Here is a 57,671-nt window from a genome sequence, read left to right on the forward strand (position 1 = left end):
TTTTCATGGTTTGGATTTATGTTTTTTTCCATTCCGGCGCTGGCGACGAATAAACCAACGTGATCAAATTGCGATCTTTGCAGAATCTCCTTTGCTTCTGTCAACAATTTGGAATCATCCCACCATAAACTTGGATCGATAGCTAAATAATCGGAAAATAATTGGGTGTGTTTTAGAAAGATATTGATGGTTGTTAACCCGCCAAAAGAATGGCCGATGAGCACGCGTCTTTTGCTCGTACGAAATTGGCTATCCACCAAGGGAAGCAGTTCTTTTTCAAGAAAGGAGACAAAGCGTTCTCCACCACCGCTATTTGTTAAAGTGGCATGTCCACGCTCGCTAACTGCCGGTGTGGGCGTCAAGTCCCGGGTACGATCGGTATTTTCAATCCCAACAATAATGGCATCGGGTTTACGGCTACGGCCTCCGCGATGTAAGGCGGCCTGTACTCCGGTTACGGTTAAAAAATTCAGTTCGGCATCCAACACGTAAATTACGGGATAATGATGATTGATTGCGCGTTTATCGTGGTAGTTTTCCGGCAAATGAATCCAAATAGATCGTTCTTCTTTCAATTGCCGGGAAACAATTTTATTCTTTTTCCCAACAATTAAAAGACTATCGTTCTCCTTTGCCTGCAAATCCATCATAAAGAAAAAAAACACAAATAATGTATGTATGGTATATTTCATTCTACAACAACTTTAAATATGTTCTGTTTGTTCCAGACAGCATATAATAGTCGTTTAGGCTCCCCTCCTTTCCATCACTCCGATCTATTCTTCTATTTCTATGCGCATATCACGAACACGCGTCTTAAATTCAACTGGTTGGTCAAGGTTCTTTTTCGCGCTTGTCTTTTTTGATTTCTTTTTAAGCTTATTGATCCAAATAATCGTACCGGTTACAGGCAAACTGGTAGCTATTAAGCAACCGATAAAATAAAGAATTTTGGAAAAAGTGCCGTAGATATCTCCAAGATGCAAAGGTTTAATGGAAGCAACGATGCGTTCGTTCAGTGGTTTATCACCAAATCGATCGACTTTAATTAATTCACCGCTATATTGATCAATCACTACTTTATCCGTCGCAGCAGGCGCAAAAAAACCGGTTTTGTTCTTATAAACTACAGCCGAAGCAGCCTCATCTGCCGGTAAGCTAATCCGAACGTCTCCTTTATAGGAGAGTTGCGCATTAGCCAAAGCTATATAATCCGCTATTTCCAAAGACCGCTGGTTTTGCCCCTTAAGCTCGGATCCCGGGAATTTTTCATTCCTTCCACCGAAAACCTTTGCACCCATTACATTGCTTACCCCATCACGATACCATTCAAAAGACCAGCAAAGGCCCGTCAATGCCATAATGGTTAACAGGATAAATGAATAGAAACCTAAGGTATTGTGCAAATCGTGATTAAATCGTTTCCAATTGGAAGTTTTAATGGTAAATCCCGGTTTCCACATTTTCCATTTTTTCATCTGCTTCCATTTAGCAGGAGCCCATAAGACCAATCCGGAAATTTCGAGTATCAGAAAAACCAACGTAGCAACTCCAACAATCATTTTACCAACTCCTCCCTCAATGAGTAACCAGCGATGCGCTTGCATCATTATCAAAAAGAATTGGGATGATGCATGTTGTGTTGTCCCCTGTATTTCGCCGGTGTAAGGGTTCACGAGATAGTTGGTACCTCTATTGCGGCCATGTCCACCGGCCTTGCCCTCGCCACTTTTACCTTCTTTTCTGTCCTGCCTAGGCTTTTTCGCTAATTCTTTTTTTATTTTGACCGGTTGAGTTGCAAAGGTCCAGGCTTCTTGCGGATTGTTCGGTATGGTCACGGCTGTAACACGCGACTTGGTTTCCCTCGAAATCTGTGCAATCAACTGATCTACCGGGATCAGTTGTTGCCCGGCCTTCGGTACGACGTGGTAAACCTCCCTATTCAAAAAGCGGGTTATTTCATCCTTGAAGGTATAAATCGTACCCGTAAGACATACTATAAACAGTATCAATCCACTAGCGATACCCAACCATAAATGAATATCACCAATAAATTTTCGCAGGGTGTATTTTTTCTGTACAGTCCTTTGTTTAGCAATCATAGCTCAATGGTTAAGGTAAAAGTGATCTCCGGTATTCGTTTTCAACGAATACCGGAGATGTCGACAAAGCTATTAAAGTGTTAATTTTGTTACCGAATTGACAGATTCTGCCTGTATTACTAGACCAGCCGTTGCGCTGGCTGTCGTTGGATCAATCACATAAATTGTAGGAGCCGTTGTATCGGTTGTCACCGGAAAATACAACTTGCCTCCATCGGCAAAAGGAAGACCTGTGGCTGTTATTTGATCTTTCGATGGGAAACCATTGGTTAACCAGGTGAAGGATCGATCTCCCATTTTTACGATCGCATATTGCGTTGCAGGCGTATTGGTATCGTATTGAACACTATTGTAGAATTCGAGTAAATAGTAATCCTCTGTAATATACCATACGTTTCTAAAGCGATAACCACCGGACTTTTCTTGGATATTGAAATAATAATCCTGATCAAATGTTTCGGCACCCCGATTAATGCGTAAAGCGCCAGCCGGTTTGGTTGTTGTACCATCATAAGAACCGGAGAACACATATACATTCCCCTCTCCATCTTTGGCTATTTGTGAATAGTATTGGGATTTAAATCTTCCGGAACTGTAACTTAAACGATCATCCCGATAAATTCGCTTTACATTCAAATCGGCATCCAACGCCGCCACCCAAACGCTGTCCGGGAAGTTTACCTTGCCAGTGCTACTTCCTCCACCTGAACCTTCTTCTTTCAGCCCCGAAGCTACTACCCCTGTTAAGAACTCACCGTTTCCTAAATCAACAATGCCCGAAAAAGTGGCTATATCTCCATTTCCTGTAAAATTGGTTGTATTGATGGATTTTTGGGTGAGTTGACTGCGATTGTTCATATCGATAAAGTTGAAAGTAGAACCAATACTACCATCATCTAAAGTCTGTCCACTTACGCCTGTTAACACATAATGGTCATATGTCCCATAAGTAGTAAACCGCGAATTAATCAAAAATTCATTCCCAACAGGTGCCAAGGAACCATCCGATGCTAAACCATAGGTAACGCCAACGCCCGGATTCCCCTGCGCATAATAAAGACCAACGGTGGCCTTTGTACCATAATTTACCCAAGTGGTATAAGTCGTGAGCAGCTCCACACCATTACCTGTAGTAGTAATGGTATCACTATGGTTGGTTAAATCATCCGCTGTTAACAAATAGGTCGCTGTACCGGTTGTAGCAGCAATAAAATACTTTTGGCCATTAAAATCACCGCCCCCGGTATCGGGACCATCACTTTTACTGCAAGCTGTAAGGCCAAACACCGCCAGACCAAGCAACCAACTATTTTTTTTAAAGGTGTTGAATTGAATCATGTTCATGAAAATTGAGTGTATATATTTCTATTAATGTCTTTTTACTAAGAAATAGCGCAACTTGAGCGCAAAACTTCTGCCCGGTTTCTGTAAGCTATAGTTATCATAAAGCATTTCATTGGTGAAATTGCGTGCTTCAAATGCGATATTGTAGCGTCCGTTCTTCATCATATAGCTCATATTAAAGTCGTGCGAAAGTTGTTGAGGTAGTTCGAGCTTCGTATTACGATCGCCCTGGCTTTCCCAATGCAGGTAAAACTGGCCAATGAAGTTTAGGCTGTAGCCTAAGGAAAGCACATTACCCTTGCCGCAAAAATCACGAATAAAATAAGCAGCGTCAGCATTTCCAAAGAAATAAGGCACATTCGGTACCCGATCGTCATAAACATTACTTAGCTGTGTGCTATTTTCGGAAACCAATTGTTCTTTATTGCGCATATTCTGATAGGTTACATTTCCGCCAAGCGAAAAAATGTCTCGATAATAATAACGAAGCTCGGTGTCTACACCAACGTTACGCACTTTGCCGTGGTTGCTGTAAGCCGCCCCTCCCAAGCGCTGATCAATTAACCGACGGATATAATCATTAATATCCCGATAATAACCTGCTACATCTACATACAGATTATGATCACTCGTGAGTTGCTTATTGAACGTCAAACCCAGATTATAGTTATACGAATTCTCTGCCCGTAACGAAGCATTTCCCGTCTCCAGCACCCCATCGCCAAACAACTCGTTCTCGGTAGGCAAGCGGTAGGCTTTTTCCCAGGACACTTTCAACTGCAAGTGTTTATGTAAAAAATAAGTACTGGCAATACCGTATCCGGTAGTATGATAAGCTTTATCAAAACGAGCGTAAGAAGAAGTACCTGAAGTCCTGGAGGTATCAACCGGCCCGGTAATGTTTTGGGTGTAATGCTTCATAAAAACTGAGGTTACCCATCTGCGTTTATAACTAAAGCGGTAAGAAGCACCAAAGATATTTTTTCGGTTCTCCCTTTTAATCGTATCGGCTGCCGATATCGGATCAAGAATAGCCACCTCATCTGTGTTTTGCCTTTTATAACCAGCTATTACATCGCTAACCGAAAAGGAGTGCATCTCATTGATGCGATAACTTAAATTGGCCGTAGCCGAGGCATTTTTGTTACGGAACTCGCCTAGTGTATGCACACCCGACTCTCCTTTTGAAGATTTTGCCCACGAGTTGCCCAACCAATTATATTGACGAGCAGCGGTATCTATATTTCGATTGTAATTACTGTTGTAATTTGCTGTCAAGCGTAGGTTCAACCCGTCAACAAACAGATCTTTTTTCTCATAGGTCAAAGATGGCAGTATGGTCGATGCCCTTCGCTCCTTTTGTCCATAGACAATTTTCATAATATTGGCATGCTGGATATCCGCGTGCTCCTGCCCTAATGTTAAACCCAACAATAAGCGATCGGCCCAGGGTTTCTTCACAAAGCCGATCTTCGCCATAATGGTTTCATTATGATAGGTATCATGAAAGCGGCGTACCCATTGGTCCTCTTGGTTACCGTTGGGATATTGCACCGTCGTAAAAACCCGATAATCGTTATCCGAGTAATTCTGAAAAGCATTCAGTTGGAATGTGAGGCCTTTAGGTGTGGTATGCCCTAAACTAATATTCGATTTATGTGTATTAAAAGAGCCGTAGGAATAGGACGCATCTAAATAGCTGTTTGCACTTTGATTGGTGACAATGTTAATGACACCGCCCATAGCATCTGCTCCAAATTCAATCGGCACTACCCCTTTATACACCTCAATACGATCGGCAATATTAACGGGAATATTATTCAATTGAAAAGCAGAGCCAAAACCCTCCATCGGCACACCGTCCATAAACAGCTTCACGTGTCGCCCGGTGAATCCATTGAGGAAAACCGACATATTGGAGCCGGTACCGCCGGTTTCTCGTATTTTAACCCCCGAAGCCCTATCTAACATATGACCTAAATCGAGGGTTGAATTATATAAAGACTTCGCATCTAGTGCCACCACGTTGTAAGGAGTTTCTCGCACTTCTTTGATGGCTGATTTTCCAATAACCTCCACTTCGTTGAGTGCCATCCGCGCATCAGGTTTTAAGGTAAAAGATAGATTTTGTTGTTTTCCTTTTCCAACGTGAATTTTGATCGATTGCGTTTCATAGCCTAAAGCCGAACAGGTGATCTCATAATCGCCCGGATATAGATGCAAAAAATATGAGCCATCTTCGCTTGTTATGGTATCGAATTTGGTATGCTTTACATAAATACCGGCCTGCGCTATGGGTCGACCGTTTTTATCTTTTACATGGCCCGACAAGAGAGCACTTGGCTCTTGTGCTCGTGCCGCTTGGAAAAAGAAGAAAAAAAACGAAAGGTAAAATAAAAATCTTTTCACGTATATCCTTAATCTTTGATTTGGTTGAGCATCTTTACCATTTCATATTCCTGTATCGGAATTGGTATTTAGACTTATTTTAAATAATTTCGCTCAAAAATAGAAAGGTCGTAAGAGATTGGATGACGGAAAACGGAATAAAAATAGCGCAAAAAGAATTATGTATATTTATTCTAAATTAATAGAGTCAGAAACCGTAGTTTGTGATATAAGGCTGGATAATGCTTACAATCAGGAAGAGTTAGTAACAGAAAGCCAAGTCAATGAAACAAGTGAACGCGCCGATATCCAAAGTAAATCTCGCTACAGCTCAGGCTTCCTGATGCTGGAAACCTATTTTTCGATTCGGAAAAAAGTTACTGATCAATTTATTGTTGAGGGTGAGCATATTCAACTTAGCTTCTTCTTGAACGGGAAATCGCGCATGATGGAGCCTTTACAAGACTCCTCGTGCGACCTTGATATAGGGATAATGCGAAGGAACTATTTTAAAGACTATCATCGCAACTTTGACATGCGGGGAGGGAATGAGGTTAATTATGTCGCCATTTACCTATCGAGCGACTTTTTTCGCAAACTCGTAGAAAAAGAACACTGGGCGGCTAAAGATTCCCTCGTCCAACGTGTGTTGAAAAGGGATGAAAGCGGTTCGAATGACGAAATTTGTGCCATTAGCCTCCCGGTTCTGAAAATATTGCAAGAGTTGTTTCGATCAACTTATGACGGTTTACATCAACGTTATTTTATAGAGCTAAAACTGAAAGAGCTTTTATTTCTATCCTACGTAGAACATACTCAACTGGATACTACTTATAAAGGATTAGAAAACACGTTATATACAACGCTTGAAAAAGTCAAGGCATACCTAACCACACATTTCGACAATCCGCCTACTATCAAACAACTTTCCCGGATGTTCTCGTTGAACGAGCTTAAATTGAAGCAGGGTTTCAAAAATCTATATGGGACAACCATTTACGCTTATGTCATCCATTTACGTATGCAACAAGCTGAAAAAATGCTACTCGAAGATTATTCTGTAAATGAGATGTCCTCCATATTGGGCTACCGCAGCGTATCCCATTTTATCAGTACCTATAAAAAGCATTTTGGATATACGCCAAAACAAGCACTGAAAAGAATTTCACAGTCGCTCCCCCTGTTTGTTGCCTTCTTAAACGGTTGTTTAGACCATAGTTTATAGGCTTGCAAAGAAGCAGAAAATGGGTTAATCCAGTGCACCAAACACCTTCTTCAACAAGGACGTACTTCTGAACGCCGCATTATCGCGCACACCTTTTTCCTTTTCGGCAACCATTTTAAATACACCATTAAGCGTTTCTTCCGTTACATACTGATTCAAATCAGGGGTAACATTTTGTTTAGTGATGCTGTTATATTTGGTAATGATTTGATTCCATACTTTATCGGCACCCACCTTTCCTAACGAATTTTCAACCTTTGGTTCAAACGCCTGGTACAATTGTGCAGATGTTTTTCCCTTTAAATAGCTGGTGGCCGCCGTATCCGTACCTAAAAGAATCTTCTTTGCATCATCAAAAGTCATGGATGTAATCGCATTAGCAAAAATAGGCACGCCTTCAGTCACGGCATCTTCGGCCGCTCTATTCAATAGTTTAATTCCCTGATCAGCCAAGCTTCCCATACCCATCATTCGTAAAGTGGATTCTACTTTTTGTAGTTTTTCAGGTAGTAAAATCTTTACCAGATTATTCTTATAAAAACCATCTTCCGCTCCTAATTTTTTTATACCTTCTTCGACACCTATATTAAGCGCTTGCTTTAATGCACCCGAAACATCAGTGCTACTTAGTTTCTCCACCGCGCTATTATTGCTGCTCGTTGATTTATTCGTGGTGCTACTATCCGCATTTTTCTGCTGCTCTACTGCCTTTTTAACTTTGTCAAAAATGCTTTGGGCCTGTAGATTAGATGAAACCGCTAAACTGATTATTAAGAGTAGTAAAACACGGCTGACTTTCTTCATTCCTTTTGTAATTATGTATTTCCTTAAATATGGCTTAAATATAAGAAAGTTCTTCACCGAATTTTAATATATTGCTTCGGTTTTCCGATAACGCTATGTTCGAGATTTTATTTGAACACATTAACAGAAAAATTTCGCTTCAGGAAGCGGAAATGGAACAATTAAAAACTTTTTTCATTCCAAAAAAATACCGCAGAAAACAGTATGTACTCCAACAAGGAGATCCATGCAAATACATCGTATTTGTAGAAAAGGGCATGTTGCGATCTTATCAGGTGGACGACAAAGGGAACGAGCATATCGTTCAATTTGCGCCGGAAGGCTGGTGGATTAGTGACAGCTACAGTTTTTTAACGGGTACTCCCGCTAGCTACGATATTGATGTATTAGAGGAAGCAGAAGTTTTGCTTATTACGCAACCGGCGATGGAAGAGATGTTACAAGCGATTCCGGCAATGGAACGCTATATGCGTATCCTGATGCAGAATAGTCTAATCAGCATGCAACGTCGAATTGCCTGTACACTGACAACACAGGCAGAAGAGCGATACCTGGGATTTATTGCCGAACATCCACATATCGGCCAACGAGTACCTCAGCATATGCTGGCTTCCTTTCTTGGCATGACTCCTGAAACCTTAAGTCGGGTTAGAAAACAATTACTGAAGAAAAGTTGATTGTCAAAGTAGGTAATACGTAGAAACGGGATATAAGTATCAGGACGTAAGACTCATGAGGGGAGGCTTCTACTTAAATCGTATAACTTATCACATAGAACGTACAACTACCTCCCCCCTCTTGATCTATATCAATCCTATTTCTTATTTCATATCAACAGAATAGGGCTCCATTTGTCTCTACCTTTGTAGTACAAAACGAAGGAAATATGAATACAAAACAAACGATTGCTATTGTTGGAGCCACCGGACAAATGGGCTCTGCCTTAGCGAAGAGCTTGGCAGGGAGTTCTTATCGTTTATTACTAATGGGAACAAACCAGGCCAAGCTTCAAGATTTATATCATCAATTGAAAAAGATAAATCAAGAAGTGGATAGCGACTGGATTTTATGTCCCGTCGATGCCAGTTGGGAAGCTGATATCATTGTTCTGGCGGTTCCTTATAGCGCAGAGAAGGATTTGGCGGCCAAAATCGCACCGGTGACTACGGGAAAGATCGTTATCAGCATCTCAAATCCGATAACACCTGATTTTCAGGGATCACTTTTGCCCGAGCATACCAGTGCAGCAGAAGAACTGCAAGCTCTTTTACCCTATTCGAAAGTCGTGAAGGCATTTAACACCACCTTTGCAGCCAATTTTGGCCAGCCTGTATTTTCAAATCACGTGGCTGATTGCTTTTTAGCGGGTGACGATGAGGCAGCTTTAAGCCAGACGGAAGCACTGGTGAAAGAAGTTGGTTTTAGGCCGGTGATTGCCGGAAATTTGAGCAAAAGTAGAACATTGGAAAATATGCAGATTCTGTTAATGCAACTGGGAATTAAAAACCATTATAATTGGCACGCCGGTTGGAAAATTTTGCATAATTAATTAAGCATCAAATTCTATATAAAACAAGCTGTTAAAGCTTATAACGTAAACTTAAAACGAATAAAATGAAAATTGCATTAATTGGCGCCACGGGATTTGTTGGCGAAACTATTTTAAACGAGTTATTAAATAGAGGGCAAGAGGTAACCGTCTTGCTGAGAGATCCTTCTAAATTAAATACACAGGATGAAAAGCTGCACATCGCCCAGGTTGATGTACTTGATACAGAAAATTTTGTAAAAGCCATCCAAGGTTTCGACCTTGTGATCAGTTCTTATAATGCCGGCTGGACAAATCCAAACTTGTACAATGATTTCTTAACCGGCTCAAAAGCTATTCAAGAAGGCGTAAAAAAAGCTGGCGTAAAGAGATTACTGGTAATTGGAGGTGCGGGCAGCCTATATGCTGCTGAAGGTTTACAGATCGTTGATACCCCCGAATTTCCGGCTGAGTGGAAACCCGGTGCTCAGGCCGCTCGTGATTACTTAAACATCCTAAAACAAGAACAGGATATCGACTGGACATTTATAAGCCCTGCACCTGAAATGCACCATGGCCTACCGAGAGAACGAAAAGGTACTTATCGAACCGGTACTGATTATCCGGTTGCTGATGAAGCTGGAAGAAGTTGGATAACGGTAGACGATCTGGCCGTAGCCATTGTTGACGAAGCTTTAAATCCGCAACATATTAAACAACGCTTCACGGTTGCTTACTAAACATGAGGTTTGTTCAAAAGGATAGTATAACTTAACAATTCGCTAAAACGAAAGGTCTCCAACCGGGGAGATTGAAGACCTTTACTAACCAATTATAAACCTAAATTATGATGACACAAAGATAATAAGGAGCAGGTACATCGCAAAACTTTTTTTGGAGTTTTAACATATTTTAACATTCTGCTAAAACATTTTAACAACCTATTTTTAGTCTTAAAAATCTACGTGGTAATCCTTTCTAAAAGGCTCTCCTTTCCATGCTTTTAACATGGTCCATTCTTGAAAAGGGGCCGACCAAAAAGGATGTTTTTCAGGCAAGCCTAGGGGCAAGAAAGATAATGATGTTAAATACATACTTCCTGTATTACTATAACTGTCTGCCAAACCACTTTGCCTATCCCCGATAATCCCTAAAGTTAGCCAACCATCCTTTGTAAAGCTCTCCGGAATAAACACCCGCCTCTTCACAGCTGTTATTGCACTCCTCACTTGTGCAGGTGTAATCCAATCAGGCAGGGCATCTTCTAAGGCCAGTTGCACCAAAGGCTGAAAAATGGCCGTACGATAGGTTGCCGATCTTCCGAAGATTGGATACGTTCCTTCCGGTGAAATCATGCGCTCCAAAAATTCGGCATATCGTTGCATGCGTTTATACGCCCGATCAAATTCGTCCCGTGTACGGCGCCCCTGTTTCACATTCACTCGTAAAATATCCACCAGCATGGGTTGAATAACATAACTATTATAATAATCGAAACTAAAAACCGCTCCATCACTATACCATCCATCTCCCTTGTACCAAGTCACGATCTTCTCAATAGCATAATCAATTCGTTTTTCCTCCACATTTTCACCTATTTCCAAAAGAAAGCTTTCTATCATAGCGGCAAAGAGCAACCAATTACTTTCGTAAGGCTTTATGCGTCGAAGCTGCTTAAATTCGTGGATTAATTGTTGCTTAGTACCGTCACTTAGGGGTTCCCACAATACCTTAGGGGCCTTCACGAAAGCCTGCGCCAGAAAAGCAGCATCCACTAAGGGTTGAGATCCTTTATCCCAACTTAGGTAATCCGCGCTTTTCGGATCAACTCCCTGTGCAATACTATCCTGCAATTGCTTCTTTAATCGTGATTGGATTACTTTTTCATCAGTATTCACCTCCTCTAAGGTAAGCCAGGGCCCCATACCAACAGCTAAACGACCTAAAGCTTCTAAATATCCGACTCCTATATCGCGGTTATCCCATATCGGACTGACCCGCATATCCATATTTTTTCGTAACAGGCCTTTACTCATATTGTCAAGTACCGGACTCGCTATCTTATCCATTAACGAGACCCAATAAGCCCGATCGCGTGAGCCATTGATCGACGCTGTATCGTTATTTATTTCAGTACGAGCAAGTAAGGTTGAAGGTTTATATATACCAACCAGTCCGGCCAGGGACAATCCTTTTAAAAGGCTTCTTCTTTTCATGTTAAGTCCGTATACGGTTATCCTCCAAAAATAGGTATTTAATGAACATATTCTAATTCAACAGCAATCTTATGGCTGTTTTTAAGCAACCTATGCTGCAAATTTTGCAAACTTAATATCTGTTATGTAAGTTTGATTGCAGAAGATACCATGCAGATGCCTTGGCTTTTTAAAAAGATCGACCATATCCAACTCATTCTTTTTAGGATATTTTTTGGGCTCTTGGCTTTGCTGGAATGTTGGGGGGCTATTGCAACGGGCTGGGTAAAGGAAACCTTCGTCGACCCTAATTTTACATTCCCCTTTTTTGGTTTCGAATGGACCCAATTTTTATTAGGAGATATCATGTACCTTTTATTTGCGGTACTCGGACTATCTGGGCTCTGTATCGCAATCGGTTACCGTTATCGTGTCAGCATTCTCCTGTTTAGTTTGGGTTGGTCGTTGGTTTATTTCATGCAAAAATCAAACTACAACAATCATTACTATTTAGTGATGCTCATTGCATGGTTTATGGTTTTTATGCCGGCGAATCGCGCACTTTCACTGGATGTTAAACGAGGACGTACAAAAGGCCAGCAAAGCATGTTTAATTGGCAACGCTATTTATTTGTTACTCAATTATTGATTGTATACACTTTTGCCGGTATTGCAAAGTTATATCCCGGTTGGTACAATGGACAATATTTGCATTTACGACTTTCCGATTCGGCAACTTGGTACCGCACACATTTTTCCTGGAGTCATTTCGCCGACCTACTTTCTTCTGAAAATTTTGCACGACTATTATCCTGGCTTGGCATTGGCTTTGATCTACTGGTAATACCCCTTCTATTATGGAAACCAACACGTACTATTGCATTTATCGCCGCACTGCTATTTCACATTTTCAATTCAATCACTTTACACATCGGTATCTTCCCTTATTTTGCTTTAGCATTAGCTATATTTTGTTTTCCACCTGAATTAATTCGAAAGCGATTTGGACAATATTTGACGAATAATCCATATCGTGTCGTTTCATCTCCTCCCCGCCCTTTGAGCAAATATTTATTGCTTCTATTGGCTTCTTATGTACTCTGGCAACTCTATTTACCGTTGCGCCATCACCTAATAGCAGGTGACGTACTCTGGACGGAAGAAGGCCATCGCCTGGCATGGCGTATGATGCTCAGACGAAAATCCGGGCAGATCACATTTTACGTTGTTAATAAAGAAACCGGTAAGAAAGAACAGATTCGGTTAAACGAATACGTAATGCCCCATCAACTACACCTTGTCAGTACAGCCCCGGATGCTATTTGGCAATTCGCCCAGCGCTTAGCAAAGGAATATAAGCAAAGAGGACAAGTAGTTTCGGTATTTGCGCAAAGTATGGTTTCCGTAAATGGTAGCCCCTATTACCCATTTATTGATCCCACCGTTGATTTAGCGGCAACTTCCTGGAGATACTTTTCGCACCAACACTGGATTCTGGACGCCCCCGAAGAAATTTACAAGAAAAACACACCCACACCGGAATATTTCCTGCCACAAATTCGAGCGTATTAACAATCCATCCGAACCTTAAATCAACAGATCGCAGTCCGCGAATCACCGTATTAGCTTTTATATTTGCACGGTGTTGTATAGACATCCTACTCATTTATGCTAAGGTTTTTATTTGCTTCGTTTTAGCCAGCAAATTTGGCGAGATTTGTTGAATCGTTTTTTCTGAAAAGTCTAATACATGAATCGTTGCTGTCGATTCGGACTCACTTAGTTTACACAACATGTTTGCGGATTTTCTTTGTGTGATTCCTGCTTTGAAGACATAAACGTTTATTTCTTTTTGAGGAACAGCCAATAAAGAGGAGTCAAGCGCTAAAAAATCAGGCGTACCAATGATAACATAATTAAAGTGTTGCTTAAGCGTTAAGAGTATTTCTTTTAACCCTGCCTTCGCAAAAAAATGCTGCAAGCTCCCGTAGTCATTCAAGCCGGATTCGCCTTTCACGTCGCCCGTTCGAAACGTTTTAACAATATTAACCAGTACCGGGCCTTCCGTTTTCTTCTCCATCGTTTGACAAAGCTGATTCTTTATACGCTCAGCGTTGCCAATAAACTCAATAAAATCGTATGTATATACGTTATCCATATATTGTCGATCAAATTGATTTGAGAGATTTATATGAAGCACTTCATTTCCAAGCTTCGCCAATAAAGCTCCAAGTTGTACACTTATTATATATTGTTCTTTTTCTGCCTCAACAGAGTTAAAGACAATAAGACTTGGCTTTTTTGCTAAACGTTCAACTTCTTGAATGAGTTCTCCGTAGTTAAAGGCAACAAGCTCTTGATTTACATTTTTATTTAGCTCCAGCTTACTGCTTTCTGTTCGAAGCGAGATGTCAAGGTCTTCGAGCCGCTTTACAATGGGGGATTTATACCTTCTAAAAAAGCCAATAAAAAAGGGTATGATCCCTACAAAAACAGCAAGCAACAAAACAACCCATAACCATTTCAATGCACTGTTGGGAAGTAATATGTACCGAGAGATCTCGGCGGGTTGCACCGTTTGAATCTGAGGTGCTACCAATGAATCCATTAAATCACTTACTTGTGTTTGACTTAATTTTTTTTGATATCGCTCAAGCTGATCTGAATAAATCTCCGTGATTGAATCCCGGCTATTGAAAAGGGCGATGAGTTTTTCAGAAGGTTGCCGCGTATAGAACCTTTTACGCTGTGGGACTCTATTTGGCTTAAGGAGCTCCCTTTTTTCAGTGTCCAGTTTGTTAATAAGATCATCTCGCGAACGTTCAATTGGGATAAAATAAGAGGTATCGTATTTCGATTTTTCTTTATACACCTGCTGTAGCTTAGCCAACTCTTCATTATACGATCTAATCTGTTGTTCTAAAGAAGCGTTATTGATGAAATACGCCGGTAATTGGTTAAATTGGTTAAGTGGAGTTTTCAAATATTTTTAAGATCGCTTCTATTTTTCTAATGATAAGCTGCTTGTTGGTCTTTGAAACTTTATTGGCCCCATTTTCATTAATAGGCCGTAATTCACTTCGTTCAGCACGTAGTTGCTCTTCAACCTGCGTATTTAATTGTAAAAGTTGTTTATTGGTCAGCGATAAACTATCTTCTAATTGCAATAAGGCACTTTTACTTGTTATCACTTGTTTCACTTCAGTTTTATTGCCAAGCGTTACACGCGCCATCAGGTACGTATAAATCACTCCTCCAATAAGAAGTAGACTGGCTAATGATAAAATTAACTGCTTTCTGTTACGATAAGCATCAACACTTTCCTTGGCTATAGTTATTATTCTCTTTCTTCTATTCTTCTTCTGCATTACGCCCCCTTTGGAGCTTAATACGAAATAAAAGGAATCCTAGTGTAGGTGTGTCGATATTGTATAGTAAACAGTATACCAAACAAGTAAAAAAATGAGGTATCCACATGAAGGAAATCGCTTTAAAAAAAGAACGTTTTCTTTAGTCACTTTTTTCCAGCAAAAAGTGACGCAAAACTCATCGCTTGTAACTTTGCTACAACGGCAGTGCATCAACGTGCAAACCGCAAATTTCCTAGGCGATATTTTGGCAGAACGAGGGCTTTTACTTTTAACCAATGTATTACATCTTCAGCGCTAAATATAGCCTTGTGCGTGGGAAAAGCGGCCTTGGAGGATACCGCAGCAACGAGCAGCAAAGCATTTGCACTCCTGCTCATTGTGCAGTATCCAAGCGGATTGAGGAAGTGAAACGGCTCCAATACGTGCCGTTGATGCTTTGCCATCAGTTGCAAGGTAGCCTACACAGCCTTGGGTTTTGTTCAACTTTTTGCCAAGAAAAAGTTGATTAAAAAAATCGTTCCTTTAATATAAACACTTTCATTTGTGTGTTAAATCGAAACTAAAGCGTTCAGCAGAAAAAGTAGTTGTTATCCTTTAGCGTTATAAGTAATTTTATAGATGGTTCCCTGCAGGTCATCGCTTACATACAAAGCTCCATCCGGACCCTGAGCCAATCCGCACGGTTTATGTTGACTGGGGCCCGTCGGATTTTTCAAGTCGATTCCTGCAAAATCGTCCGCAAAAATCTCCCAATTCCCTGTCGGCTTACCATTCTTGAAAGGCACGAAGGCGACACAGAAACCCTTATGCAGTTCCGGCGATTGATTATGAAAAGCAATAAAAGCGCCGTTCCTATATTTCTCAGGAAACATAGTCCCTGTATAGAAGAGCATCGCATTTGGCCCCAGGTGTGCTGGAAATGCCAGGGCGGGCTCCAAGTACTTACTATCACCTTCTTTTTTACCATCCCCTCCAAATTCGGGAGCCAGTAATTTTTTATGTCGAATATGATCGTAGTAAATATAGGGCCAGCCCGCATCAGCCCCTTTTTTTAGCTCATATAACGTTTCAGCGGGATAGGTAGCCGAATAGGTTGCATCAAAATATTGCGGAAACTTTTCATGAAATTGCCCCGGCCATGCTGTAAGGCATAAAGTGAATTGGATACATCGTTCCATGCAAATCCCATCACCCCCTTTAATCCCGTTGCATACTGTTCACCATCGCTGTACTCCTGATTTAACTTATCGGCGTCAAATCGCCAAATACCTGCTACGGAATCTAGTAAAGGACAAGATTTCCCGTCTTTTGTTTCGTCTGCACAGGCATCTGAATAGGAGGCAACTGCTACATATAAATTCCGTTCCTTATCAATCACCAGCGGTTTTGCACCATCAATGGCATGCGCAACCAACCCTTTAACTATAACCTCAGGGTGGTCCACATCAGTCACCTGCTGATTTTGATCGAGCTTATATCGATATACAGTTGTGTTAGATGATGCATACAGATATTTTTGATCGACTAAAATACCTGTGCCGGTATAATCACCAAAAGCGACTGTTTTGTCGATCGTCCCGTCACGATCCGTGTCTGACAAACAATAGATTCCCTTTCCATCTTTTAAATTATTCAATTTAACGTATACATCGCCTTGCTGACTGACCGCAATGTGACGCGCCGCGCCTAAAGAGTCTGCAATAACAGTAGCCGAAAAACCCGGTTCTAGTGTAAGTTTGGCTGTTTTCGGCTCTTTCTTTGCAGGTGATGAGCAGGCAAGACAAGCACTTACGAATGCAAGCACACTCGTTTTTTTTACAATTTTTTTTAAACATTGTTTTAGCTGTTGTTTTAGTATTAATCCGACACCTAATCATTGTAGGTTATTGAATGTAAAACTAAAAATATCGAGCAATTTCCGCCTAAGTGCTTTGTATCTTTTGTGTTGCACTCATTTGGATGGATTTATTTTAGTATGATATCCGCTTCAGCATGAACCGATTGTTTTTTTTCGACCTTAACTTATCCGTAAAAAAAATAAATATGGCAAGGAGGAGAATTAGACAAATGGGGGTAATGGCGTAAGAAAAATAAATTAGTATAGATGACCACCTCACACCCGGTAAGCCGAATTCTTTAAATAAAAGAAGCGCTACACTTCCGAGATATCCAGCAGAATCGCAGATGTATACAAAAAAACCAGCATTTGCTTTCAGCTTAAACAGTGCAATAATTCGTTCAAATAGGACTGTTTGTACCGGTGTATAAGCCAGGAACAGCCCAATTCCTAATAACATCATCCAAGAGTAAGCATTTAAGTAATGCATTTGAAAGAGCAGTGTACCGGTACCACTCAAAAGCACACCAAAAACCATTAATATGAGTGTGCAAAGAAAACCCTTGTGATTATTTCGTATAAAGGCAATCAAACCCACTGACAGAATCACAACTATACTACTGATAATCTCGGTGGTGGCAAAAACAGTCCCCACGTAGCCTGGTTGGATTTCATCCCAGATCTCTACCGAAAAATTATCACGGAAATCACGCATAACGGTTAAAAATGCATATACGACAACGATTGTCACTACTCCGACACCATAAAGTGCCATCGTATGCTTCCTTGTTTCTTTATCCATGGGTATTCTTTCCGTTCGCAATAGTCGGTCCTTTTCGTTAGGTACGGGAATAACGGCAAGCATCCATACAAATAGTAGAAAAAAGGGAAAGAACAGCGCACCAACAATAAAAGGCATCCAAAATTCACTAATATGAATTTGTTGTTGTATAAAAACGTATATCGTTTTGAGTACGCCGGATGCCACGATGATACTTATGTTTAAACCGAAACCTAATAATTCCGTAAATCGTCGCCCCTCTAGAAAGCTAAAAACAATCCCCCAAATCATCCCTAAAGGGAGCCCGTTTAGAAATAAGCAGATAAAATTGTATGGAAAGGGAACAAGGGCAAACAGCAATAGGCTGAGACCAGCCGCTAGAATAAGTGAAATAATCAGCCAAACACGTTGGGCGCTTTTTAGCTCGGCAATTACCTTGATACCGATAAACTTGGACAACATATAGCCAAACACTTGCGCAATGATAAGAACAGATTTATAGTCCATACCAAAAAGACGCAAGCCGTCGTAATGACCGGTATTGAAAGGTTTACGGAAAGCATACATGCAAAAGTACGCTCCGAAAGCGGCGATGGAACACCATAAAATAAAGGCAATATCCGATGTGCGCGACAACCAGGTTGTCACGTTACTTTTCTTTGTATTTTCCATTGTGTATTGACGATTCGTACCTAATGATCGAAGAGTTGCTGAATACTGGCTTCCGTGTAACCTATTCCTGCCGTCATGCCCTTTCCTCCAATACAAGTACGGATGTGGATGTCATCTGTTACATTTACTTCCACAATATTCTTCTCGGGGTGTTGCGGGTAATACCCTGCCCAGCTACCGGCGATTTGTTGTACATCGAAATTGACAATACGTTGCGCCTCATTAAGCATCAACCGATTGATGTAAGAACTAATTTGAAAGCCTAAATCATCCACTTGATTCGAATCGGCATATTCATGTGAATCACCTATAATAAAACTTCCGTCAGTTGCCTTTTTGAATAGTATATGAATACCCCATTTTTTAAGTTCAAGATAATGCTCGGGCGTGCCAATTTGGTTAAATGAGGGACAATACATTTCAAAACTTTCATAGCGTCTAATGGTCAATCCTGTCAAAATATTACCTTCCAATTCAACTTTCGGCATTGGAACCGTACGCAGCATCTGTAATTTACTAACCATTTGTCCGCTGGCACTGAAGATATCCGGAAAGAGTAGTTTAAACTCATTGCCATTACAGATCACCAACTTAGCCCCCAAGTAAGATGTGCCATTCGATCTTCTTACGCAAACACCTTCGTTTAATTGCTCGGCACCAATTACCGGTGCATTATAATTAAGTGTTAAATTTTCAAACCGCGATTGCATATACGCATGTACCCGATGAATCATCTTGTCGGGTTCTAAACTTACTTCTTGAGGAAAAAACAGCGCTTCTTGCACGTAAGACGATCGAATAGCCGGGTATTTTTTCAGCACTTGATCACTGCTCAGCAAATCACAGGCATATCCTACAGTGTCATAATGCGTCTTTAGTTCGTGAATAAGTTGTTGTTCGTCTTTATCAGAAGCAATGTAAACACTTCCATTATTGCGCACCGAAATATCAAATTCTTTCTGGAGTGCTTGATAAACTTCAAGTCCTTTTACACCATACCAAAACCATTGATCCACCATGCCGGAAGGTACGGCCTGACCGAAGTTTCGCACGGTTGCGCCTACAGGGTAGTTATCCTTCTCGAGTAAAAGCACTTTTAATCCTCTCAGAAGCGCATGGTAAGCATGAAAGGTTCCCAAAATACCACTTCCTACAACAATAAGATCAAATTTTGCTTGCATTGTTTAATCGATAAAAAACCAATTCCATTTATAAGACAATTATAAACATTGTTTATTATAAATAAACAATGTTTATGTTAATTTTTTGTTAAGAATAAAGGACTAAGTCATGTTAATCCGTAGGAACATTGATGTTAATCTGTTTCGGTTAATAATAAATGGTTTCGTATCGGCTCGAGCCATCTTCGTATAAGTCCAATATAGAATATGCGGGCGGGAAATCATCCAAAACGCCATTCCACCAATTCCCCGAAACGGCTCCGCCACAATAATAACGGACACCCAAATAATCCACTTGGTCTACATAATGTACATGGCCGCTGAGCGCAACTTTAACTTTGCCACTTTCCTTGAATATTTTTTTTACGTCCATTACGTCCACGTGTTGATCACCCCCTGGGAAGCCTAGTTCTTTGGCAGGTTTACGTTGTGCGGCATAAAGTAGGGGAGTAACGGATATAATAGGTACGTGCGAAAAAATCAGTACGTGCATATCTTTCGGTGTATTTGACAACTGATCTTTTAACCATTCGAGTTGCTCTTCTCCAAAAGTATAGCCACCCTTATCAGTTACATAATGAATACTATCCAAGGCAATAAATCGCCATCCCCCCTTATCAAAAGTAAAATAATCACCCGGTAATCCCAATTTCTGCTTAACCCATTGTTTTCCATAATACGCATCTTCCTTTGACGTCCCGTATGCTGCATGCTCCGAAGAAAGGTACCAGACATCGTGATTACCGATACAACTTTTGACCGGCAGATGATTGTATTGAATAACTTCATCCCAGGCTGTCCAAAGGTTGGTTACCTCTTCCTTTGTTTTATTATTCATGTCCATAAGTGAATCGCCTGTGTTAATAATCAAGTCCGGCTTATCACTTAATGTATTTACATCCTTTAACACTTTGGCAAAGGCAGCTTTTGGATTAGCTTCGTTAAGCAAATGGATATCTGTAAGATGCGCAATCCGCAGTGTCCGTTTTATGTTTTTCTTATTTTTCTCAGCGGCAAAAGCGCTTAGATTGGCAAAAGCAAGTAAAGAAGAAGCCGACAACAAGCCTGCTCCTTTTAAAAAATTTCTTCTTTGATAATTCATGAGAGATAATGAATTTGCTTACTATTTAATCAACCAAATGACATCATTCTGGGTATCAGAACCCTTGAATTGTCGTTGTAGCGCTTCTTTTAAATTCGCTTCGTTGGTACTATATTCCGCAGTTGGATAAGCCCATCTTTTTGGTATTTCATTGTTATTTGCGTTTGCAGGCCCAACACTGAATGTTGGAACTCCTGTGCGTCTCTGTTCAAAGAAGGCCTGCTTTCCGGAGTTTTCGAAGAAGGCAACATATTTTTGTGTTAAAATTTGCCGAAGACCATCTTCATTATTTCCCTTATAGGGATTGCCCGCTAAGAATGTACTGATTTGATCAGCAGGCACACCATAGAATTTCATGGACTCTTCGATACCTAATTTAAAATGTTCCGCAGCGTTGCCTGCCGCCCATCCACGATTAACACCTTCGGCCAAAGCAAATTGAACTTCTGAGGCTCCGAGCTGTATGGCCGGAATACCGGAAGGGGAAGCTATCCAATAATCAAAATTGATCATTGAAAGTTGGCCCTCGGTAGCCTGCTTCAAGAGTGTGCTTTGTAGATCGCCGGTTTTTCCTCCCTGAAAGGCGGTAAAAGGATTATCGGGATCAGCACGGAGCCCTTCTGCCGGAAGCGCCTGAATTAGTAAGCGCGGATCTCTGCTTTCCTTTAGAATATCTACATATGTAGCGCCTAACGTATTACGTGCATCTCGCTTAATGACGATACCATCTGAAGGCCATAAAGGATACATGTTGATGGTGTTGTATCGTAACTGAAAATTATCCTGATTGGATAATATAAGCGGAAATTGTGATGGATTGGCCAATAGCTCGGCAAAACGTTCTTTTACACGTAAGTCAGGCGTATCATCCGCACGCTTACTCAAATCCATCAATACCCTCAATTTAAACGAATTCACCAACTTGCGCCACTTATCAATTTGCCCGTCATAAAAAAAGTCGCCTTCTAACGAAGCGCCCTGCGCCGCGTGCGCCTCAAGCTCGGTATTAGCCTCCTCTAGCCAGTTCAACACTTGTGCATATACCGCTTGCTGTGTATCATATTTGGGCTGAAAGTTGTTGTCAGCCTCTCCTTTAATAGCTTCTGACATCGGTATATCACCAAACATGGCCGTTGCCCGGCAAAAAAAATAGGCTTTGAAAAATTTAGCCATACTGAGATAAACAGCACCGAGTTCACCGGCCTTTTGCGCCTCCACTTCCATGCGATTTACGTCGCGGAGTGCGCCATATGCCTCCTCATAGGATCCGGTAGTCCAATTATAAGGCTGTCCGGCATAATAGGCCTCATTCTGCGTCATGTATTGATTGTGACGCTGATCTTGGCTCCAAGGCGCATCGGAAGCACGCATCAATAATCCGGTGAAAATAAGTTTAGGCGCGGGGTCATAAACGGCGGCCGGATCTTTTTGTAGATCTTCAATTTTTTTACAGGCACTCACCATGCAAGCTAGCAGCAAAATGAGCGTTATTGATTGGAAGGTTTTCATTAGTATATTTTTCGGGTCCATGGAAGTATTAGAAAGTTGCATTGAGGTTGATGCCAAAACTCTTGACAGATGGCGTCTGGTAATCAGAACTAGAACCTGTAAACTGATCCAGATCCATATTTTGCGTCCCTTTGCCTGTAAAATAGAACAGATTGCGCCCGACTAAAGAGACACTTGCCGTATCAAAGAACTTGGTCCGTTTGAGAAAGGATGACGGGAAGTTATAGCTCAACACAATCTCTCGCAACTTTACAAAGGTTCTTTTCTTCGTTGCAATGGGATCGGATTGATAATAATTGGTCGCCCACGCTTGCCATAATACCGGAATATCATTTGGAGCGAAAACACGTGTGTCAGAAATTACATTCCCATCTTGATCGGCATTCAATTGACCGCTGACGATTTTTACGCCGTCCGTCATAACACTACCTTTATACCCGTCCACATCTCGATTTTGCCAGTCCTTTAAACGGTACTCATTGGCAGATTCCGGATGAGTGCCTGATCCCCACTGTTTGGCGTCTTGTACATTCTTTATCAAACCACCAAATCGGCCATCGAACATAAAACTTAAGCTAAAGGTCTTATACTTGAAGGTGTTGTTAACACTGACAGCCCAGTTATTATCGCTGTGTCCTATTTTCGTCATATAAGGATTATAGGCAGGTAGACCGCTTGTTCCCACAATAAGCTTCCCTTCATCATCCCGTTGGAAATCTTTTATATAATAACTGTCCCATCGTTCGCCGACATGGATATTTCCATAACGATTTTGCACGCCGTCAATTTCATGTAACCAGGCATGATTCGTCGAGGCATTGACAAGCACATTCCACGAGAAATTATCACGGGCAATGGGCGTACCATCTACACTTAACTCCAGCCCCTTGCGTAAGAGCGTTAAACCATTTGTCTGTCGAGCACTGACACCCGATGTTAGGGATGTAGCAAGCTCAATAATCCGCGGCCCTTCTAAATTTCTAAAAACAGCTGCATCTACGCCTAGTCGTCCATTAAAAAATCTTGCCTCAAGCCCTAGCTCAAATGTCTTCACACGTTCCGCCAACAAATCAGGATTAGGCAATACACCGGTATAATTAACGCCGGTATAGGTATTTTCCCATCTCCCATAATTACTATAAAAGGGTAACAACTTGTAGATATCGTACTGGGCATCTTCGTCCACAAAATCACTGGCAACGTCTGCGTAAGCACCGCGCACTTTCAAGGATGTTATCGCTTTGGGCATGCTAATCATTTCGGAGATAATAGCACTAAGAGACGCCGATGGATAAAAGTAGGTGTTGTTTTTTAGGGGCATAGTGGATGATTTGTCAACACGCCCGGTCAAACTTAAATACAATAAACTCTTGTAGTCGAGATCAATAAAACCATATACACTTCCAACCTGTCTGGAAGCCCTATCGTTAGTGGCAATGGTAGGCATAACCGAATTACTCAAGTCGTACACTCCCGGTACTGTTAACCCACGGTCAGTCCGTGCAAACAGCGATTTAGCGCTCACGGTTCGCAAGTTCCCGAAAATGGATCCCGTGAAACCAACATCTTCAAAAAACCGGTCTTGATACTTTAAGGACGCTTCCGTATTGTTTTCCCAAAAGGTATCATACGTTTCCTGATAGCCCCCCACTCTACTTCCACCAATAGTGTAGCCATATAAGTTGGCTGATATCGGGATTTTAATTGTGCGATTCCGGTTCCAAGTACTAACACTCGTACGAGCATTGAAAGACAGCTTCTCCGTTAACTTATAGTTCATCATGATATGTCCATAAATATCATCTTTATCATAAGTTCGCAGGTTTTCATAAGCTGTCATCCAAGGGTTATCGTAAATCGTATACTCTCGATTATATTGTTGTACATTCTCTTTGCCCGGTTGCCAATAATTTCGGAGATCATTAATATCGTAATCCGCGCCTCCCCAAAGCGTTAATATATAAATGGGACTTTGCGGACCATAAGCTAAATTCGGATAGTTGGGTGAATATTGTTTATTATAATTGATACTCGCATCAAAGCGAAGCTTACTGCCGGCATTAATACCGCCGGAGAGATTTACGTTGGTTCCTCCTAATTTTGTGTTAGGTGTCGTGCCTTTCTGAAACATCTGGGATGCCGACAATCGGAAATCTCCTCGATCTCCTTTAGTGGAAATAGCCAGGTTATTTGTACTTAATAAACCATTTTCCAGAAACTCCTTTAAATTGTCTTTTCCTTTTGCCGTCCAAGGCAATGGCACCAGTTCGCCGGTTTGCGGGTCAAGCGGACTGTTATACTGTGTAATCAGTTGCCCTTCGAAACGCGGCCCCCAAATATTGTAATCATTATCATTAATCCCGCCCCCTCTACCGTCTTTAAAAGCATATTCATAATTGGAACCGGGACCGTACGCTGTTTGAATTTTTGGTATCGCATTATAACCGGTCTGTAATTGGGTACTCGAATTAAATTCGACTTGAAAGCCTTTGTCTCGAGCCTTGGCACGTTTTGTAGTAATGACAATCGCACCATTTTGCCCTCTGTTACCATATAGAGCGGCAGCATTAGCGCCTTTCAATACAGAATACGACTCAATATCATCAGGACTTAAATTCCAGGAATCTGTATTAATGGGCATACCATCAACTACAATTAACACATTATTACGCCCTCGTAAAGTAATACCGGGGTCACCGAAGAGATTGGTGCTTGGTGTGATCGTGAGACCGGCAACCCGACCTGCCAAATTGGAAATAGCACTCGGCTCACGCGCTTTTACTAAATCCTGCCCTTTTACTTCCTGAATAGAATAACCAACCGCCTGCTTTTCCTTTTTAATACCTAGTGCGGTAACGACTACTTCATTTAGACCCTGTTGATTAGGTGCGAGGGCAATAATAAGTTCTTTTTTTGTATCGACAATCATACGCTTGATCAAATAGCCAATAAAGGCAATCTGTAGCGAGTCAGCCGAATTTGCCGAAACATTAAAATTTCCATTTTGATCGGTTGACACCATTTTTCCGGTGCTCATGTTACGAACGGTCGCGCCGGGAATGGTTTCGCCGGTCAGCGAATCGGTTACTTTTCCGCTGACTACGGGAGATTGCCCGAAGGAATAGCCATAAAGAACCGTCAACAGGAGTAATAGTATTGATTTCTGCCGTAACTGAGATGAAGGTTGAACTAACATAAACAAACTTTTAACATTAGGTGTTTTTAAACACAACAATATTAAACTTTGTATATTATTAGTAAACTATTTAAATATTAAATTTTGGTTAACTCCAAACATAGACTAGCTAAAAACAAATCAAACTACTAAAAAACAACCATTTAAAGTTATTAAACCGAAAAACAAAGAGTAAAAACCGGCACTTACCGTTACTTAACAATTGTTTATAAAAAAAGCCGTTCTTTGCAGAACGGCTCGGTTTTAAGACAGATTTAGCGGGCTAGTAGCCAGGATTCTGTATTAATTTCGTATTCAATCTCATTTCGCTGGTAGGCACCGGATAAATGCGATAGGTTGGTGCTTGCCCTCCGGGATTAAATCCCCAAGCATCTTCAAATTTACCAAAGCGTATCAAATCATTCCTTCTCCAAGCTTCCCAAGCAAACTCCCTTGCTCGTTCGTTTAGAAGAGTTTCTAAAGTAATACCCATTACTTCATCCGCGCCCACACGCCTACGAATCTTATTTACAAGTACATCTGCCGTTTGTGATTCACCTTTCACGGTGGTTGCCGCGGCACCTCGGAGAATCGCCTCGGCTTTCATTAGATAAACATCCGCCAAACGAAATACCGGCACATCATTGTTAGAATCACGATTGCTGGGATGCGTATTCTTATCGGGGTAGTACTTTATTGAACGTACACCGCGGGCTTTACCAAGTTCATCATTGCCGACGTCCATCGTAGCTTCCAAACGTAAAGGCATTTCGGGCGTAAATTCCAATTGCCATTGAATTTCTTTCCCTGGGTCCGGCCCGCTATAGCTTGCATCTAAGCCTTTATTGGTTGTTTTGACCAAAATCGGATTACCATCAAAATCTACTTGTTTTCCAGCCAGCCAAGTCTCATTGCGTTTGTCGCCCGCTAGATTAAACAAACGATAGAAATCGGCGATAGTGCTTAAGGCAATACTCGGTCTAAAGGGCAAATCGTATTTATCTTGTAGAGCTGTATGCAATCCGAATCGTGAGAATTGATTTCCCGGAGCCACATTGGCATCATAAGGCACTGCAAAGATGGTCTCGCTGTTTGGACCATTATCCGGCATGAACAAACTTGTAAAATCGCTCACAAGTGAAAAATTTGATTCAGTCAGGAGCTTATCAGCGTACACCACCGATTCTGTATATTTCGGCGTACCCGTATAATATTCGGCGTTTAAGTAAAGTTTCTGCAGCATTACATAGGCTAGCCAACGAGTTGGACGACCATAAGTCAACATACCTGTCTCGACCGATAAATCAGGAACCGCAGCCAACAACTCCGTTTCGATAAAATTAAAGACCTCTGAACGACTTGAAGTAGCTGGTTGTTCGGATGAACCGAAAGCAATCGAAATGGGTACATTTCCATATAAATCCATCATAAAAAAATAGAAAAGCGCTCGCATAGTCCGAATCTCCGCTAGGGTTTGTCTCTTCGAATCACTCTCTACTGCATCTTCGAACAGTGCCAACAGCCGATTACACGTTTGGATACCACCAAAGCCCCATTCCCAAACCGCTTTAATCGTTGGATGGTCCGGATTCCAATTATGTTTATGCAGCATCCTATATTGCCCACCATCATCATAATTCCCATCTCTTGCAGGGATAATAGCTTCATCGGTAGAAAGTTCCTGCATACGCCAATAGTTAACAGCATAACCAGACCTCAGCTGTGTATAAATGGGTCCTGTTGCAGCCACAAAAGCTTCCGGTGTATTTGGAAAATTATCAGGAGTCAGCTCCGACTCAACAGGTACGTCCAGCTTCGTACAGCTTGCAGCTATCATCCCAATAAACATGGCGATTAAAAATATTCTTTTTTTCATCTTGTATATCTTTAGTGCAATACAACCATCATTATTTATCATATTGCTGTCTACTTTATTGAACATTAAATTCCATTAAAAATTCACGTTTAAACCCAACATGAAGGAGCGAGTTTTAGGGTAATAATTGCGATTATCAATTCCCGGCTCTATCCCACCCATGCTAATCTCAGGGTCAATTCCTCGATAATTTGTAATAACAAACAAGTTATTAGCACCCACATATATTCGAATCATACTTTTGTCCTTCTTAAAGTTATAACCTAAGGTCGCGTTATCTAAACGCAGATAACTCCCGCTCTCAACAAAACGATCCGACAGCAAATAGGCATTGTTATCATTAATAGGCTCCTGCTCATCTAAGGTAAACTGTGTATATTCGTTTGCGTAGCATTATTAGGCGCATTCATATCGGCTAGGGTTGCATTAATAATTTTATTACCAGTAACTCCGCGGAGAAAGAAATTTAAGTCAAAATTCTTATACTTAAAGGTATTGTTCCAACCATAAATCAGTTTAGGTTGCGCATTACCGATATAATAAAAGTCGTTTGACGTTGGTGCAGTTGTTAAGTTCCCATCTTTATCATAGAACTGCGATACACCCTCGGCGTTCTTTCCGGCATAACGCCATGTATAGATGGAACCCAATGCATAACCTTCTTGTACACGCTGGGAAGCATTCCCCGATTGTCCTCTACCTCCTAAGTAAGCGGTTTGTATCAGCGGCAATTCAAAATTATCATTGCTCAGTGATGTCATTTTATTGCGGTTATGCGCCAGGTTAATAGCTGTTGTCCAGCTAAAACCATTTCGGTTAACCGGAGTAGCCTGCAAAGCGAGCTCGATTCCTTTATTGGACATTTCACCGGCATTAGCTGTCAATTCAGGTACAAAATATTGCGTAGCTGATACGGGATAAGTCCATAGCAAATCGGAGGTACGCTTGTCATAAACATCCACCGAACCGGAAAGTTTATTGTTAAACAAACCAAAATCCAACCCGATATTAAGTGTAGCTGTTCGTTCCCACTTTAAATCGGGGTTTTCATTTTGGAAAGGTCCAATCGCATTAACGAAGCGACCGTTATAATAAAAACGCCCTGTACCTGCATAAAGGAATCTGGATGTAAACACGTTGAATCCTTGTGAATTGCCGGAAACGCCGTAACCGGCACGTAATTTCAGGCTACTGACAACCGGTAATGCTTGCATAAACGCCTCCTGATCAATTAACCACCCTAAGGATACCGCTGGAAACAAACCCCATTTATTGTTTTCGCCAAAGGCGGATGATCCATCTCTTCTTAAGCTGGCTTGTAATAGATACCGGCCTTTATATTGGTAGTTTGCCCTACCGTAAAAAGAAATGAGTCTTAATGTCTGAATTCGCTTGGTACCATAATCGACCGGTATTTCGTTTGAATCGCCCAAACCCGGGTTGTTATAAGACAAACCATCCGTCACAAATCCCTGGTTAGTAGTTTGAAAACCATCTCCTAAACGATCCTCTTGCCAAGAATAACCAGCTAACAGTTTTACGCCATGCTCACCGAAGCTACGATTGTAATTAAAGAACGACTCCAGGATTTTTTTTGTATTACTAACGGTATTTCGGATAACGCGTCCGTTTAGATTCTGCGCTAATCCTGAAAATCGGTTATAATAGACATTGCTGTCAATCCGTTCATCTTGATAAGACACATTGGTGGTAAAATCGAATCCTTCGAGAATAGTTACTCTCGCACCACCGCTGGCTAAAAACACCTTTGTTTTTTGACGGATATCGTTATTGTCAATCAACGAAACAGGATTCAAATAGCCGCGAGTTACTGAAAAGTCTTCGGTATAAGAGCCATCCGGTTGTTTTACAGCAACTGTTGGCAAATAGGTCAGCATATTGCTGTATACCTCATTGGGCACCAACTTACTATCTGTGTTACTATTGGTAATATTTAAGTTGAGCTTTAAGCGATCGTTAAAAGCGTGTTGTTCCATATAACCTCGCACAATAAATCGTTCCATGGAAGTGCCTTTAATAACCCCTTGATTATTTAAGTAATTTACGCTGGCACCATAGGAAGAGTTTTGACCACTTCCACTAAACGACAGATTGTGATTATGGGAAATACCTGTGCGGCTTACCTCTTCTTGCCAATCCGTATTGCTCCCATCATCTTGGGCAGCCGTTTTACCATTTTCACCAAGGTAGGCACGCAAATCTTCACCACTTAACATGTCAATGGTGTTGGAAATCTGCTCGGCTGCCACATAGGTACTATAAGAAAGCCGGGTAGCACCCGCCTTAGCTTTCTTAGTGGTAACCATAATTACACCATTAGCTGCCCGAGAGCCGTAAATGGCTGTGGAAGCCGCATCCTTCAATACGTCAATGCTTTCGATATCATCCGGCGCTACCAAATCGATGGAAGCACCCGGCACCCCATCAATTACATAAAAAGGCTCTTGCGACCCTGCGCGCAAAGTAGTTGGGCCTCGAAGAATTACCGTGGGTTTTTCATTTGGATTACCGCTTCGGGTTATGTTTAAGCCCGCAACTTTACCTTGTAATAACTGCCCGGGCGTACTAAAAACCCCGGCGTTGAACTCTTCGCTACTTACCGAGGTAATTGACCCGGTAATTTCGCGCTTGCTACTTGTACCATACCCAACAATAACGACCTCACCTAAACCTGTTGCTTCTTCTTGCAGTTTAACACTTAATGTTACCTGTTTTCCTGCACTCAGCTGATAATTCCGCAGTGTGTCCGATTGATAGCCTATATAGCTAAAGACAAAGTCATAAGGACCTCCAAGCGGCATCTGCATGAATTGAAATAGTCCTTTCTCAGATGTGCTCGCTTGAAAACTCTTTCCACTACTTTGATTAATGGCCTTCACGCTTACCCCAATAAGCGGTTGGCCCAGCACGTCCTGCACGATACCTGATACCATGGGTTGCCCCTGCCGCGCATAAACATGCTGACAAAGCACACAGGTAATCAGCAAAATGCTTGTTTTTAGTTGCTTTAATACATTCATTTTGAAATTAATTTAATTAAGTGTTTGATATGGTTATGGTATTTGTGTTTTCCCTTTATGGATAGTAAATCTGTTGCCCTGATTTGGTTCTAGTGTTAGTCCGTTTAACAAACAAATATTTGCCAACACATTATCAATCGGTTCGAGCTGCATATTAATTTCGCCGGTATAGCTTATATGTTCAATTTTAAGCTTCGGCTCAAGTACGATCTCCACTTGATAATTTTCAGCCAACACTTGCAGCACTTCATTCAATTGCATCTTATTGAAATGGAGCGTAAAGCCGCTTTTCTCGAAAGAACGCGTTTCATTGTCCTTATTCCGCTTAGAAACAAGCGTAACCGGAATTTCTCGTTGTCTTAGGCGGTTAAAGGTGAAATGTTGACCGGGTAATAAAATTTTCTTCCGAAAGTTTTTTGATAATTGCAAAGGCTCTATTTGAATTTTGCCCGTATGCAGTTTCACATAGGTGTTTTCTCCTTTGCCCAACGTGTTAATGGTAAACGAAGTACCCAGTACGGTTGTTTTCAATCCTCCTGCGTAAACACGGAAAGGTTTCTGTTCATCTTTCGCGACTTCAAAAAAGGCCTTACCACTTAGAAATAACGCTCTTTCTCCGTCATTAAATTTCTCTAAATGCTTTGCGGAACTATGTGCATATAATACCATCCATGAAGAATCCGGTAAGCGCACACGGACCGCCTTTTCTGTTGTGTTGTTATAAACTTTCCATTGCGGTACAGTGTTGAGCGATGCTACCTGCGGTTTCTGTTTTTTTTCGGTAGTCGACGATATATAGGATCGCCAAAGAACAATCACCGTTAGCAAAAGCAAGAAAGTAGCTGCGGCCGCATATATACCCGGCCAATACACCTGTAGGCGCTTATTGACACGAGACGAATCATGTTTTTGCAATCTGTTGGATATAGAAGCAAATAGCTGATCTGACTTCTCTTGTCCAAGTTCCTCCGGTGACCGGAAGGTCTCCCATTCTCGTTCGGTAAAGTATCTTTTTATCGAACGTGTTGGCCAACGCCATATAGATCGTCTGATATCTTGTTTTCCCTTCATATACAAACAATACGTTTGCCGGAAGGGAGTCCCTTGATACTTAACAATTATTTAACATTAGTATGAACAGCTATTTCAATTCAGGTAAATCAAAGGAACAGGGTATACATATATTGCTTTAACCGGTTCAATACTTTTGTAATATGCCCTTCTACGGTTTTCATAGAAATGCCCATCATTTCGGCGATCTCTTTATGACTCAACCCCTTCTCTCGGCTTAGGTTAAATATAAGTCGACGAATCTGTGGCATATCGGACAGCTGGTTATCAAAAAGCCGGATTAAATCTTTAGCTTCTATTGCTTGGACGAGGTTATCGGTAAAGGGCGTAGCGGCGCAAACTCCTTCGTGCTTAGTGCGCGTTGCTTCCTTGCGTAGCTCATCAATCATAACTTGACGGGCCATATGAAACAACTGCAACGAAAGATCTATATGACCATTAACAGCTGTACGGCATTGCCAGAGCTTAATAAAAGTAAGCTGCACGACTTCCTCCGCCAGAAAGTCCGAATTTGTCTTTTTTTTAATGAAGAAATAAAGCTGTTGATGGTATTGCTTATAAACAGCATTAAAGGCGGTCCAGTTGCCTTGCTTTAGCTCTTCCGTTAACTGCATGGCCTCAAAATTAAAATGCCACTTTTAGCTCAACCCTTATTATATGTTAAGCTTTCATTAAAGGCATCGTTCGGTTTATAATTGGTAGTGCTTCTTAAAAATTGTATATGATAAAACGGCTTAACGAGCTCTGTATATATTTACCAAAATCTAGCGTAAATGACGGATAGTAATAAAATAGTAGTAATACTTAAAATAATGGTAGACGGCTCCAGCTTAAACATCGCTTTGTCAAGAGAAAAGGCTTTTGGACTGATTTTCGGGCCGGCTAAACTTACACCAATCATGACAAGTACCGTCGTAAAGAAAGACCAACCTAAACATATAAAAAAGGGTATCTCATACACGCCTTCCGAGTTTTTAAAAGCTGAATATAACCATGTTTCAGGTCCTAGCAGCGGTACCGCCAGTTGGTTAAAGAAAATAGAAGCAGCAAAGCCGGTTAATATACCGACTACAGCGGCCGCGCCACTGGTACGCTTCCAAAACATACCCAACAAAAAGGTGGCCAGCACACCGGGACTGATAAAGCTTGAATATTTTTGCACAAAAGTATAGCCACCCTCTCCACTTATACCTAACAGATCATTCCAAGTAAACGCAATACTTAAAAGCATCGCAACAACGACAGCAATACGACCCGTTCTCACCATACGCTCTTCGTCAGCACATTTATTCAAATACTTCTTATATACATCCATGGTAAATATGGTGGATATGCTATTAGCCTTTCCCGCCAATGAAGCTACAATAGCAGCGGTTAAGGCCGCCACCGCCAGCCCCTTTAGCCCGGCAGGCAGAAATGTCAATATAGACGCATAGGCAGCATCTTTATTCTGTCCTTCCATAGCAGGCAGCATGCCATTTTTGTATAATACATAAGCAATGATTCCAGGCAACATAACAATAACCGGCATTAAAATTTTAAGCAAACTGGCAAATAAGATCCCCGTTCGCGCGGTTTTTAGATCTGCCCCTAAGGCTCGTTGCGTAATATACTGATTGCAACCCCAATAGTTTAAGTTACTGATCCACTGACCCGCTGCATACATACCAAATGCCGGTAGGATTAAATATTTGTCAACATACTCTTGTGGGGCCCCGGCGGTGGGTTTTTTAAACATTAAATGGAAATGATCCGGAGCCTGCTGCAGCAAGACATTAAATCCAGCGAAGGCGTTTTTTCCCAATCCGAAATTCTGGCTTACAATGGTTAAAGCCATATAGGTGGTTGCTAAGCCTCCTATTATTAGCACGGCAACCTGTATCGCGTCGGTATAGCCGATCACCTTCATGCCTCCTAGGGTGATGAAAATGGCAAACAAAGCTAACACCATCATAATTTCGTGAAAATAAGCACCGCCTAACAGTCCATTGATCGCTAGCGCACCTAAGTACAGGATGGAAGTTAGGTTAACAAACACATAAAGAAATAGCCAGAAAATCGACATAATAAGCGCTACTTGCTCATTGTAGCGCATCGTTAAAAACTGGGGCATGGTATAAATCCTGTTCTTGATATAAACAGGCATTAAAAAGATCGCTACCAATATTAATACGGCCGCCCCCAACCATTCATAGATAGCTACGGCAATACCGGCAAAGAAACCGTCACCACTCATTCCTATAAACTGTTCGGCTGAAATATTGGAAGCAATGATGGATGCGCCAATGGCCCACCATGTAAGTGATCCTTCTGCCAAAAAGAAATTTTTGGTACTATTTGCTTCGTTTTTCTTCTTTTTCTTATAAATCCAATATCCGTATGAAACAATTATTACCAAGTAGAAAGCAAATACGAGATAATCCCAAAAAATGAGTTGATTTGGCATGGATAGCGTTAAATAATTTGGATGAATAAGTTCTAAGAGGTTCAATTTCTTTCCCTCATCTGTCAATGCCCGTTGTTTAGGAGGGCATTGGACAGGATGAGGGACGGTCATTTTTGTCTCTTCACTATTGTCAAAGACAAACATATAGAAATTGGATTGATATTACAATGATGGCGCTGCCATAATTATCGCACAACAGCTAATTTATAACTTCAGCTTTGGCGGCAAATACTTGGCTACCAAGTCTTCATAATAGGGTTTTAGTTCCTTCCAATTAGGAGGTACCGGACTTTTGGAATATAAATCGTACGGATTAAATAAGTTAACCCAATAGAACATCTCCTGATCATGTTTATTCAGCAAGTGATCATAGGCATGCTCTCGATGCTGTGCATAGAATGAATGATAACGTAACATGTACAAAGCGCTTTCGGGCAAATAGTCTTTCATCATCTGATAGATGTATTCGTCATGTCCCCAGGAGAGTTGCACCTGATCTAACCCACAATTGGGTTCGTAAATACCATATTTGGTATTAAACGTCTCGTTTTGAGAATCGGGGTTATATTTAAAAAACTCCGAATAGACAATTTTATCCGAAAAAGCGCAACCTACCGGAAATGTATCACCGACAACAGCCCATTGTGGCTCGCCGAATAGACAGAGTACTTTTCCCAAATCGTGAAAGAGCCCCGTTAGCACCATCCAATCGGGATGGCCATCTGCTCGGATCGCTTCCGAAGTCTGCAACAGATGTTGAAACTGATCCAAATCGGTATCGGGATCTGAATCGTCTACCAATTGATTTAAGAAATCAAAGGCTTCCCATATCGGCATCTCCTTTTTGTTGAATTGCAAGAATTCCTTCTTTTTGTTTTCAACAAACTCAAAAGTTTGATACGTATGATTTAACCGATAAAATTCTTTCACACTATCGCGAGCCGGTTCTTCGTAATTTCGATATTCCTCTTTTGTCTTTGCCGTAGCGATCGTGTCGGGATCGGGGTAACGACGCAGCAGATCATCCTCCCAATGTTCTAAATCTGTAAGTGGGTTATGATTAACCATTGAATTCGTTTGATTGTTCATAATATTAGTTGTTAGCTGTTTGTTATTGGTTACTCGTTATTAGTTGTTAGTTGTTAGTTATTAGTTGCTTGTAGTTGCTTGTTATTGGTTATTCGTTATTGGTTATTGACTATTAGCCATTGTCGTTGATATTAAGCAAAGTCCTTACCAAAGAGCAACTTTATATCTCAACTATTTTGCTATTAAACTACTCAACGACGCATCGTTTACCCAAATTTGCAATATTTCCTTTAGGATAAATCGCTTTTGATTAGATATATTTACTTAATCGTTTACGTAAAACCAATTATATAAAGCATAGATATGGCAACCATCGGGATGAAGGAACTGGCAAGGGAACTGAAATTATCAACTGCAACGGTTTCTAAAGCACTTCGCGATAGCTATGACATCAGTGAGGAAACAAAACAACGGGTTTTAAAACTAGCTCGCGAGTGGAATTATATTCCGAATGCCCACGCCAGTAGCTTACGGGGCAAAAAAAGTAAAACTATTGCTGTTGTTATCCCCGAAGTGGCCGATAGTTATTTCGCACAAGCTATTAATGGTGTAGAGACAGTAGCCCAAAAGGAAGGCTTTCATGTACTGGTTTATTTAACCCACGAACAAGTTGAAAAAGAAAATCTCATTTTAAAAGAGCTTTTAAACGGGCGTGTCGATGGTATTCTTATTTCAGTAACGAGTCAAAGTCAGGATGTGACCGCTGTAAACAAACTCAAACAAGCGGGCATTCCCGTAGTATTTTTTGACCGTGTTTTAGAGGGCGTTGGTGATGGACAAATTATCACGAATGATTTTGAAGCAAGTTATAAATTAACAGCACATTTAATAGAACAGGATTGCAAGAACATCGCCTTTCTTCTTTTCTCTGAGTCACTGAATATTAGCACGCAGCGCATGAATGGCTATAAAAGCGCGCTTCATCAATACGCCCTTAGTCTACAAGACAAAAATCTCTTAATATGTACAAATCAAGATGAGGAAAACCGAAAAGCCATTCATCAACTGCTACAGGCAGAGAGTCGTCCTGACGCTATTATTGCCTCTGTTGAAAAACTCATTCTCCCTACTTATTTGGCCTGCGCTGAACGCAACCTGGTTATTCCCAACGATATAAAGGTAGCCGCCTTCTCTAATTTGATGCATGCAAGCATCCTCAATCCGGCCATCACGACCATTACTCAACCCGCTTTTGAAATGGGAAAAGTAGCTGCGGAATTGCTATTGAAGGCATTAAAAGGAAAGCCTATCGATCAGGACGAGTCCAAAATAGTGCTACCTTCTATCTTGGAAATCCGAACTTCTTCCAAGTTGTTTTTGTAGCTGGAATTCAGCATTCACAGGAGGGATAATTTTTTTTAAAAAAAGTATACTATTTTAGTAGACTTTTATATATTTGTTCCGTATTCAATTTGTCTTCTCTTCTCATATATATTAGGTTTTATAATTGGTTAGCTCAGCGTATCTGCCCATCGGATGCGCTGATTTTTTAAAACCGTAACGAACCACTTAGGCGTAATCTAAAGTTATTTGATCTTTCTTGTAACGGTTAATAGAGCAGTGATAGCTACGTCATCCCAAAGCAATAAACAAAGAAAGCACTTTGTTTATTGCTTTGGGAACTTAACTTTGCGGTAAATACCCTCATTAAAGAGGGTGTTCTCAAATAAACTGGTACGCCATGAAGACTATAGAAAATAATGCTTTTTACTTTTATTGGGTTACGTTGCAAATCATGTATGCCAATATGAAATAATTGTAAGATTTATGAACAGCATAGAGAATGTAGCCAATAAAATACAAACATTGGATATTAAATCAATGAATTTAATGGACTATAAACCGACCGTCAAATTCAAAGATTTTGATCTAGCTCCTTACCTTTATAAAGGCTTAATTCTTAAAGAAAAAGAGTTTAAGGAAAACATGGAACGTGTTGACTGGTCGGTTTATAAGGGTACAGCGGTATCTCTGTTCTGTGCTATTGATGCAATTATCCCACAATGGGTTTACATGTATATAGCCGCTAAGCTGAGCAGTTTCACCGATCTCATTTCCTGCAAACATCAACGTGAGTACCTGATGGATTTATGGATAGAAGAAATAAAGAAGAATGATTTTGAATATCTCAGGGGTCAAAAAGTAGTTTTAAAAGCCAATCCCCAAATTCCGGAAGCTATTTATATTGGTGCCACCAACATTTTGCTTACTTACCGTGTTAAAGCTTTAATGTATGGTGAAATCGGCATGCCCAAAGTTGTATTCAAACAAATTGATTAAACATGAATGTGTTAATATTTAACGGAGCCCTGGAAAAACGGAACACGGGTACTTCCAAAACCATCAGTAATTACTTTCACAACCGGCTAACGGATGCAGGAGCTGTGGTCACGGAATTTAATCTTGCTGATGCCGGCATTCCTTTTTTTGATCTCAGTCTTGTCAACATACCGCAATCGGTGAAAATCATGACAGGTATTTTCACGGAGGCCGATGCCCATATTTGGCTGACTCCTTTATATCATGGCGGTATGACCGGTATTATGAAAAATTGCTTGGATTGGCTGGAAATAAGCAGTAAAGCAAATCCACCATATCTCACCAACAAAACAGTCGGACTGGTATGCTGGGCTAGCGGTGGCCACGCCATGCAGGGTATTAATGCGATGGATGCAGTTGCCAAGTCGCTTCGCGCTTGGACACTGCCCTATACGATCCCCGTTGTACGAAACGATCTTTTCCATACTGATGGAAACTTACACCCGCTATATAAAGAAAAATTTAATCTGATGAGCCGCTTATTATTGGAATCGTCACATAGTATTTCTGCCCGCCCGTAAGTGGCGGGAGATCACGACATGCAAATACGTTAGTGGATCTCGCATAAACTCGTTAAAATACTATTTCATAGTAGCCAATTTTTCCAACAGTAAGTAACGATCTCGGTGTTTTTCTTTTATCGCTTCGGAAACCGTATCGACGTGCATAATGGTTGCAGCGTTGCCCTGCTGGATAGCCGGCCAGGCAGGCACCCCTAAACCATTTGGATCGCCGGATTTAATAAAATTAGCAAAATAGGCCTGCAATACCGCTGATACTTTATAATCGTCGGCTTGCCAGTCGTAAACCCTATTGGTTGGCAAATTGCCTAGTGCGTATTCTATTTCAGCAGAATGCACCGCTCCTTTTGACAGTGGTATCCGCTGTTTTTTTGCCTCTCCCCCTTTTATCACCCCGCCGGCCAAACCAGCTACCGCGTCGCCCATTTCCGCGCGCATTGCCGGCCTGGGTCTTGCATAAAGATAGCGATATACCGGGTTTTCTCCTGTTTGGCTGTGTAAATCTGACCAACGCCAAGTGCCGTAGGCAATAAATTGATCGCCCGCAAAATCAGTTGCTACCCGCTCTACATCCTCATCCGTATCTATCTTATAAACAGCAAGCAAGGCTTCGGCATCTTCTCCGAATCGCTCTCTAACAACTTTTGTGAAGTTCTCCTTAGTTGGCTGCAAACTCCCTAGCAAGGCCCGATAGTTCATTTCTTCCGAATTCCATCCCACTAATAGAGGCACCTTAGCCTGTTCTCCGTCCTTGAAAACATCCGCCGGATTTTTTTGGAATAAATAACCATCGATGTTCACACCAAAATTTGCATCCGGACGAGCAGTCGCTTCTAATAGCTTATCCGCCGAAAGTGCTCGTAAAGCCTCTAATGACGGAGCGCCTATTGCTGATGCAAAGGCTATACCTTTCTTTTCAGATTCAGCTAGAGTGGGTAAAGGTCGGTTGCCGAGCAGCGAACCACTTTCACCGATTGCTGCTCGAAAGAGTCCTTTTGATAAAGGCGAAGCCATTTGAGCACTGACTGAAAAAGACCCCGCGGACTCACCCGCGATCGTTACCTTATTCGGATCGCCGCCAAAAGCAGCTATATTCGCTTGTACCCATTTTAAGGCCGCATATTGGTCCAGTAAACCGTAATTTCCTGAAGCCTTAAACGGAGACTCTTTACTTAGCTCAGGATGGGAAAAGAACCCGAATATATTTAAACGATAATTAACAGTGACTGCCACAATACCTTGCCGAGCCATGCTTTCCCCGTCATACCGCGGTTCTGAACCATCGCCTGCCATCAATCCGCCGCCATAGAAATATACCAATACCGGCAGTTTCTCCTGAAAAGTTTTCGTAGGCGTCCATACATTTAAGTAAAGACAGTCCTCACTCATGCCATTTGATCGGAAATTCATGTCACCGAATATTGGGCGTTGCATGGCACGCGGGCCGAATTTATCGGCTTTCCTTACACCTTGCCATTTTTTCACGGGCTGTGGTTCACGCCAACGTAAAGGACCTATGGGAGGGGCTGCAAAAGGAATCCCTTTGAAAACATAAACTCCCGACTCATTAACGCCTTCCAACACACCGTCTCTAGTGCTGACTTGCAGCTCTTGTGCATTCAATCTATCTTCGCCAAGCACACCGGCGATACTGAAAATTAACATAAAAGTAAATGCTAAAAGCTTCATGGCAATATTGATCAGTTTGTAGGAGTGCAATTTAGTTAATATATGCTAAAGCTCAAACGAAAAATCGCAGCTACCAGCCCTTCAAGCTTAATGTACCTAACAGCTAACTCCTAATCGCCCATACTCCTAGTCTAAGCTTTGCTCGAAACCATAAATAAAAGTTCTTATAAAAGGCAGCTCAATACATAGTGAATTTCTTGCTTTAGCTTGTTAATCATTGTTTGAATTTGCTGCAATGTTAAGTCGCCCGTTTCTATTTCATACGCAATTTTATGCATTGCGGAAAAGCCCAACATAAGTGCTGTAGCTCGAATTTTATGCGCAGTATGCTTTATTGCATTAATATCGGCCTGATTATAAAAGGAGTCTACCTCCACTATAGATTCTCGAAGCGCCTGTTTCGCGACTTCGATGATTTCAACAGCGTCTTCTATTTTTACATTTAATACTTTCGACAAACGCTCGCCAAGATTCGCGAGGTTTTCCGGCTTCTGCTCAACACACGTTATCAGTTGTTTTTGTTCCTCTGTCAGCCACCTTTCTACAATGCTTCGGAGGGTATCTTGCAAAACAGGTTTACTTAAATAGTCATTCATTCCGCTAGCTAAACATTTTTCCTTTTCGCCGTTTAAAATACCGGCAGTTAACGCAATAATGGGCACCTCCCTTCCTTCATTTAATGATCGTATGCCCCTGGTCAGATCAAAACCATTCATCTTAGGCATTTGCAAATCGGTGATGACAAGATGCGGTTTAAACTTTTTAAACAACTCCAAAGCTTTCTGCCCATCACCGGCCTCTAAAAGTTTTGCGTGCGGAATAATATTATTAAAATAAGACTTTAGCAAAAGCATGTTAGTTGAATTGTCTTCGACCAATAAAATGGTAACATCGCATAACAACTGGCTGTCCAACGCGGTGAAAGAAGACCTTTCAGCTTCCGAAGGCTGGTCAGTGTCTACCAAGGTCAACAACAAATCGAAATAGAAAGTACTACCGGTTCCGGTTTCACTTCTCAATTTCAGTTGGCTTCCCATTAAGGAAAGTATCCTGTTGGAGATGGTTAATCCTAGGCCAGTTCCACCAAATCGTTTAATAATGGATGAATTTTCCTGCACAAAGGCTTCAAATATTTTCTCACGGTTCTCTTCCGCTATTCCTATTCCCGTATCGGTAACGGAAAAACGGATAATCACTTCTTTCGCTGAAAGATGTTGTTCTACTTGAATATCCAAGTCAACACTTCCTCTTTCCGTAAATTTCAGTGCATTGCTCAATAGATTAAAGAGCACTTGACGCAACCGTTGACCATCGGACAAAACCAACGGGGGTAGCTCGGGAGATAATATCAGATTAAAGTCGAGCCCCTTTTTATTTGCTTGATATTTTAATATTTCAACAACCTGCTTTGCCAGCTTAATGAGATCCACCGATTCAAACACTAAATCAAGCTTTCCCGACTCAATTTTAGAAAGGTCCAGGAGATCATTTATCAAATCGAGCAAAGATTGTCCGGACTGAAACACCGCTCGCATATATTCTTTTTGTGCCTCACCCAAAGGGCTCTTTAATAACAAGTCGGTAAAGCCAATAATTGCATTCAATGGTGTTCGCATCTCATGGCTCATGTTAGCCAAAAATTCAGACTTAGCATTGTTTGCGATCTCCGCCTGCTCTTTGGCCGCCTTCAATGCCCTTTGCTGCTCTTTTTGTTGAGAAATATCCTGAACGATCGTAAGGATTTTCTTTTCTCCGTTTACGTCTGTAAATGCGACACCGGTAACAGAAACCCAAACCCGCTTTCCATCCTTTCGAAGATATTCCTTTTCGTAGTTATCAAAGCGTCCGTTCTTGTGGAGTTGCTTAAGTTGTAGCTTATCTGCTTCGTGATAGGCTCTAGGTGTGATATCCGAAAAAGATAACCGAAGTAACTCGTCTCTCGTATATCCGGTAAACATCGGAATTGCCGGATTCACTTCCTGAAAAATACCGGTCTGATATTCAACAAGCGCAATTCCAATAGGACTATTATCGACAATGCTCTTAAATTTTGCATTTAACGCCCGCAGTTCCCTTTCTGCAATGAAATTTACCGTATCATCTCTACATAAAACGATGATCTTATCTCCTTCGAAAGGGACCACGCGTGCACGATAATACTTTTCCTGCTCATGCAAGATTAAGCTATAAGTAAATTCGACCAATGAATCAGTACGAATAGACTGTTCAATCTTTTCTTCGATTAATAGCCCGAGTTTTGCAGGAAAAATATCTTTAAAGTTTTTACCGAGAAACAGATTTGGTTTTGTATATAAATCCTTTTCATGCGATTTATAATCCAAAAATTCACCATCCCTACTTAAGACAAACAATAAATCCGGAATGCTGGTTATCAGTGAATGCGCATAACTTTCGCTCCGTCGCAAATTTTCTTGTAATTGCTTTTCTTTGGTGTTTTCCAAATGCGTACCATACATCCATAACGGAGCGCCCTTATCATCCCACGACAAGATCTTTCCCTGCACGAGCATCCAAACCGTATGTCCCGCTTTATGTATCATACGCATTTCGCACTGATAGATGTCCGTTTCTCCCGAAAAATACGACTCCATAGCATTCTTCGCCTTATCAAAATCCTCGGGATAAATAAAACGCTGAAAGGCACTCCCTGTTATTGGCTGCACCTCCATCAGCTCATACCCTAAAAACGCCGCCCATTGCTCATTAAATAAAATCTCGTCTGTCTGAACATTCCACTCCCAAGTACCTAGGTTAGCACCCTGCAAGACGTACTTCAAGCGTTGCCGCTCTTTTATCAGATTGTATTCTGTATTTTTTTGCTCATGAATATCTTGTATTAATCCATAGGCACCAATACATTGCCCTCCCTTGTACAGCGGAATTCCAATGAAGCGGATCCATCCTTCCAATCGACGGGATGAAAGAATGGAGAATACCTCATCCATACGTCCCTCTTGATCGCGATTTGATTGTTTGAGCTTCTCAAGAAGATATTGAAAACGTTCCTTCTCCTTTATTAGGCCACAAAACGCATTGACAGACAGTTCATTCTCTTTTAAACCAAAAATTTCTCCTGCAAATTTGCTCAAGTGAATACTATTTTCTCCGAAGTTGATGTCCCATTGACCAATCCGAGCGGCTTCATTAGATTTTTCCAGCATTCTCTTTGTACGATCAAGTGAGCTCAATAAATTTCTTTTCCAATGCTCGGCAATGAGAGCAATAAAGAAAATACAGATAATCACTCCGACAGTAGATACAAATAAATGTATATCGCGCAAATGCGGTGCAATAAGATTTGGAAAAACATACTCACTTTGAGAAAGAAGCGTAAAAATAGTTAGAATGAAAAGAATTACACCGAACCACCAACGTGTATTTTTCCTATTTCCGAATAATAGTACAAATATCAAGGGAGGTAGGGCAAGCCAAGACGTGATTGGGGAGTTTAATCCGCCGGTAAAATACATTAACGGAACAAGCAGACAAAAAGTAATAATAAAAATCAAAAAATGAATGGCATACTGTATCCGAATCTTTCGTTTCCGTATTAACCATCTAAAGCAAGTGATAAACACTAAGAATACAGCCAAAAAACTGACCAGCAGCACGCTCCTCAATAAACTGAATATAACAAAGTAGGTCGTTGTCAGCAACATGCACAGATCCACCAAACCTGTCAGCATTTGCTCCTTGGAAAGAAAGATTTCCCGCAAACCTAAATTAGTTTTCAACTGCTCAAAAAAACCTTTCATAAATTGGCGCTGCAAATAATCCGTATGTTTTTCTATTAAAGATAATACAATTCATCACATTTTCATCGTGTCAAATTTATTTGATACTTTTTTGATTTCTGTTGTTTCTCTAGCTAGTACTTCCCTAGAGAAAAAGAATGGTTTACACCTATTTTTAGTTCGATGTTTAAAACGATCTAAAGACTAAGCCGATTGACTGTTATAAATTTGAGCTATACAACTGATGAATCGTTTTATTTCTTGAGATAAAGCACGGCTATTCTGATTTTTTTTAAACAAACGACATTTTAGAGAGAAAGATTACTAATTGTATCATTTTTTTCTATCATTACAGCTTTCACAGAATTACTTAACCTTTACGCATAATAAAATGGAGGAAATTGCCAATTACATCAATAATATCATCTGGAGTGACGCTCTAATTGTACTGTGCTTGGGAGCTGGAATTTACTTTTCTTTCAGCACGCGGTTAGTCCAACTAAGATCGATCAAAGAAATGTTACGTTTACTATTTGGCAGTAAATCTTCCGATCAAGGAGTTAGTTCATTTCAAGCTTTTGCCATTGCACTATCGGGGAGAGTTGGTACAGGTAATATTGCAGGTGTAGCTACAGCTATTGCCATGGGTGGTCCGGGAGCTATTTTTTGGATGTGGGCTATCGCTTTTTTAGGCTCTGCTTCTGCCTATATAGAAGCTACCCTCGGTCAACTTTACAAACGTGAAATCGATGGGCAATATCGCGGTGGCCCGGCCTACTATATTGAAAAGGGTTTGGGCATAAAATGGTATGCCGTACTCTTCGCTATTGCTACCATTTTCAGCACAGCGCTTTTTCTTCCCGGTGTACAGAGCAACAGTATCGTCGTGAGTGCGTTCCACGCTTTTGAAATACCTCAATACCTTACCGGGTTGATTGTTGTATCGTTATTAGCACTCATTATATTCGGCGGCGTTAAACGCATTGGAAAAGTAGCTGAGTTCGTAGTACCTTTTATGGCAGGCGCATATATTTTAATGGCCGTAATTATTATAGCATTACATATCAAGCAGGTACCGGATATGTTTATGCTTATCATCCGTTCGGCATTCGGGGCAGAGCAAGCTTTCAGCGGCATATTTGGAATGGCCGTTGCCTGGGGCGTAAAGCGGGGGATTTATTCCAATGAAGCCGGCCAAGGCACGGCTCCTCATGCCGCTGCTGCAGCTGAAACGAGGCACCCTGCTGCACAGGGTTTAGTGCAAGCTTTTTCTGTGTATGTTGATACATTGTTCGTTTGCACAGCTACAGCATTCATGATTCTCTTCACAGGAAAATACAATGTAAAGAGTCCGTCGGGAGGCTTCCTAGTCGAAAATCTACCAGGCGTTGAAGAAGGTCCTGCCTTTACACAACAGGCGATTAATGCACACTTCCCGTCTATGGGTTCAGGATTTGTCGCTGTCTCTCTTTTGTTTTTTGCCTTCACAACGATCATGGCTTATTATTATATCGCTGAAACAAACCTCAGTTACCTGCTTAAAAGAACCGAGAAAAAATGGATGCTTATTCTATTGCGGGTCCTATTTTTAGCAGCAACCTACTACGGATCGATAAAAACTGCTAAATTGGCCTGGACCTTAGGCGATATCGGCGTAGGACTGATGGCTTGGTTAAATATTATAGCGATCCTTTTATTACGCAAACCTGCACTCAAATTGTTGAAAGATTACGAGGAGCAGCGGAAGAGAACGAAGGAACCCATATTTGACCCGGAGAAGCTGGGCATTGATCATGTTGATTTTTGGATGTTGAGGAATCAGGGACATGAATCCAAATAGCAATTGTTACGAATAGCACTTGTTTTGTTCCTTAAGCGCTAGGATATGTATCTTTGCAACCTTCACTTATCGAACACAAACGGTATATCAATTAATGGAGCAAAAGCTATACACGCTAAATTTCTGGTTGCTTTGTTCAAGCTCACTTTTGTTTTCGGCGAGTTTCAACATGCTGATACCCGAACTACCATCGTACTTAAGCAGTATAGGAGGAGCAGAATATAAAGGATTAATTATAGCATTATTTACGTTAACGGCAGGGATTTCAAGACCCTTTAGTGGTAAACTCACTGATACAATAGGACGCGTGCCCGTTATGGCGGTAGGCTCAAGCGTTTGCTTTATATGTGGATTTCTTTACCCTATCTTGAGCAGTGTTTCCGGTTTTTTATTCCTACGCTTATTGCATGGCTTTTCCACGGGCTTTAAGCCAACCGCTACAGCAGCCTATGTAGCCGACATCGCTCCTTCTTCGCGATGGGGAGAGGCTCTTGGTATTCACGGGTTATTTTTTAGTACGGGTATGGCCATTGGTCCTGCTATCGGCAGCGCCATTACAGCGAGTTATTCAATAGACACGCTTTTTTACTGCTCCTCTCTCCTGGCCTTTCTTTCCATTGGCATCTTACTTAATTTGAAAGAGACATTAGCAAAAAAACAACGCTTCTCCTCGCAATCAATTAAGATCACAAAAAACGACATCATCGATTTACGTGTGTTTCCGGCAGCTTTTGTGACCTTGCTATCCTATTTTGCTTATGGCACTATACTTACGTTGATTCCGGACTGGAGCGAGTATATCGGCTTAAAAAATAAGGGGTTGTTCTTTATGGTCTTTACCGTTTCTTCTTTACTGATTCGCTTCGTAGCGGGAAAAACATCTGACAGATATGGCAGAACAACGATTATTACGATTGGCCTTATCGTTCTTATTATTTCCTTATCCATCATAGGTTCATTTCAATCGGTACCGGGCTTATTGATCGGTTCGTTTATCTACGGTATTGCAACCGGTTTGTTATCACCGGCAACCAATGCATGGACAGTGGATTTAAGCGACCCGGCTCATCGAGGAAAAGCCATGGCAACCATGTATATAGCGCTCGAAGTAGGGATTGGCATCGGAGCTCTCTGCTCCGGTTGGTTTTATCAAGATCGATTGACGATGATCCCTCGCTTAATCTTCTTAGCGGCGGGAATAGCCGGCCTTGCCTTGCTGTATCTAGTTAAACGGCGTTATAATCAAAGACAAGAGGCTCATTGATGGCCGGTCTTCAACCAAGCGTATGGTAAGCAAAAGATAATGTCATTGTACAATTCAATTTCGTAAATAGCACGCATTTTACCTAAGTTTGTTAAACAACAGCAGAAAAAATGGAGGATCAATTAAAATTTCCCATCGGCACTTTTCAAAGGCCTGAAATCATTAGTAAAGAACAGATAGCTGATTATATAGACATCATTGAAACTTTTCCGGAACGGCTTGCCGCAGAAGTAATGCAATTGAGTAATGAGCAATTAGACACCCCTTATCGACTAGGAGGATGGACAATAAGACAAGTGGTCCATCATTGCGCTGATAGCCATGTAAACAGCTTCGTGCGCTTTAAACTAAGCCTAACGGAGGATACGCCTGTCATCAAGCCTTATTATGAAGACCGCTGGGCCGAATTAGCGGACGCAAAAAGTCTGGCAATCGAACCTTCTCTCCTTTTATTAAAAGGATTACATAAGCGATGGGTGGTATTATTAAAATCGTTAAAGGCAGACGATCTGAAGCGAACTTTTATCCATCCCCAAAGTGGCAGAACATATGCCTTAGACGAAAACATCGGACTTTATGCATGGCATTGCAATCATCATTTAGCGCATATAACAACCCTTAAGAGCAGAAGAGGCTGGTAGCGTTCACATCGTAGCCAAGAGACGCTCATGGATTAAAAGAAAAATTGTTTCAACATGAAAATATTCCAACAAGAAATACAGATTCCTCGTAAAAGACGTGGTTTTCACCTTATTACGCCATCAATTATAGAGTCAGTTCCAGGCATTCGGGAATTTCGATCAGGAATGTGCCAGGTATTTATACAGCACACGTCGGCCTCGCTAACTATCAATGAAAATGCTGACCCAACGGTTAGAGGTGATTTTGAAACTTTTTTCAATAAAACCGTACCGGAAAATGATCCGGATTATATGCACGATTATGAAGGCCCGGACGACATGCCGGCGCACTTAAAGGCCTCTATATTGGGCAGTTCAATTTTAATACCTATTCGTCAGGGCGAGTTGGCCCTAGGGACCTGGCAAGGGATTTATTTATGCGAACATCGTGACCACGCAACACCGAGAAACTTAATTATTACCGTCTGGGGTGAATAGTTTATGCGTCTCTCCGTCGATAAAAACGGTTCCTTCTCCCTCAAATTCCACGGCCCGCTCTGCCTCTTTCTCACCCAAGTAATAGGTATTGTTACTCAGGGTTAAATCTTTCGGATTGGTCGATATCAAGGTCGATGTCGAACGATTGGAAGTATCAGAAGCAAGTGTATTTTTGATAATTTTCAACTGCTGGGAACCAGCGTCTTTGATGCACACGGTTGAAGAACGTATTTTATTCGCTTCAATAACAACATTCATGGCCTCATTATGCACATACAAAGCGTCACTTTTATTGGCAGATATTTCATTGCCGGATAAAACGGCTCCATTAACTTTCCATAAAGAAATACCTCCTCTAGGAGAACTACTTGATAAAACATTATCTTTAAATATGAGTTGACCACTCATATTTACATTGATATTACCTTTTAGATCGTTCGCTAAAAACACTAAACTATCAACCATAATTCCGTTTGGTATTGCTAAATAGCGAATATTATTGGAATCAAGCATCAATTTTTTAGCTTTCAAATCAGACAATAACCGTAAGCCGGCAAAGGTATTTTTATATAAATGGATTTGCCCTTGGCTTCCTACGATTTCAGCAAAATTATCGGCATTGTTGTTAATCACCTGAACTGCATCACAGTCCCGAAGATAAACAGCTGGCCGATTACTCCGATTCGATTTATTATTTCGGACCATGATATTTTTGAGCCCCACCAATGTAGCGATACCAGAACCGTCCCGTGTCTTTTCACCTTTTACCCATCCATTATCATAACTCGTGTTGCCTTCTATAAGGGCCGCTAAATTTATTTGCCTCGATATATCCGGATTATTAATATCGATTGCATCAGCTGCATTAGCAAAAATCAAATTATTTGTAATTTGATACGTATTTTCAAGTCCAACGCTTCCAAAGGCTACCTGAATACCACTCATTCCGTTATGGCTGATCTTATTCCGATTAAGGGTAATGTTCGCACAGCTGTGCAGAAAGACACCGTTCTCGCCATTGTGATGAATACGATTTTCATTGATGGTTACATCGCTACACGTTTGAAGGCGAATGCCGGTACCCCGTTGGTAATAATTGGGACTTTTTCTCGGCATTCCATAATAAGCCAATTCGGCATTTTCTATATTGATATTTTTACTGCGAAACAAATAAATACCGGAAAAAGAATAAAGTTTTGTGGAATCGCCAAAAGCGACCACGTCTTGAATCGTTATGTTCTCAGCATTATCCAAACGAACGGCCTCTCCATAAGTAAATGCGTTGAAGCGAAGGGACAAGCCTTTTACCTTATTACCGTAAAAGAGCGGATGCTCCGAATACTGTTTCCCCATGGTAAAGTTTTCTGCGCTATCTGGCTTGATCTGTTTCAAAGTGCCCAGGGTATGGACACTAACACCACTTTTCAGCTGCAAAGAACGTACATGGTAAATTCGCTTCGCCAACTTTATGGTATCTCCAGGTATCGCTTTATCTATTAACGATTGTATAAATCTTGTATCATCATCTTCTATTTTTGTTCTTTTTGTCTGTACACTTTTCGTTTTTTTCTTTTCTTGACCTAAACCCGTATGAAAGTTTAACACCATTGATAAAAAAAACAGCGTTACGGCTAATAATCTATTCATGAATTCGCTTTTTATGTAAGTATCTTATCGTGAACGCAATATACTATTATTTTCTATAACTGAGTAATGTAATTATTATTTTAATTTCATACGAAAAAGATTAAACAATGACATTAGCACTACATTTCTAATGGTTTTTTAATACATGCTATCCTTATGCCTAAGCACAGAGGCTACTTCGTTACACGGTTTTGGATTCACAAGCCCGAACGGCTCTAAAAACCTCATTGTCTAAGGCAGGCAGATAAAAAAATGGATTCTGGTCAACAAGTGAGTAAAATATTGACCAAAACATCAATATACCGCAATCCGATGCGTCCGTTGTTTATATGGAATCTTTTCCTTGCTCGCACTTCTTTGAAAACCAATACTTTTTGAGACTTTGACGGGCATGTGGCAATCAATACAGTTATCTTTGGCAAGATGTAACGCCTTTTCATCCAATGACGGATGCTTTATCTTTTGATGGCATTGCAAGCAAGTCTGCGAATAGACAGCCAGGTCAGGGCTTAGGTTAGTGTGTGTCTGATGGCAACTACCACAATCCATATTGCTAAGTTTATAACATTTGCTGGCCATTAACAATTGCTTTTGTTTACCATGAACATCTGGATCTTCGCCGGTATAACTCGTATACTCCGGTAAATTGTTAATCGTATCTCCGGGCTTAAAGAAAAAGGTCGAGTTCAACATTTTCAAATTAGTACCCGAATGGCAAACACCACACATATCGACTTTTTGTGAACGGGATAATTCTTGATATTTGACCATATATTTAGCTTCCTTCTCGTTGGGATGTTCTTGGTGGAATTGCACATGTTCTGCGGCCGGCCCATGGCAACGTTGACAATCGATCCCCGCAATCAATGAATTTTTAAGAAACTCTTCTTCCTGTTGAAAGTTCGCAGAAGCGATAATTTTAGACTGCACAAAGGAGCTATGACACTCCAAGCATCGCGTAATAATAGCCCTACCAAAATATATCTGCTCGGTGGGAAATCCCGGGCTGTTAACCCATTCATGTTCGGGAACGAGGTAATTCAAGGGCATTTGCATCAACCTATTCCCGTACCAAAATGCAAATGTATAGGCGCTTTTGCCCGCACCAAAGACCATGGCTGTTCGCTCTTCTTTCACGTTTTCTCCATTTACGTAAGCTACTTGATATAAACCGTCTGCTCGCTTCTCAACACCTACCTTGGTCTTCTCGTTAAACACGTATACGTTCTCCTCTAGTCCCATGCTATCTGTAGCAGAGGGCGTGTGTAATTCTTTACTGGTATTGAAATGTGCATTATGAAGATAGTTTTGAGCGATATCATTATGACATTGCACACAGCTCGTACGATTGGCATATTGTTTACCACGTACATCACCCGATTCCTGCTCTGTACATTGCACTATGGCAATTAATAGAGACACGCCCAAAAAGAGAATGGCAATAAGCTGTTTGCGGTTCAATTGGCCTTTTAGCATGTTGTTTAGTTTTTATTCCGATGGATTCATCGCTTTGCATTTGCTCGAAACGCTTGGGAAGATACGGATTTCATGGCATATACTGCAAGTCCGGTTTTTGTGATAGCAAGGAAAAACAGAAGCAAGCTGTCAAATAGTCCGATAGTTAGTTCCTAATAACCAATGGAAAACGTATTTTTGCAATCAACAGTAAAGGTTTAATTTTGACATTTTGTATTCTAAAGAAGAAGCCTCTAAATTAAAACAGTCTTTTTGGACCACCTTTGGGCAATACATGGCTTCCGTACCCTCGTCGGAAGGAATGGAGATAAATTGGATCAACTACAAAACGGGTTTTAAGCATCTATATTTTAAAATGGATGCTGGCAAAAAAGAAGCCTATATCGCTATTGAAATCAACCATCCGGATATGGGAATACAGGAACTGTTCTTTGAGCAGTTTAAGGAATTCAAAAAGATACTGGAAGGATACTTGAATGAAACTTGGTCCTGGAAATTGCATACGGAAGACGAGCACGGAAAAATCATAAGCAGAATATACTGCCAAATTGATCCTGTGAGCGTATTTAACCAAGCAGATTGGCCAACCTTGATTTCATTTTTTAAACCGAGAATCATCGCGCTGGACGAGTTTTGGAATATGGTTAAGGATAGTTTTGAGGCACTGAAATAAAATCCCTCGCATGTCTCCTTTAAGCCGTATGTCTACGAAATTTACATAACATAAAGGTTACATTTTAGCTTTTCACATATGTCTCACAAAAGCTTATCTTTCGAATCGAATTCGCATTGATACCTGGTTGACACTAAATGGTATCAGCTTACTGATAAACTAATACAATAAAAATAGAGTACAGAACCTTTTATGTGTATCTGTTATTAAACGCACAGGAAGGTCTAACCGATTAAAAAACATGAATTCAAAAGACGTTTCAAGAAGGTTATTTCTCAGGAAGGCAATGATGTTATCTGCCGCCGCTGCCGTTGCGCCTACTATCTTACACGCCAATTCTTTCGCCCCAATAAAACGCGCCAAGGCGAGCGAAAGGGTAAATCTAGCCTGTTGCGGCATAGGCAATCGGGGTGGCGAGATCATTCAAGCACTTTATAGCACCGGTTTAGCAAACATAGTTGCACTATGCGACGTTGATATGGGCGCTCCCCATACGCTAAAAACCTTACAACAATTTCCGGACGTGCCGCGCTTTAAGGACTTCCGTGAAATGTTCGATAAAATGGGAGGCCAAATTGAAGCGGTTTCCGTGGGCGTACCCGATTTTTCGCATTTCCCAATATGCATGGAGGCGATGGATCGCGGTATTCATGTATACGTAGAAAAGCCAATGGCAAGAACATTCAATGAATGCGAGTTACTGATGAAAGCTGCGGATAAATACCCTAAAGTAGTAACACAAATGGGCAACCAAGGCCATTCTGAAGCAAACTATTTCCAATTTAAGGCTTGGGTTGAAGCCGGTATTATAAAAGATGTAACGGCAATCACAGCGCATATGAATTCTCCGCGCCGTTGGCATGGCTGGGACACGAATATCAGTGCACTGCCGTCTGCCGAACCTATTCCGGAAACGCTAGACTGGGATAAATGGCTTACCACTAGACCTTTTCACAACTACAATCATGATTATGTAAATGGACAGTGGCGTTGCTGGTATGATTTTGGCCTTGGAGCGCTGGGGGACTGGGGGGCACACATTCTGGATACAGCGCACCAGTTTCTAAACCTAGGGCTACCTGAAGAAGTAAACGCCATTAAACTCGAAGGCCATAATGATTTCTTTTTTCCGCAAGCATCAACACTATCTTTCAAATTTCCGAAGCGGAAGAAAATGCCTGCGCTAGAGATTACTTGGTACGATGGTGTAAACAATTTACCTCCCATTCCGGAGGGATACGGTGTTTCGGGATTGGATCCCAATATCCCACCACCAAGTACAGGAAAAATCGAACCCGCCAAGCTTAATCCCGGTAAAATTATCTATAGTAAGGAACTGACCTTTAAGGGAGGTTCGCACGGGAGCACCTTATCCATTATTCCGGAAGAAAAAGCGAAAGAAATGGCGTCAAAATTACCGGAAGTCCCCATCAGCCCGTCAAACCATTTCAAGAACTTTTTACTGGCCTGTAAAGGGGAAGAACAAACTCGTTCGCCATTCCATATTGCGGGCCCACTAAGTCAAGTACTTTGTTTAGGTGTATTAGCACAACAGCTAAACACGAAATTATTGTTTGATCGTGACAAAAAGGTGATAACCAATAACAAAACCGCGAACGAGCTACTTGTAGGGCCGCCGCCAAGAAAAGGCTGGGAGGATTATTACAAAGTGTAAATTTATGTAGAGGGTGTCTGAGAATTGTTACATATACGAACATAGAAGACACCCTCCCTTCATTTATTACTTTTTTGGAAAGGTGCTTGCGCCCTTCACTTCTTCTATCTGTTCAGTGTGTCTTAAACTATGCCCCGCTATATACAAAAGCATCCGGTATGCATCGGCGTATTCTTTGGCGGGTGTAATGGTTAGGTGATTTCGTAAGTCGTCAAGTGGCGTATTCTTAATAAAGTCTAATGTAATTGCACGTTGTTTCTTGAAATCGTCCAACACTTTGGTCAATTGATAGGATTGTTTGTGGGGCTGTAAAGGTTCAGGTGCTTTAAATTTCTGCGTTCTATTCTGCATCATACCAATCACATCACTATCCGTGCCCTTTAATGCTGTACGTTTTTCAGGATTGGCCGGCTGCTTCATCAAATCCTGCACCATACCTAAAAGCATATGTTCTGTTTTGGTAATGTGTTCAAGGCATTGCCCTATAGACCAGCTAGCGGTATCTGCTTTGAAGTTTACTTGTTGTTCGCTTAACCCGGCGACGTCATTAAACAAGCGAGTTTCCGACTGTTTAAAAACAGTCAGCAACGAATCTTTCGCGTTATCCGTTGCTTTTGCCGCCTCTAAGACAAACAGTAAAAAGGCGATCAAAATAATTGATTTTTTCATTGGAGTAATTTGTTTTATGTGTTTAAACTTCCCTACCTACTATCGGTAAATAGGTGCTATCTATTCTTCTCCGCTGAGCGTTGACTCAGATTTATAAGTATATTGTATGGTTTTTAATTTGGCATCTGAGCGTTACTTCAGATCAAAACAGAATAAATAATTTCCACCTCGCGTTTGACCGCCGAAATAACACTTTAATAAGTCAAAGTTATGCAGAATTCATTAAATAACGGAGGTGAAAAACGACAAAATCAGGGTGTGGAATAGACGAATAAGCATATTGCACAAAATAACACAAAGTGGTTGATTGCGACAATATTACCGTTTATATTTGCGTTATTAAGCAAAAACCAATTAGAAAACAAACAATCTTAGGTCATGAAACACATATCGATCCTGATTCCCGAAGGACACACCAGTATCACTAACATTGAAGGCACGCACCAAATTTTCTCAGAAGTAAACGAATGCTTTGTTCGAGTTGGTAGACCCCCTCTTTTCGACATTAAACTGGTTGGGATTAACCCGAATGCCAGCCAACGAAACGGTGTGTATACGATTAAACCGGATCATCTTATAGGAGAGGTAAGCAAAACAGACCTGATCATTATTCCCGCTATGCTGGGTGATCTGGAAAATGCGCTCAAGCTTAATGCGGCCTTTATTCCCTGGGTTGTCAAACAGTACATGCAAGGTGCCGAATTAGCTAGTTTTTGCGTCGGCGCTTTCTTTTTGGCCGCAACGGGTCTATTAGACGGCAAACAATGCGCAACACATTGGCGATTTGCCAACCAGTTTAGACAGCAATATCCGAACGCAAGGCTCGTTGACGATAAAATTATGACCGAAGATCGTGGAATCTATACAAGCGGTGGCGCTTATTCTTATACTAACCTACTCTTATATTTAGTAGAGAAACATGCTGGAAGAGAAATTGCTGTACTGATTGCCAAAACGTTTATGATCGACATTGATCGATATAGTCAATCACCTTTCATTATGTTTAAAGGGCAGAAGGAACATGAAGACGATCTGATTATTAAAGCCCAGGAGTTTATTGAAAAAAATTTCCAGGAAAAAATAACTGTTGATCAACTGGCAGACATGCTTGCTCTCGGACGTAGAAGCTTGGAAAGACGGTTTAAGAAAGCAACCAGCAATACAGTAACAGAATATATACAGCGGGTAAAAATGGAAGCTGCAAAAAAAGAATTGGAAACAAGTAGAAAAACGGTAAGTGAGTTGATGTACGAAATTGGTTATTCCGACACAAAAGCTTTCCGTTCGACCTTTAAAAAAATCACCGGTTTGTCTCCGATTGAATACCGTAATAAATATAACAAGGAATCTATTGTTCTTTCTTAACGAACCAACGTTCGCTAGAAGCAATAGCGTCACCAGCGATTAAGTAGAATGGAGAAGAAATATAAAACGCTGAAACCCTATAAAACACCCTACTCAAACCCGATTACACTGGTAAAAGGAGAAATCGTACGACTAGGAAAAGAGGAAACTGAAGAAAAGTGGAGAGGATGGATCTGGGCAGAGAATGATAGTAATAAAGGGTGGATACCTCGTCAGATCGTTGCTTTTTCAGAAGATAAAAGAAGTGGTTGCCTGTTGGAGAATTATTCCGCCAAAGAACTAACTATTAATGCGGACGAGCAAATCATGATCCTACGATCTTTAAACGGTTGGAGTTGGGTGCAAAATATAACAACTCATGAAGAGGGCTGGATTCCTGATGAGATAATCGGTCAAAGTGAATAACCCAACAATGTCAAAACATATGCTCCGCCATTCTTCCTTATAATGAGTTCCTACCTTCTAGCTCCTCTTCGTTAGGCCATATCTTCTTCGAAAAAATAAACCACCAGCATAACCGCCTTATAAGATCCGATGTTTTTGGGGGTATGAGGAATCCTACCGTCGAATAATAACGAATCTCCTGCACTCAAAAGGACACTTTCCTGTTCGAATTTATATTCGATTTCGCCGGATAAGATATACTTATATTCAAAAGCCAGTGTTTCTACCATTGGTCTTGAAGCATTGGGCTCTAGTTCCAGTAAAACAATATCAACCGTTGAGTTTTTAATATTTCTGGTGAAAATTCGGTGATAGTGAAACCCGATCGCTTCCTCTTTTTCAAAATGGCTATACTCGTCCTTTTTCTTTATCAGAATTGTCTTATTGTTTTTGTTGACACCGATATCCTTAAAAAAAATGTTCAAATCAACATCCAAAGATTTGATGATTTCAATCAACACCATCAAGGAAGGGATGACGCGGTTATTTTCTATTTGCGATATCAGTCCTTTACTTACCGAAGCTCTGTCAGCTAGTTCCTGAACGGTAATTCCTTTATTCTTACGTCGTTCTTTGATTTGATTGCCTATTTGTATTAAAATATCGTCCTTCATTTAGACAGCTTGTTATACTTGATGATGTAATGACTACAAATATATCAGAGCTTCCTGTCTATAACAAATGACAATAAACTATTTAGACTAAAATATTTTTAGCCGATTACCGATTATGTATAGCCGTATTGTGTTGCTTCCGAGCAGTCCAAGCACCGGTACTCCAGAGAGGCCATATAATAAGCAGCGGATGTAGGCAAAGACGTAATAACCGTAAAAAATCACTGTTTAAACCAAAAGCGTCCGCATGGGTTAAATACTGCTGGAGGTTCCCCGGAAAAATTAGCAGGAAAAACAAAGCGGTTAACCATCCTATCGGCACTTGTTTTGACACCCAAAACAGCAATGCAATACCAAGCAAAATCTCCACTGCGCCCGATAAATTGACGACTAAATCGGGATCTAATGGTAGCCAGGAAGGTACTTGTGCACGGAATGGGATATGTAACCAAGTGAGGTGTCCGGTACCTGTAAATAACAAAAGCAATCCTAATAACACCCTGAAAAGACGCTGTGTTTTAGTTGTTGAGATCATAATTTAAGAAGGTAAAGGTGAAAAAACAGGTGCATAACTGTTACGCAACCTCAAGACAAATATAAATATTTAGTTGATTATCAACAAGAAATGCCATATAATTCAAAAAAACATGCTATGCAACGAATCCACTTCAATCCAATTGGCTTTATGTATAGGATCAGTGATTGGTGGCTGTTCCGGAAGAAAACATCCTTTTAGCGACCGTAAAAATTCCCACTGCGATTAAGCCTACTGCTAACCCAATTACAAATTCTTTGAGAATGGATGGTATGTTCGGCAAAATATGGTGCAAATATTCAATATTGTGAACAAAGATACCACCTGAAACCAATATAAGGGCGATTGTACCAATCACACTCAAGAACTTGATAACCAAGGGGAGCGACTTAACCAATAAGTGCCCAAGCGTCGACCATAATCCCTTATCATTGGAATACTTGATTAACCTGTACCCGGTGTCATCCATCCTAACAATGAGCGCAACGATGCCATAAACTCCTATGGTTGCCAAAAGAGCTACAACCGAAACGGTTAAAATTTGGATGGTTAGACTTCTATCTAAAACAGCACCTAATGCTATAATTACAATCTCTATTGAAAGAATGAAATCGGTAGTGATGGCGGATTTAATTTTTGCTTTTTCAACATCTCCATTTTTTTCTTCACGTTCCTCAATTACCTCATGTCCCGGCTTCTTTCGATGAAAAAAGTACTCAACTATTTTTTCAGCACCTTCAAATGCTAAATAAATGCCGCCCAACACCAGGAATACTTTTATCGCAATGGGAAAAAACACATTTAAGGTCAATGCAATTGGAACAATAATGAGCTTGTTGATCAAAGAACCTTTCGTAATAGCCCACAGCACCGGTAATTCACGTGTTGAAAGAAAGCCCGTCGCTTTTTCGGCATTGACCGCTAAATCGTCGCCCAATATACCGGCTGTTTTACGCGTTGCTATTTTACTGGTTACCGCAACATCGTCCATCAATGAAGCTATATCATCTAAAATCGCAAAAAAACCTGATGCCATATGTGTTTGTCTATAAAGCTATAAAAATATAAATTAAATTCAATTCTTGGTTAACCAATATTAGGCGCGAGCTACAACTTGCCTCGTCTCGCCCATACGCCGAGGATCTTTTCGGACAACCATTCATCATAATGAAAATATGGCGTTCTATTACCTTTAAAAACAAACACCTTTTAATTCTTTCAATTAAAAGAAACAACAAAAAAGGGAAAGATTCGTTTGAATCTTTCCCTTGTAGACCCTAGGGGAAGGATATCGAACCGCTTTTTGGTGGATTTGAAGAGAATTGCTGAT

Annotated in this window: 46 protein-coding genes (1 of these 46 cut by a window edge); 16 read left to right on the plus strand and 30 right to left on the minus strand. The window is 41.0% G+C overall.

The window, feature by feature from the left end; genetic code table 11:
* The 4 genes from QT327_RS06770 to QT327_RS06785 all read right to left on the minus strand — a co-directional run.
* Positions 1-692 carry the 5' portion of an alpha/beta hydrolase gene (locus QT327_RS06770; protein WP_013663496.1) on the minus strand. The gene continues 154 nt to the left of window position 1, outside the view, so the window shows 692 of its 846 coding nt (coding positions 1-692); it begins with the start codon at positions 690-692; its stop codon lies beyond the left edge, outside the window.
* Positions 693-776: 84 nt separating this feature from the next.
* Positions 777-2,102, minus strand: a complete 1,326-nt coding sequence (locus tag QT327_RS06775) for a PepSY-associated TM helix domain-containing protein (protein ID WP_130858011.1) — start codon at positions 2,100-2,102, stop codon at positions 777-779.
* Positions 2,103-2,174: 72 nt separating this feature from the next.
* A complete protein-coding gene (locus tag QT327_RS06780; RefSeq protein WP_289552395.1) occupies positions 2,175-3,446 on the minus strand; it encodes a DUF4374 domain-containing protein in 1,272 nt (423 codons plus the stop codon).
* 24 nt (positions 3,447-3,470) lie between these two features.
* The gene (locus tag QT327_RS06785; protein ID WP_289552396.1) at positions 3,471-5,855 is read right to left on the minus strand and encodes a TonB-dependent receptor; all 2,385 of its coding nucleotides are present in this window, start codon (positions 5,853-5,855) and stop codon (positions 3,471-3,473) included.
* A gap of 160 nt (positions 5,856-6,015) precedes the next feature.
* On the opposite strand from QT327_RS06785, the gene QT327_RS06790 reads away from it, so the two are divergent.
* On the plus strand, positions 6,016-7,059 hold the full coding sequence (locus QT327_RS06790) for a helix-turn-helix transcriptional regulator (protein WP_130858008.1): 1,044 nt from the start codon (positions 6,016-6,018) through the stop codon (positions 7,057-7,059).
* Positions 7,060-7,083: 24 nt separating this feature from the next.
* Here QT327_RS06790 and QT327_RS06795 read toward each other — a convergent pair whose 3' ends face one another.
* Entirely contained in the window at positions 7,084-7,863 is a 780-nt protein-coding gene (locus QT327_RS06795) for a DUF4197 domain-containing protein (protein WP_289552397.1), read from the minus strand.
* A gap of 95 nt (positions 7,864-7,958) precedes the next feature.
* On the opposite strand from QT327_RS06795, the gene QT327_RS06800 reads away from it, so the two are divergent.
* The 3 genes from QT327_RS06800 to QT327_RS06810 all read left to right on the plus strand — a co-directional run bounded on the left by QT327_RS06800 (position 7,959) and on the right by QT327_RS06810 (position 10,131).
* On the plus strand, positions 7,959-8,540 hold the full coding sequence (locus QT327_RS06800; protein WP_013663502.1) for a Crp/Fnr family transcriptional regulator: 582 nt from the start codon (positions 7,959-7,961) through the stop codon (positions 8,538-8,540).
* Positions 8,541-8,749: 209 nt separating this feature from the next.
* Positions 8,750-9,412, plus strand: coding sequence for an NADPH-dependent F420 reductase (locus tag QT327_RS06805; protein ID WP_130858005.1), 663 nt, complete (start codon positions 8,750-8,752; stop codon positions 9,410-9,412).
* 65 nt (positions 9,413-9,477) lie between these two features.
* Positions 9,478-10,131, plus strand: coding sequence for an NAD(P)-dependent oxidoreductase (locus QT327_RS06810; protein ID WP_289552398.1), 654 nt, complete (start codon positions 9,478-9,480; stop codon positions 10,129-10,131).
* 213 nt (positions 10,132-10,344) lie between these two features.
* Here the strand turns inward: QT327_RS06810 and QT327_RS06815 are convergent, their stop codons facing one another.
* Positions 10,345-11,607: a DUF2264 domain-containing protein gene (locus QT327_RS06815; protein WP_289552400.1), complete on the minus strand. Its 1,263-nt coding sequence runs from the start codon at positions 11,605-11,607 to the stop codon at positions 10,345-10,347.
* 132 nt (positions 11,608-11,739) lie between these two features.
* Here QT327_RS06815 and QT327_RS06820 point away from each other — a divergent pair, with 132 nt between their 5' ends.
* Positions 11,740-13,158: an HTTM domain-containing protein gene (locus QT327_RS06820; RefSeq protein ID WP_289552402.1), complete on the plus strand. Its 1,419-nt coding sequence runs from the start codon at positions 11,740-11,742 to the stop codon at positions 13,156-13,158.
* Between the two features lie 94 nt (positions 13,159-13,252).
* Here QT327_RS06820 and QT327_RS06825 read toward each other — a convergent pair whose 3' ends face one another.
* From QT327_RS06825 to QT327_RS06900, 16 genes are all read right to left on the minus strand, one after another.
* The gene (locus QT327_RS06825) at positions 13,253-14,569 is read right to left on the minus strand and encodes a hypothetical protein (RefSeq protein ID WP_289552403.1); all 1,317 of its coding nucleotides are present in this window, start codon (positions 14,567-14,569) and stop codon (positions 13,253-13,255) included.
* Positions 14,553-14,954, minus strand: coding sequence for a hypothetical protein (locus QT327_RS06830; protein WP_289552405.1), 402 nt, complete (start codon positions 14,952-14,954; stop codon positions 14,553-14,555). The genes QT327_RS06825 and QT327_RS06830 overlap by 17 nt, the downstream gene beginning before the upstream one ends.
* A 297-nt stretch (positions 14,955-15,251) precedes the next feature.
* Entirely contained in the window at positions 15,252-15,440 is a 189-nt protein-coding gene (locus tag QT327_RS06835; protein ID WP_130858002.1) for a hypothetical protein, read from the minus strand.
* A 104-nt stretch (positions 15,441-15,544) separates the two neighbouring features.
* Positions 15,545-16,135 (minus strand): PQQ-dependent sugar dehydrogenase, encoded by a 591-nt coding sequence (locus QT327_RS06840; RefSeq protein WP_289552407.1) that lies wholly within the window; start codon positions 16,133-16,135, stop codon positions 15,545-15,547.
* Between the two features lie 792 nt (positions 16,136-16,927).
* Entirely contained in the window at positions 16,928-18,247 is a 1,320-nt protein-coding gene (locus QT327_RS06845; RefSeq protein WP_289552408.1) for a DUF5690 family protein, read from the minus strand.
* A gap of 20 nt (positions 18,248-18,267) precedes the next feature.
* Entirely contained in the window at positions 18,268-19,428 is a 1,161-nt protein-coding gene (locus QT327_RS06850; protein ID WP_289552409.1) for a TIGR03364 family FAD-dependent oxidoreductase, read from the minus strand.
* A 148-nt stretch (positions 19,429-19,576) separates the two neighbouring features.
* Positions 19,577-20,530 carry a metallophosphoesterase family protein gene (locus QT327_RS06855; RefSeq protein WP_289552410.1) on the minus strand — a complete coding sequence of 318 codons (954 nt, stop codon included), beginning with the start codon at positions 20,528-20,530 and terminating at the stop codon, positions 19,577-19,579.
* A gap of 21 nt (positions 20,531-20,551) precedes the next feature.
* Positions 20,552-22,039 (minus strand): SusD/RagB family nutrient-binding outer membrane lipoprotein, encoded by a 1,488-nt coding sequence (locus QT327_RS06860; RefSeq protein ID WP_289552411.1) that lies wholly within the window; start codon positions 22,037-22,039, stop codon positions 20,552-20,554.
* Positions 22,040-22,067: 28 nt separating this feature from the next.
* The gene (locus QT327_RS06865; protein WP_289552413.1) at positions 22,068-25,235 is read right to left on the minus strand and encodes a SusC/RagA family TonB-linked outer membrane protein; all 3,168 of its coding nucleotides are present in this window, start codon (positions 25,233-25,235) and stop codon (positions 22,068-22,070) included.
* Positions 25,236-25,497: 262 nt separating this feature from the next.
* On the minus strand, positions 25,498-27,090 hold the full coding sequence (locus QT327_RS06870) for a RagB/SusD family nutrient uptake outer membrane protein (RefSeq protein ID WP_289552414.1): 1,593 nt from the start codon (positions 27,088-27,090) through the stop codon (positions 25,498-25,500).
* A 75-nt stretch (positions 27,091-27,165) separates the two neighbouring features.
* Positions 27,166-27,327: a hypothetical protein gene (locus tag QT327_RS06875; protein WP_354004760.1), complete on the minus strand. Its 162-nt coding sequence runs from the start codon at positions 27,325-27,327 to the stop codon at positions 27,166-27,168.
* Between the two features lie 122 nt (positions 27,328-27,449).
* Complete coding sequence (locus tag QT327_RS06880; protein ID WP_289552418.1) at positions 27,450-30,131, minus strand: SusC/RagA family TonB-linked outer membrane protein; 2,682 nt, start codon at positions 30,129-30,131, stop codon at positions 27,450-27,452.
* Between the two features lie 33 nt (positions 30,132-30,164).
* Positions 30,165-31,202: a FecR family protein gene (locus QT327_RS06885; RefSeq protein ID WP_289552419.1), complete on the minus strand. Its 1,038-nt coding sequence runs from the start codon at positions 31,200-31,202 to the stop codon at positions 30,165-30,167.
* Between the two features lie 89 nt (positions 31,203-31,291).
* The gene (locus QT327_RS06890) at positions 31,292-31,816 is read right to left on the minus strand and encodes an RNA polymerase sigma factor (RefSeq protein ID WP_289552420.1); all 525 of its coding nucleotides are present in this window, start codon (positions 31,814-31,816) and stop codon (positions 31,292-31,294) included.
* A gap of 140 nt (positions 31,817-31,956) precedes the next feature.
* Entirely contained in the window at positions 31,957-33,648 is a 1,692-nt protein-coding gene (locus QT327_RS06895) for a sodium:solute symporter family transporter (RefSeq protein WP_289554413.1), read from the minus strand.
* A 204-nt stretch (positions 33,649-33,852) separates the two neighbouring features.
* The gene (locus QT327_RS06900; RefSeq protein WP_130857993.1) at positions 33,853-34,737 is read right to left on the minus strand and encodes an inositol oxygenase family protein; all 885 of its coding nucleotides are present in this window, start codon (positions 34,735-34,737) and stop codon (positions 33,853-33,855) included.
* A 303-nt stretch (positions 34,738-35,040) separates the two neighbouring features.
* On the opposite strand from QT327_RS06900, the gene QT327_RS06905 reads away from it, so the two are divergent.
* The 3 genes from QT327_RS06905 to QT327_RS06915 all read left to right on the plus strand — a co-directional run bounded on the left by QT327_RS06905 (position 35,041) and on the right by QT327_RS06915 (position 37,577).
* The gene (locus QT327_RS06905) at positions 35,041-36,060 is read left to right on the plus strand and encodes a LacI family DNA-binding transcriptional regulator (protein WP_130857992.1); all 1,020 of its coding nucleotides are present in this window, start codon (positions 35,041-35,043) and stop codon (positions 36,058-36,060) included.
* A gap of 444 nt (positions 36,061-36,504) precedes the next feature.
* Positions 36,505-37,017, plus strand: a complete 513-nt coding sequence (locus QT327_RS06910) for a DUF2480 family protein (protein ID WP_013663516.1) — start codon at positions 36,505-36,507, stop codon at positions 37,015-37,017.
* Between the two features lie 2 nt (positions 37,018-37,019).
* Positions 37,020-37,577 (plus strand): NADPH-dependent FMN reductase, encoded by a 558-nt coding sequence (locus tag QT327_RS06915; protein ID WP_130857991.1) that lies wholly within the window; start codon positions 37,020-37,022, stop codon positions 37,575-37,577.
* A gap of 60 nt (positions 37,578-37,637) precedes the next feature.
* On the opposite strand, the gene QT327_RS06920 is transcribed toward QT327_RS06915, so the two are convergent.
* Positions 37,638-39,266, minus strand: a complete 1,629-nt coding sequence (locus tag QT327_RS06920) for a carboxylesterase/lipase family protein (protein ID WP_289552422.1) — start codon at positions 39,264-39,266, stop codon at positions 37,638-37,640.
* 164 nt (positions 39,267-39,430) lie between these two features.
* Entirely contained in the window at positions 39,431-43,042 is a 3,612-nt protein-coding gene (locus tag QT327_RS06925; protein ID WP_289552423.1) for a PAS domain S-box protein, read from the minus strand.
* A gap of 370 nt (positions 43,043-43,412) precedes the next feature.
* Here QT327_RS06925 and QT327_RS06930 point away from each other — a divergent pair, with 370 nt between their 5' ends.
* From QT327_RS06930 to QT327_RS06945, 4 genes are all read left to right on the plus strand, one after another.
* Positions 43,413-44,861 carry an alanine/glycine:cation symporter family protein gene (locus tag QT327_RS06930; RefSeq protein ID WP_289552425.1) on the plus strand — a complete coding sequence of 483 codons (1,449 nt, stop codon included), beginning with the start codon at positions 43,413-43,415 and terminating at the stop codon, positions 44,859-44,861.
* Positions 44,862-44,955: 94 nt separating this feature from the next.
* Entirely contained in the window at positions 44,956-46,125 is a 1,170-nt protein-coding gene (locus QT327_RS06935) for an MFS transporter (RefSeq protein WP_289552426.1), read from the plus strand.
* Positions 46,126-46,235: 110 nt separating this feature from the next.
* Positions 46,236-46,766, plus strand: a complete 531-nt coding sequence (locus tag QT327_RS06940; protein WP_289552427.1) for a YfiT family bacillithiol transferase — start codon at positions 46,236-46,238, stop codon at positions 46,764-46,766.
* Positions 46,767-46,820: 54 nt separating this feature from the next.
* Positions 46,821-47,243, plus strand: a complete 423-nt coding sequence (locus tag QT327_RS06945; RefSeq protein ID WP_289552429.1) for a secondary thiamine-phosphate synthase enzyme YjbQ — start codon at positions 46,821-46,823, stop codon at positions 47,241-47,243.
* On the opposite strand, the gene QT327_RS06950 is transcribed toward QT327_RS06945, so the two are convergent.
* Together QT327_RS06950 and QT327_RS06955 are read right to left on the minus strand one after the other, a co-directional pair.
* On the minus strand, positions 47,217-48,890 hold the full coding sequence (locus QT327_RS06950; protein ID WP_289552430.1) for a right-handed parallel beta-helix repeat-containing protein: 1,674 nt from the start codon (positions 48,888-48,890) through the stop codon (positions 47,217-47,219). The two genes, QT327_RS06945 and QT327_RS06950, sit on opposite strands and share 27 nt — an antisense overlap.
* Before the next feature lie 294 nt (positions 48,891-49,184).
* Positions 49,185-50,366 carry a cytochrome c3 family protein gene (locus QT327_RS06955; RefSeq protein WP_289552432.1) on the minus strand — a complete coding sequence of 394 codons (1,182 nt, stop codon included), beginning with the start codon at positions 50,364-50,366 and terminating at the stop codon, positions 49,185-49,187.
* A gap of 211 nt (positions 50,367-50,577) precedes the next feature.
* Here QT327_RS06955 and QT327_RS06960 point away from each other — a divergent pair, with 211 nt between their 5' ends.
* Together QT327_RS06960 and QT327_RS06965 are read left to right on the plus strand one after the other, a co-directional pair.
* Positions 50,578-51,039 carry a DUF4268 domain-containing protein gene (locus QT327_RS06960; protein ID WP_289552434.1) on the plus strand — a complete coding sequence of 154 codons (462 nt, stop codon included), beginning with the start codon at positions 50,578-50,580 and terminating at the stop codon, positions 51,037-51,039.
* A gap of 241 nt (positions 51,040-51,280) precedes the next feature.
* On the plus strand, positions 51,281-52,714 hold the full coding sequence (locus QT327_RS06965; RefSeq protein WP_289552435.1) for a Gfo/Idh/MocA family oxidoreductase: 1,434 nt from the start codon (positions 51,281-51,283) through the stop codon (positions 52,712-52,714).
* A 66-nt stretch (positions 52,715-52,780) separates the two neighbouring features.
* Here QT327_RS06965 and QT327_RS06970 read toward each other — a convergent pair whose 3' ends face one another.
* Positions 52,781-53,383, minus strand: a complete 603-nt coding sequence (locus QT327_RS06970; RefSeq protein ID WP_289552436.1) for a DinB family protein — start codon at positions 53,381-53,383, stop codon at positions 52,781-52,783.
* Positions 53,384-53,761: 378 nt separating this feature from the next.
* Between QT327_RS06970 and QT327_RS06975 the strand changes: the two genes are divergently transcribed.
* Together QT327_RS06975 and QT327_RS06980 are read left to right on the plus strand one after the other, a co-directional pair.
* Positions 53,762-54,748, plus strand: a complete 987-nt coding sequence (locus QT327_RS06975; protein ID WP_130857980.1) for a GlxA family transcriptional regulator — start codon at positions 53,762-53,764, stop codon at positions 54,746-54,748.
* Between the two features lie 48 nt (positions 54,749-54,796).
* Positions 54,797-55,153, plus strand: coding sequence for an SH3 domain-containing protein (locus tag QT327_RS06980; protein ID WP_013663530.1), 357 nt, complete (start codon positions 54,797-54,799; stop codon positions 55,151-55,153).
* A gap of 71 nt (positions 55,154-55,224) precedes the next feature.
* Here QT327_RS06980 and QT327_RS06985 read toward each other — a convergent pair whose 3' ends face one another.
* The 3 genes from QT327_RS06985 to QT327_RS06995 all read right to left on the minus strand — a co-directional run bounded on the left by QT327_RS06985 (position 55,225) and on the right by QT327_RS06995 (position 57,377).
* Positions 55,225-55,806: a helix-turn-helix domain-containing protein gene (locus QT327_RS06985; RefSeq protein ID WP_013663531.1), complete on the minus strand. Its 582-nt coding sequence runs from the start codon at positions 55,804-55,806 to the stop codon at positions 55,225-55,227.
* Between the two features lie 106 nt (positions 55,807-55,912).
* Positions 55,913-56,341 carry a DoxX family protein gene (locus QT327_RS06990; RefSeq protein ID WP_289552437.1) on the minus strand — a complete coding sequence of 143 codons (429 nt, stop codon included), beginning with the start codon at positions 56,339-56,341 and terminating at the stop codon, positions 55,913-55,915.
* Between the two features lie 160 nt (positions 56,342-56,501).
* Positions 56,502-57,377: a DUF808 domain-containing protein gene (locus QT327_RS06995; protein ID WP_130857977.1), complete on the minus strand. Its 876-nt coding sequence runs from the start codon at positions 57,375-57,377 to the stop codon at positions 56,502-56,504.
* Between the last annotated feature and the right edge of the window lie 294 nt (positions 57,378-57,671).

Origin of the sequence: Olivibacter sp. 47 (assembly GCF_030372825.1) — a bacterium.
Taxonomy (GTDB): domain Bacteria; phylum Bacteroidota; class Bacteroidia; order Sphingobacteriales; family Sphingobacteriaceae; genus Olivibacter; species Olivibacter oleidegradans.

Coding starts and splice junctions, on each gene's coding strand:
- QT327_RS06775 (WP_130858011.1), bottom strand. CDS start 2,102: ATGATTGCTAAACAAAGGACTGTACAGAAAAAATACACCCTGCGAAAA.
- QT327_RS06780 (WP_289552395.1), bottom strand. CDS start 3,446: ATGAACATGATTCAATTCAACACCTTTAAAAAAAATAGTTGGTTGCTT.
- QT327_RS06790 (WP_130858008.1), top strand. CDS start 6,016: ATGTATATTTATTCTAAATTAATAGAGTCAGAAACCGTAGTTTGTGAT.
- QT327_RS06795 (WP_289552397.1), bottom strand. CDS start 7,863: ATGAAGAAAGTCAGCCGTGTTTTACTACTCTTAATAATCAGTTTAGCG.
- QT327_RS06800 (WP_013663502.1), top strand. CDS start 7,959: ATGTTCGAGATTTTATTTGAACACATTAACAGAAAAATTTCGCTTCAG.
- QT327_RS06805 (WP_130858005.1), top strand. CDS start 8,750: ATGAATACAAAACAAACGATTGCTATTGTTGGAGCCACCGGACAAATG.
- QT327_RS06810 (WP_289552398.1), top strand. CDS start 9,478: ATGAAAATTGCATTAATTGGCGCCACGGGATTTGTTGGCGAAACTATT.
- QT327_RS06815 (WP_289552400.1), bottom strand. CDS start 11,607: ATGAAAAGAAGAAGCCTTTTAAAAGGATTGTCCCTGGCCGGACTGGTT.
- QT327_RS06830 (WP_289552405.1), bottom strand. CDS start 14,954: ATGCAGAAGAAGAATAGAAGAAAGAGAATAATAACTATAGCCAAGGAA.
- QT327_RS06840 (WP_289552407.1), bottom strand. CDS start 16,135: ATGGAACGATGTATCCAATTCACTTTATGCCTTACAGCATGGCCGGGG.
- QT327_RS06845 (WP_289552408.1), bottom strand. CDS start 18,247: ATGGAAAATACAAAGAAAAGTAACGTGACAACCTGGTTGTCGCGCACA.
- QT327_RS06850 (WP_289552409.1), bottom strand. CDS start 19,428: ATGCAAGCAAAATTTGATCTTATTGTTGTAGGAAGTGGTATTTTGGGA.
- QT327_RS06855 (WP_289552410.1), bottom strand. CDS start 20,530: ATGAATTATCAAAGAAGAAATTTTTTAAAAGGAGCAGGCTTGTTGTCG.
- QT327_RS06860 (WP_289552411.1), bottom strand. CDS start 22,039: ATGAAAACCTTCCAATCAATAACGCTCATTTTGCTGCTAGCTTGCATG.
- QT327_RS06865 (WP_289552413.1), bottom strand. CDS start 25,235: ATGTTAGTTCAACCTTCATCTCAGTTACGGCAGAAATCAATACTATTA.
- QT327_RS06870 (WP_289552414.1), bottom strand. CDS start 27,090: ATGAAAAAAAGAATATTTTTAATCGCCATGTTTATTGGGATGATAGCT.
- QT327_RS06875 (WP_354004760.1), bottom strand. CDS start 27,327: ATGATTCGAATATATGTGGGTGCTAATAACTTGTTTGTTATTACAAAT.
- QT327_RS06880 (WP_289552418.1), bottom strand. CDS start 30,131: ATGAATGTATTAAAGCAACTAAAAACAAGCATTTTGCTGATTACCTGT.
- QT327_RS06885 (WP_289552419.1), bottom strand. CDS start 31,202: ATGAAGGGAAAACAAGATATCAGACGATCTATATGGCGTTGGCCAACA.
- QT327_RS06890 (WP_289552420.1), bottom strand. CDS start 31,816: ATGCAGTTAACGGAAGAGCTAAAGCAAGGCAACTGGACCGCCTTTAAT.
- QT327_RS06895 (WP_289554413.1), bottom strand. CDS start 33,648: ATGCCAAATCAACTCATTTTTTGGGATTATCTCGTATTTGCTTTCTAC.
- QT327_RS06900 (WP_130857993.1), bottom strand. CDS start 34,737: ATGAACAATCAAACGAATTCAATGGTTAATCATAACCCACTTACAGAT.
- QT327_RS06905 (WP_130857992.1), top strand. CDS start 35,041: ATGGCAACCATCGGGATGAAGGAACTGGCAAGGGAACTGAAATTATCA.
- QT327_RS06910 (WP_013663516.1), top strand. CDS start 36,505: ATGAACAGCATAGAGAATGTAGCCAATAAAATACAAACATTGGATATT.
- QT327_RS06915 (WP_130857991.1), top strand. CDS start 37,020: ATGAATGTGTTAATATTTAACGGAGCCCTGGAAAAACGGAACACGGGT.
- QT327_RS06920 (WP_289552422.1), bottom strand. CDS start 39,266: ATGAAGCTTTTAGCATTTACTTTTATGTTAATTTTCAGTATCGCCGGT.
- QT327_RS06925 (WP_289552423.1), bottom strand. CDS start 43,042: ATGAAAGGTTTTTTTGAGCAGTTGAAAACTAATTTAGGTTTGCGGGAA.
- QT327_RS06930 (WP_289552425.1), top strand. CDS start 43,413: ATGGAGGAAATTGCCAATTACATCAATAATATCATCTGGAGTGACGCT.
- QT327_RS06935 (WP_289552426.1), top strand. CDS start 44,956: ATGGAGCAAAAGCTATACACGCTAAATTTCTGGTTGCTTTGTTCAAGC.
- QT327_RS06940 (WP_289552427.1), top strand. CDS start 46,236: ATGGAGGATCAATTAAAATTTCCCATCGGCACTTTTCAAAGGCCTGAA.
- QT327_RS06945 (WP_289552429.1), top strand. CDS start 46,821: ATGAAAATATTCCAACAAGAAATACAGATTCCTCGTAAAAGACGTGGT.
- QT327_RS06950 (WP_289552430.1), bottom strand. CDS start 48,890: ATGAATAGATTATTAGCCGTAACGCTGTTTTTTTTATCAATGGTGTTA.
- QT327_RS06955 (WP_289552432.1), bottom strand. CDS start 50,366: ATGCTAAAAGGCCAATTGAACCGCAAACAGCTTATTGCCATTCTCTTT.
- QT327_RS06965 (WP_289552435.1), top strand. CDS start 51,281: ATGAATTCAAAAGACGTTTCAAGAAGGTTATTTCTCAGGAAGGCAATG.
- QT327_RS06970 (WP_289552436.1), bottom strand. CDS start 53,383: ATGAAAAAATCAATTATTTTGATCGCCTTTTTACTGTTTGTCTTAGAG.
- QT327_RS06975 (WP_130857980.1), top strand. CDS start 53,762: ATGAAACACATATCGATCCTGATTCCCGAAGGACACACCAGTATCACT.
- QT327_RS06980 (WP_013663530.1), top strand. CDS start 54,797: ATGGAGAAGAAATATAAAACGCTGAAACCCTATAAAACACCCTACTCA.
- QT327_RS06985 (WP_013663531.1), bottom strand. CDS start 55,806: ATGAAGGACGATATTTTAATACAAATAGGCAATCAAATCAAAGAACGA.
- QT327_RS06990 (WP_289552437.1), bottom strand. CDS start 56,341: ATGATCTCAACAACTAAAACACAGCGTCTTTTCAGGGTGTTATTAGGA.
- QT327_RS06995 (WP_130857977.1), bottom strand. CDS start 57,377: ATGGCATCAGGTTTTTTTGCGATTTTAGATGATATAGCTTCATTGATG.